The following is a 56,863-nucleotide window of genomic DNA, read 5'->3' on the forward strand; positions in this document are numbered from 1 at the left end:
TCCAACGGATCGGTGCTGACCGATGGCAATACCCAGGTCGCCGCGCTCTATTATATCGATCCACGCCGCTTCGACACGGAGGACACCGGCCTCGATCTCGCCGTCGGCATGACGGCGCGTATCGTCGAGGAAAATATGAGCATCGCCGAGCCCGAGATCATCACGCCGATGACCCCGGAATATGCCGATGACATCCTGCCCGCGCGCCGGCCGCAATCGGTCGCCGCCCTGATGACGGCCGCCGGCTATCCCGCCGCCAAGGCCGAGGATGTCGGCGAGGCGCTGGCCCCCTTCATGCGCAATCCGGAACTGGTCGAAGGCGACATCATTCGGATCGGCCTCTTGCAGCGCGGCGACGAAGTGCGGCTCGTGCGCTTTTCGCTCTACAACCGGACCGAACACATCGCGACGCTTGCCGTCAACGACGCGGGCCGCCTTGTCGAGGGGTCGGAACCGCCGGTCATAGACGCGATCGCCGGCGCTTTCGACAGCTCACAGCCGACCATGATGTCAGGGCGTGATCTGCCGCGGGTCTATGACGGCATCTACCGCGCAGCCCTGTCCTACGGCATGAACCAGGATCTAACCGCGCAGGTCATCCGGCTGCTGGCAGCCAATGTCGATTTCCAGGCACAGCTCAAGCCGACCGACATGCTGGAAGCCGTCTTCTCCGTCACCGATGACGAAGGCAAGGCGACCGACGACAGCGAGCTTCTGTATGTGCGTGCCCGCTTCGGCGACACGATCACCCAGTTCTACCGCTTCCAGGATCCGGAAGACGGCTCGATCGATTATTTCGACGAGAACGGCAAGTCGATCCGCCAGTTCCTGCTCAGAAATCCCGTGCCGAACGGTCGTTTCACCTCGGGCTTTGGCATGCGCCGGCATCCGATCCTCGGTTATTCGCGCATGCATACCGGCGTCGACTGGGCAGCCCCGCGCGGCACGCCGATCATCGCGTCGGGCAATGGTGTCGTCGAAAAGGCGGGCTGGGCCTCGGGCTATGGCAATCAGACCCTGATCCGTCATGCCAATGGCTATGTCACCTCCTACAACCACCAGAGCGGCATCGCCAAGGGCATCGTGCCCGGCGCCAAGGTCAAGCAGGGCCAGGTGATCGGTTTCGTCGGATCCACCGGTTCGTCCACCGGCTCACACCTGCATTACGAACTGATTGTCAACGGCACCAAGGTCGATGCCATGAAGGTGCGCCTGCCCGGCGGCAAGGCCCTGGAGGGACCGGCCCTTGCCGCCTTCCAGCAGGAGCGCCAGCGTATCGATACCCTGCTGCAGACGGGCGGGCGTCCGGCCCAGGTCGCAAGCCGATAGGCGGCAGCAACAGCGTCCAAATGCAAACGGCGGCCCGCAAGGACCGCCGTTTTTGTTTCAGAAGATGTGCCGCACGTTAGGCCGCAGCACTCACCGCCCCCTTGGGCGCGATCAACAGCCGGTCGCTTCCGGCCTCGATCGTCACCTCGGATCCATCCAGCACATGGCCCGAGAGGATCTGCTCGGCGAGCGGATCCTGCAGGTATTTCTGGATCACCCGCTTCAGCGGCCGGGCGCCATAGACCGGATCGTACCCCTTGTCCGCAAGCCAGGCCCGGGCGTCCGGGGCGAGATCGATGACGATCTTGCGTTCGGAAAGCAGCGACAGGAGCCGCTTCATCTGGATGTCGACGATCGCGCCCATCTCCGTCCGGCGCAGCCGGTGGAAGAGGATGATCTCGTCGACACGGTTCAGGAATTCCGGCCGGAACGAGGCTTTCACCACTTCCATCACCTGGTCGCGAACCTGGTCGACATCCTGATCCTCGCCGAGCGAGGTCAGGTAATCGGCCCCGAGGTTCGAGGTCATGATGATGATCGTGTTCTTGAAGTCGACCGTCCGACCCTGTCCATCCGTCAGACGCCCGTCATCGAGCACCTGCAGGAGCACGTTGAAGACGTCAGGATGCGCCTTCTCGATCTCGTCGAACAGCACGACCTGGTAGGGCTTGCGCCGAACCGCTTCCGTCAGCGCCCCGCCCTCCTCGTAACCGACATAGCCGGGAGGCGCCCCGATCAGTCGGGCAACGGAGTGTTTCTCCATATATTCCGACATGTCGAGCCGGACCATCGCGGTCTCGTCATCGAACAGGAAACGCGCGAGCGACTTGGTGAGCTCGGTCTTGCCCACACCCGTGGGGCCGAGGAAGATGAACGAGCCGATCGGCCGGTTCGGATCCTGAAGACCGGCACGGGCGCGACGGACGGCACGCGACACGGCCTGGACTGCATCCCCCTGACCGACGACCGATTTGGCAAGCTCGTCTTCCATGCGAAGCAGCTTGTCGCGCTCGCCTTCCAGCATCTTGTCGACCGGAATCCCGGTCCAGCGCGACACGACATGGGCGATGCCATCGGGGGTGACGACTTCCTGCACCATGTTGCCGGCAGCCGAGCCGTCCTGGGCTTCCGCGTCCACCAGCTCCTTCTCGAGCTTCGGGATTACCCCGTAGGCGAGCTCGCCCGCACGCTGGAACTCGCCCTGACGCTGTGCGATGGCAAGTTCATTGCGGGCTTCATCGAGCTGGCGCTTGAGGTCGGCAGCCAGGCCCAGCTTCTGCTTTTCCGCCTGCCAGCGGGCCGTCAGCGCATCCGCTTCTTCCTCGAGCGAGGTGAGCTCGGTTTCGAGACGGGTCAGCCGGTCGGCCGAGGCCGCATCGGTTTCCTTCTTCAAGGCCTCGCGCTCGATCTTCAGCTGGATGATACGGCGATCGAGTTCGTCGAGCTCTTCGGGCTTCGAATCCACCTGCATACGAAGCCGCGAGGCGGCCTCGTCCATCAGGTCGATTGCCTTGTCGGGCAGGAAGCGGTCGGTGATGTAGCGGTTCGACAGGGTCGCCGCCGCCACGAGAGCCGAGTCCGAGATCCGCACCTTGTGGTGCTGCTCGTATTTCTCCTTCAGGCCGCGCAGGATCGAGATCGTGTCTTCCACGGTCGGCTCATCGACCATGACCGGCTGGAAACGCCGGGCAAGGGCCGGATCCTTCTCGACATGCTTGCGATATTCATCGAGCGTCGTGGCACCCACGCAATGCAGCTCGCCGCGCGCCAGAGCGGGCTTCAGCAGGTTCGAGGCGTCCATCGCGCCATCGGCCTTGCCGGCGCCGACCAGCGTATGCATCTCGTCGATGAACAGGATGATCTCGCCATTCTCCGCCTGCACTTCGTTGAGCACGGCCTTCAGCCGTTCCTCGAATTCGCCGCGATATTTGGCACCCGCGATCAAGGCACCCATGTCGAGCGCCATCAGCTTCTTGTCTTTCAGGCTTTCCGGCACGTCACCATTGACGATGCGCAAGGCAAGCCCTTCGGCGATTGCCGTCTTGCCGACGCCGGGTTCACCGATCAGCACGGGATTGTTCTTGGTGCGGCGGGACAGAACCTGGATCGTCCGGCGGATCTCGTCGTCACGGCCGATGACCGGATCGAGCTTGCCTTCGCGGGCTTCTGCCGTCAGATCACGGGCATATTTCTTCAGCGCGTCGAAACCGGCCTCGGCATTGGCGCCATCGGCGGTGCGACCCTTGCGGACCTCGTTGATCACCTGGTTGAGGGCATTCGCCGTCACGCCACCCTTTTTCAGTGACGCCGACGTCGATGCAGAGGATTCGATCGCGAGTGCCAGCAGCAAGCGCTCGACGGTGACAAAACTGTCGCCGGCCTTCTTCGCCGCATCTTCGGCGGTCGAAAAGACCTTGGCCAGGGGCTGCGCCAGATAGACCTGCCCATTGCCGCCCGAAACCTTCGGAAGCTTGGCAAGGGCGGCATCGTTGGCCATGCGCACTTCTTTCGAGTCACCGCCGGCTCGGCTGATCAGCGACGAAGCCATGCCCTGCTCGTCGTCGAGCAGAACTTTCAGCACATGTTCGGGCGTGAATTGCTGGTGCCCCTCCGACAGGGCATAGGTTTGCGCGGACTGCAGAAAACCGCGCACGCGTTCGGAATATTTCTCGATATTCATCGTCACTCTCCGTTTCCCCGCCCTGCCCGCAATCGGCACAGGTCGGATGGTTTGGATGAGGCCCCCGGAAGCGGCGGACCCCGGAGCGGAAACCGCTCTCTTGACCGAGATATGGGAGCGGAATTTTGCCCTTTAAAGAGGCAGATAAACGAAAAACTCCGGGCCGAGGCCCGGAGCTTTGCAATCGTCAATTCGAGCCGGAAAAGCTCATTCGGAAGCGGCCTCGGCCAGCGCCGGGGCGTCGCCTCCCTCGCCGTTCGCGCCCTCGCCGCCTTCGTCTGCAGCAGCGCTGCGACGGGGCTGGCGACGCGGACGGTTTCCGGCGTTGCGGCGACGCGGCTGGCGCTCGCCGCCGGCTTCGGCGGCACTTTCGGCGGCTGCGGCTGCGGCTTCCGCCGGCATGTCCTCGATCACCGGCTGCGGACCCGATCCGGCAATTTCCGGCTGTGGCTGCGGCTGCGGCTCGCGCTGACGGCGCTCATGCTGCTGGCCGCGGTTCTGCTGCTGCGGTTGGGGCTGCTGCTGGTTGCCGCGATCGCTGGCCTGGGCGCCATTGTCGTCCGAACCGTCGAAATCCTCGCCGTCGCGCTCGCTGTAATCCTGGCGATCGTTTTGATCGTCGCGATCGTCACGCTGGAAGCGTTCCTGCATCTGCGCCTGGGCGGCCGCGATGATGCGGTTGTAGTGCTCGGCATGCTGCAGGTAGTTTTCCGCCATGACGCGGTCGCCGGCGCTCTGGGCGTCGCGTGCGAGCGTGGCGTACTTCTCTGCAATATGCTGGGCAGTGCCGCGGATCTTTATGTCAGGGCCGGAGCTGTCATAGGTCCGGGTCAGCGGGTTCTGGCCCTTGCGGTTGAAATTGTTGTTTCCACCGCCGCCGCCGCCATTATTGTTACGCCCCCGACCACGCTTGTTCTGCTGTCCTGGCCTCATAGATGCTTCACCTGAATGTCTTTGTTGTGCTGATAAAGGGCAATGCCATTGGCTCTGGTTGAACCGGACCAAGGATCCACGCGCCGCCGACAGACCGCGCTCTCGCCTTGCTCGCCGCTGGTGAAAGTCGAGTTTACTGAGTTACGCAACAGTCCTGTCGTGCTTCGCCGAGTTCGACAGCGAACCTTTTTCGAAGCCGGCCCAGTCGCGAACGAATCTTCGTTCTTTCCCCGCCGCCCGTTGCGTGCCCGCAAACTATTACGCTTCATTCGGAAAACCAAGCCTTTTTCTCGGTTTCCCGAAATTATCCTTAGCAGACGCAGCAAAGCCGCTAATCAAGGTTAAGCGCAAACACCAGGACACGGTCGTTGCCGCCATAGTCCCGGCGCTCTTCCAGAAGAGAAAAGCCTGCTAGTTCAAAGATTTGAACGACCTCATTCCGTTGATCGAAGCCGATCTCGAGCCCCACCACGCCATGCGTCTCGAGGTGTCCCGGCGCGGCTTCCGCAATCGCGCGATAGGCGTCGAGACCATCGGACCCTCCGTCGAGTGCTGCCATCGGATCATACTTCACCACCTCGGGTTCCAGGCCAGCAACCACTGCGCTGCGGATATAGGGTGGGTTGGAAACGATGATGTCGAAGCGTTCCGGCGTCTGGTCAAACCATGGACCGGGTCTCGTCGCAAAGCGCGCGGACAGTCCGTTGCACTCTGCATTGTCTTGGGCAGTCCTCAACGCGTCTTGTGAAATATCGACCCCGATGGCCTCGGCCTCTGGGCATTCTGATAACAACGCGAGCGCAATGGCTCCGGTTCCCGTTCCAAGATCGACGATCTTCGGTTGACGACCTTCAAGCACCATAGACCGGAGATGTGGCAAGATCACGTCAACGAGGATTTCGGTATCGGGTCGCGGTTCAAGCGTTCCGGCGGATAGGGTCAGATCGAGCCCATAAAAGTCGCGGCGCCCCAGGATCCGGTAAACCGGCTCCCGCGCGAGCCTTCGCAGGATCGCCTGCTCGACTTGGGCAACCATCGCGCTTGAGACGGGCTCGTCCCCGTGCAGCAGCAGCGCGCTAGCGTCAAGGTTCAGCAGTCCGCAAACCAGGATCCGTGCATCCGTCGCCGTATCGACCAAGCCGGCTTCGGCAAACCGACGGCGGGCCTCGGCGATGAGAGATTTCGCCGAGGGCGCTCCGGCACTCATTGCGTCTCGCCGAGCTGAGCGAGCTGGCCCGCCTGGTAGTCGGAGATCAAGGCATCGAGCATTTCGTCGAGGTCGCCTTCGATCATCTTGTCGAGCTTGTAGAGCGTCAGGTTGATCCGGTGATCCGTCACACGGCCCTGCGGGAAATTATAGGTCCGGATGCGCTCCGACCGGTCGCCCGAGCCGACCTGGCTCTTGCGGTTGGCGGAACGCTCGCTGTCCATCTTCTGCCGTTCGATGTCGTAGAGTCTCGACCGCAGCACCTGCATCGCCTTGGCGCGGTTCTGGTGCTGCGACTTTTCCGACGAGGTCACGATCAGCCCCGTCGGCAGGTGCGTGATGCGCACGGCCGAGTCGGTCGTGTTAACGTGCTGGCCGCCGGCGCCCGACGATCGCATCGTGTCGATCCGGATGTCTTCGGGCCGGATTTCAATATCGATCTCCTCGGCCTCCGGCAGAACAGCAACGGTTGCCGCAGACGTATGAATACGTCCGCTCGCTTCCGTCTCCGGAACGCGCTGCACCCGGTGAACGCCGGATTCGAATTTCAGCCTGGAGAAGACGCCCCGCCCGCTGATTGTCGCGATGATTTCCTTGAAACCACCCGCTTCTCCTTCGCTGGCGGAGAGGACCTCGACCTTCCAGCCCTTGGTCGAGGCAAAGCGCTCATACATGCGGAAAAGATCGCCGGCGAAGAGGGCAGCTTCCGATCCGCCCGTGCCGGCGCGGATTTCGAGGATCGCGCTCTTCTCGTCGGCGGCATCCTTCGGCAGGAGCAGGATCTGTATCTCGCCTTCGAGCGTCTCGATCCGGCTCTCCACCTCCGGCAGCTCCATATCCGCGAGATCGCGCATCTCCCGGTCGGTCGCCTTGTCGGCAAGCATGGCGCGCAGGTCGGCCGCTTCGCCGGTCGCCGCTTCATAGGCGCGGATCTTCTTCACCACGGGCTCGAGTTCGGAATACTCGGAAGCCAGCTTCACATAGACATCGGCTGCCGGTCCTGCCGACATTCGCGCCTCGATCTCGCCGAACCGGCGCTCAAGCTCGCGCATTTTCTCGACAGGAAGCTTCGCCACCCTTTACTCCAAGGTCAGTCGCCAAAAATCAGACGGGGATATTGTGCTCTTCCGCATGGCGGACCAGCAGGTCGCGCACTGACACGCCCGGGGTGTCGTCGTCAAGCGCAGCCGTCAGAACCTCCGACAAGCGGCCGACATCCAACCCGAGCAGCATGGCCTTGACCGGGCCGATTGCCGTCGGTGACATCGAAATCGAGCGGAAGCCGATCCCGAGCAGCGCCATGGCGGAAAGCGGCTTCGACGCCATTTCCCCGCAGAGCGTGACCGGCGTTTTGTTGCGCTCGGAGGCGCGCACGATATCCCGCAGGATCCGGAGGAACGGACGACCCAGCACATCGAAGCGATCCGACACGCGCGCATTGCCGCGATCAACCGCCATGGCGAACTGGAACAGGTCGTTCGAGCCGACCGAAACGAAATCCACCTCGTCCATCAGCTCATCGAGCTGCCAGAGCAGCGCCGGCACTTCGAGCATAGCGCCGAACTGCAGCTTCTTCGGCAGCTGATGGCCGAATTTGGAGATATGCTGGATCTCCTTCTGCATCAGCTCGCGCACCTGCCGGATCTCCGAAACCTCGGTCACCATGGGCAGCATCATCTTGAGCTCGGCACCGGAGGCGGCTTTCAACAGCGCGCGCAACTGGGTGCGCAGCAGGCCCGGCCTGTCGAGCGACAGGCGGATCGCCCGCCAGCCCAGGGCCGGGTTTTCCTCTTCCTGGCTGCGGAAATAAGGAACGACCTTGTCCCCGCCGATATCGAGCGTGCGGAACGTGACCGGGCGCCCATCGGCCTGCTTCAGCACATTCCGGTAGAAGCTCTCCTGCTCCTCGCCCTTCGGCATGGTCGAGGAGATCATGAACTGCAGCTCGGTCCGGAAGAGCCCGATGCCATCGGCGCCGGAATCGGCCAGCTGCGGCAGGTCGACCAGCAGGCCGGCATTCATCTGCAGCTTGATCCGATGCCCGTCCTTGGTCACCGGCTCGACATCGCGCAGGGCGCGAAACTGTTCCTGCCGACGGGCGCGCAGCCGCACCTTCTCCTCATAGGCCTTCTGCAGGTCGCCGACCGGGCGCACATGCACCTTGCCGTCATCGCCGTCGATGATGACGGGATCGCCGTTTTCCGCGAGCGCGACGGCACCGGCCGCCTGACCAACGACGGCAATACCCATGGCGCGGGCCACGATCACCACATGGCTCGTGACCGCACCTTCTTCGAGTACGAGGCCGCGCAGATTGGCGCGCGGATAGTCGAGAAGCTCGGCCGCCCCCATGGCGCGCGCAAAGACGATCGCATCGTTCGGAAAGCCTTCGGCGGCACTGTGCGGCGAAAAGCCGGTGAGCTGGCGCAGCAAGCGGTTCGCAAGATCGTCGAAGTCATGCATCCGCTCGCGCAGATAAGGATCCGTCAGGCGCATCATGCGCGCCTTGGTGTCGCTTTGCACCTTCTCGACCGCGGCTTCCGCCGTCAGGCCGTTATGGATCGCCTCTTCCATGCGCCGCACCCAGCCCTGGTCATGGGCGAACATGCGGTAGGTCTCGAGCACGTCGCGATGCTCGCCTTCCATGGAGATCTCGCGCCGCGACAGCATGTCGTCGATCGAGATGCGCAGCGAACCCAAAGCCGTTGCCAGTCGACGGATTTCAGTTTCGCTGTCTTCGTTCAGCAGGTTGGTGACGACGATGCGCGGCTCGTGCAGCACGACATAACCAAGGCCGATGCCTTCGGAATAGCTGTCGCCCTCGATCGTCACCGGACGCGTCAGATCGAGCTCGAGCCCCGGTCGCGTGATCTTCTTGAGCTCGCCGGTCGCAATCATCTCGGCGATGACCATCGCGGTCGTCTCGAGTGCTTCGAGCTCATCCTCGCGATAATTGCGCTGCGCCTTGTTCTGCACGACGAGAACGCCAAGGCTTCGCCCTGCGCGCAGGATCGGCACCCCGAGGAAGGAGTGGTAGATCTCTTCGCCGGTTTCCGGCAGGTAGCGGAAGGCCGGATGCGCCTGAGCATCCGAAAGATTGAGGGACTGGGCAGAGGCCGCGATCGTGCCGACGAGACCCTGACCCATCTTCAGCTGGGCCAGGTGAACCGCGTCCTTGTTCAGACCTTCGGTCGCGTAGAGTTCGAGCACCCCGTCGGAGCGCAGCACATAGACGGAGCACACCTCTGCGACCATGTTGTTCGCGATCTGGCGAACGATCCGATCCAGTCGCTCCTGCGGCTCGAGCGGCTCCGCCATCAGTTCGCGCAGCCGCTTGAGGAGGACGCGGGGACCCGCAGAAAGGTCTCTCATCGCGTTTGTGCTCCACTTCCCATTGGTCAGCGGATTGTTACCCTTACCTTTTCAGGGGTCGGGTCACGCCTGTCCGCTCTCAGGAATCAATTCTTATCCAGACCGTAGCAGGAATGCAAAGTCCGAACCGCAAGCTCGGCATAGGGACCGTCGATCAGGATCGAGATCTTGATCTCCGAGGTGGTGATCGCCTTGATGTTGATGCCCTTGTCGGCCAGCGCACGGAAAGCGGTCGCGGCAACGCCCGCATGGCTGCGCATGCCAATGCCGATGACGGAAACCTTGACGAGACCCTTCTCGCTCTGGACTACGTCGAAGCCGATCTTTTCCTTGTTGGAGCCGAGAACGGCAAGCGCCTTGTCCACGTCGCCCGAGGGCACGGTGAAGGTCATGTCGGTCTTCGAACCATCTTCCGAGATGTTCTGGACGATCATGTCGACATTGATGTGGGACTCGGCGAGCGGTCCGAAGATCGCGGCAGACACACCCGGCCGGTCGGCCAGGCGGCGCAGCGAAATCTGGGCTTCATCCTTGGCATAGGCAATACCGGTGACGACTTCCTGTTCCACGATCTCTTCCTCATCGCAAATCAACGTACCGGGCGGGTTCATCAGATCGCCCATGCCCGGCGCATCGGGATCTTCAAAGCTGGAGCGCACGAAGGTGCGGACCTTGTGCACCATGGCGAGTTCGACGGAGCGGACCTGCAGCACCTTGGCGCCGAGCGAGGCCATTTCGAGCATTTCCTCGAAGGCGATCTTCTTCAGGCGGCGTGCCTTCGGCTCGATGCGCGGATCGGTCGTGTAGACGCCATCGACGTCGGTATAGATGTCGCAACGGTCGGCCTTCACGCCGGCCGCAATGGCAACGGCAGAGGTATCCGAGCCGCCACGGCCAAGCGTCGCGATGCGGTTGTCGGGACCGATGCCCTGGAAGCCGGCGACGACGGCCACCTGACCCTCGCCCATGCGGCGAATGATATCGGCGCCATCGATCTCCTGGATACGGGCCGCGCCATGGGCGTTATCGGTCTTGATCGGGATCTGCCAGCCCTGCCAGGAGCGGGCATTGATGCCCATTGACTGGAGAGCGATCGCAAGCAGACCTGACGTGACCTGTTCGCCGGACGCCACGACGGCATCATATTCGCGCGCATCGTAGAACGGCGAGTCGGCACCGGCCACCTTGGGCATGTTCTGCACCCAGTCGACCAGCTCGTTCGTCTTGCCGGACATGGCCGAGACGACGACGGCCACTTCGTGACCCGCATCCACTTCGCGTTTCACATGGCGCGCGACGTTATAGATGCGTTCCAGATTGGCGACGGACGTCCCGCCGAACTTCATGACGATGCGAGCCATAGACTTGAACCATATGCCCTAGAAAGACGCCGGAAACTCCGGCACAAAAATCACAAGCCTGAGCAGAAAGCCTCAGGTTGCGGGGCTTTTAGTCTATATGTTCCCGGGGCGCAACGGCCACTTGCCCCCCAAACGGTACGGCACATCCGGCCTTTTTCAAGTAGGTAGCCGGCAAAGCTGGGCTATCCCTCCCAGGCACCGGCACGCAAAAAGGGGGCTCGAAAGCCCCCTTTGTGATCTTCGACCATCCGATAAAACTGCTCAGCGGCAGGCGCTCGGATCGCGCTCGCAGCGCTGCTGCTGCATCATGCGACGCAGCGGATGCCGATCGCGGTCATCCATGTCTCTGGAGTTTTCCTGCCTGCGGCGGTCGTCGTCCCGCCATCTGCGGTCGTTGTCGGCGCGGCGATCGCGGTCGCGGTCCCGGTCACGACGGTCGTCTCGCCAGTCGTTATCGCGCCAGCGGTCACGATCGCGATAGAAAGAGCGTCCGCGATAGTGGTCATCCCAATAACGTCCGATGCTGAAGGTCACGGTCGGGATGCCGAGCGGGCGATAATATTGCGGCCCGACATAGACCCGGCGCTGCGAATAACTGGTCTGCAGGTAGGATCCCGAAACCCAGCCGCGATAGCCGGCGTAGGAGACGTCGCACCAATTGGCGCTGGAGAGGCACCCCTGAATGTTGACGCGACTGCCCGAGGGGACCACGATCACGGCAGGATAGCGCGTGCTGGGTCCAGACCGCATGTTCACATTGGCCGTCGAAAAGGCCGTGGCGGCCTCGGCAACCGCCGGCAGGGCACCGGCGGACATGGCCAGCGCTGCGATAAACCAGGTTGTTTTCATAGCTTCTTCTCCTGTAGCCCGGGACAAGGCGAACCTCACCCGTTTGAGCCGACAACGTTTCGCCCGCTCATCCGGTTCCTCGCCAGGCAGGCGCCTGCGACGACCGCGCCCTTGACTTTGCAGGCCATCGGGACGACTTCATGGCCAATTGCCGCAGGAGGTTCCATCATGAGTGCAGAAGCACGCACCACCATCGATCAATCCGAGGTCGACCGCTTTTCCGCCATGGCGGCCGAGTGGTGGGATCCGACCGGCAAGTTCAAGCCGCTGCACAAGATCAATCCGGTACGCTTGGCCTACATCCGGGAGAAGGTCATCGAGCATTACGGCCGCGACCCGAAAAGCGCGCGCCCGCTCGAAGGTCTTCGGGTCCTCGATATCGGCTGCGGAGGCGGCTTGCTCTCAGAACCGGTCGCCCGCATGGGCGCGAGCGTGCTCGGCGCGGATGCATCCGAGAAGAACATCAAGATCGCCATGACCCACTCCGCCCAGAGCGGCGTCGATGTCGACTACCGTGCGGTCACGGCGGAAGCGCTGGCTGCCCAGGGTGAGACCTTCGACATCGTGCTCAACATGGAAGTCGTCGAACACGTCGCCGACGTCGATTTCTTCCTGTCGACCTGCGCCTCGATGGTTCGCCCCGGCGGCTTGATGCTGGTCTCCACGATCAATCGCACGCTGAAGGCCGCAGCGCTTGCCATTGTCGGCGCCGAATATGTCCTGCGCTGGCTGCCGCGTGGCACGCATCAGTATGAAAAGCTCGTCCGTCCGGAAGAAATCGAGCGCCCCCTGTCGGCCAACGGCATGCATATCCTTGAAACCAAGGGGGTTTTCTTCAATCCCCTGCAGAACCAGTGGAACCTCTCGGCAGATACCGATGTGAATTACATGATGCTGGCCGCCCGCCCGGGTCAGACGGCATGAGTTCGCCGCACGACGTCATCGAATGCTGGCTCCGCCACGGTCCGGGAGCCTGGTTCTCCCGCAACGAAGCACTCGATGCCGAAATCGAGGCGGACTACGCAGACCTGCACTTCAAGGCGTCACGCTGCGAGCTGTCGGATTGGGAAGAAACGCCGGAAGGCACGCTCGCCCTGCTCCTGTTGCTCGATCAGTTCCCGCGCAATCTCTTTCGCGGCAGCGCCCATTCCTATGCAACGGATTCGCTGGCACGCACGACAGCGCATCGTGCGCTCGCCAAGGGCTTTGACAAGCGCGTCGAACCGGTCCTGCGTCCCTTCTTCTACCTGCCTTTCGAGCACTCGGAAGAGATGGAAGATCAGAGGTTCAGCGTCTCGCTGTTGGAGAAGCATCGCGACGAGACCGGCGATGCCGAGCCACTGAAGTGGGCGATCGTCCATCTCGAACTGATCGAACGCTTCGGCCGCTTCCCGCATCGCAATGCAGCCCTCGGCCGCCAGACGACGGCAGAAGAACAGGCCTATCTCGACGACGATGGCTTCAAGGGCTGAACGGGCTCAGACGGGCAGGGTCTCGACACGCTCGAGCAGGTCGGCCTGCCCACGCGAGTTTTCCGCCGCAAGGGCCTTCACCCGGGCCCTGTCGATGCTGAGCGCGCTTCCATTTGGGCCGAAGGCGGACTTGAAGCTGAAGGCTTCAGGCGTGGGGCCGTGATCGGCGAGCATCTCGAACCGCTTGACCGCCTCCTCCCAGTCCGGTCTCCTGCCGGCAGGCACCCAGAAGAGCACCAGCGGCGGCCATTCCTGCACCATATTCCAGTTGCGCGCGTGCTTGAGGGCGTCCGCATGCACGCCGGTATAGGTGAAGGCCATCAGGCTTTCGATGTCCTGCCAGAGCGAGAGCGACGACACGCCGGCACCATCGCCATGCTGGGCGAGAAAGCGGGGGAAGACGAGAGGACCCCAGCTGCGTGGTCCAGGAACACCCTTGTATCCGGACCTTGCGACAAAACCTGCAGCCCGTTCCGCCGCCGCAAAGTTCATCGGCTCCCGTAGGACGAAGCCGCGAACGGCGGCACTGTTGGAGGCATCGACATGGATGCCGAAATTGTAGATCGCCAGATGGTGGGCGCCCGCCGTCAATTGACGTCGTCCGGCAGGACCGGCAGCGGCGCGATCTCGATGCCTTCCTCGATCAGCGACTTGACCTCGACGGGCGAAGCCTGACCAATGATGCCGCGCGCTTCCGCCTCGCCGTAGTGGATCTTGCGCGCTTCCTCGGGAAACTTCTCGCCGACATCCTCGCTGCTCGCACGGATCTCGCGGATCGCTTCCTTGAGCTTCACAAAGGCCTGTTTCTGTACTTCCGAGACCGCCAGCGCCTGGGTCTCTTCCTTCTGACGCGCCGTCGAGACTGCCGGTGCCATCAGCACCTTCGACACCTCCGGCGAACCGCACACGGGACAGGTCAGATATCCCGATGCCTTCTGACGGTCGAAATCGGCACTTTCGGAAAACCAGCCCTCGAATTCATGCGCTTTTTCGCAGCACAGGGAATAGCGGATCAAACCGTGACGCCTCCCTTGGCCAGCACGGGGGCGATGTCGAGCGCGAAGTCGCGACCATTCTTGAGGTTCGGGATCTTCGCCCGGCAGGCCTTGACCGCCTCTAGATCGATCTCGGCAACAATGACGTCCTCACCGGTCCCACCGGCCGACGCCAGCACCTTGCCCCAAGGCCCGACAATCATCGAATGGCCGAAGGTCTCGCGACCGTCCTCATGCACGCCCGCCTGCGCAGCCGAAATGACATAGGCGCCGTTTTCGATGGCGCGCGCCCGCAGCAGGATCTCCCAATGCGCTTCGCCGGTCTGCTTGGTGAAGGCGGCCGGCGTCGTCAGGATCTCCGCACCCGCCATGGCCTCGGCCCGGAAGAGATGCGGGAAGCGCACATCGTAGCAGACGCCGAAGCCGAGTTTGGCAAAGGGTAGATCCGCGACCACGGCCCGTTCGCCCGGGCGGTAGACCGCGCTTTCGCGCCAGCTCTCGCCATTGTCGAGATCGACGTCGAACATATGGATCTTGTCGTAGGAGGTGATCTTCTTGCCGTCGGGACCGAACAGGAAGGCCCGGTTGGCAATCTTGCCGTCCGCGAGCTTGATGGCCGTCGACCCCACATGCAGATGGATGCCGAGCTCCTCGGCAAGCTCGGAAGCCTTCTTGACGATAAGGTCCGTCTCCTCGTCGCGGAGTACGGCGGCGAGCCCGGCGCGATCCTTCTGCACGGCACCGGTCATTTCCGGCGTCTGCACATAGATCGCCCCGCGTCGCGCGGCCTCGCGCACGAGGCGCGCCATGGCCTCGGCATTCTTCTCCGGATCGACACCGGAGCACATCTGGACGGCAGCAGCCTTGAACACCATGATCGGTCTAATCCTTACTGAGCAAGAAGCGGATCGAGCTTGCCGGCCCGGTCGAGTGCATGGAGGTCGTCGCAGCCGCCGACATGCTGGCTGCCGATGAAGATCTGCGGGAAGGTGTTGCGGCCGGACTTGGCAATCATTTCCTCGCGCAGGTCGGGCTTACCGGTTGCGTCATGCTCCGTATAGGCGACGCCCTTCTTGTCGAGCAGCGCCTTGGCGCTGGCGCAATAGCCGCAGAATTGCCGTGTATAGATCGTGACGTCAGCCATGGAATTCTCCACCGGAAAGCATCGGAGGGACAAGGGATTGGACCCTTCATATAGGCCCGGCGAGCGCCCTTGCAAAGGTCAAAACAGTGACATCCGCAGCCCCTGCCTTTTTCAGGGCAGTCGTCGCCGCACTCACCGTCGCCCCTGTCGTGTAGACATCGTCGATCAGCACCAGCCGTTTGCCGAAGACGAGATCCACCCGTCCCTCCGGCACCTCGAAGGCACCGCGCACATTGAGCGATCGCTGGTTGGCCGTCAGCCCCACCTGTTGCTGGGTCCGCTTGCGCCGCACCAGGGCTTCCGCCAGAAAAGGCTTGCCCGATTGGCGCGCCACATGCCGCGCAAGCTCGGCCGACTGGTTGAACATCCGCATCCGATGCAAGGGCACCGCCAGGATCGCATCGGCCTCTGCGACTTCCAGCGAGGCCGCCCGAACCATCCAGCCTGCCATCATTGGGGCGAGATCCACCCGGTCCCGGTATTTCAGATCATGCACCAGATGGCGCGCCACCCCCTCATGCAGAGCAACCGAGCGGAGCCGATCGAAGACCGGCGGCTGTGCGATTGCCTGCGGTGACACCATGCCCTCGCCGGGATCATGCGCAAAGGGCAGGCCCAGCACCGGGCAGTATGGTTTTTCGATCAGCCGCATCTCTCCCCAGCAGGCCGGGCAGAGCGCGTGATGGCAGGCGACACGGCCATGGCAATGTGCACAGGCGGGTGGATAGACGAGATGAAAGAGCCCGCGCAGAACCGTTCCGGCGCGATGCCGGCTGACGGATGCGCTTTTCTGCACTAAATGAGCCCACATGCATCGACTTTACGCCGCACACGGCGTTCCGCCAATGCCCGAAACCATGCCGAAATCCCGGGATACCTGCCATGAACGAGCTTTTCGACGAAGCCCTGATCGCCCGCAACCGCGAGCGGGCGCTTGCCCGCAACGGCGCCGGATCCGATTTTTTGCTGGAACTCACCGCCCGCGAACTGGCTGACCGGCTGGCCATCGTCCAGCGCCACTTCGATGATGCGGTCGAGCTCTTCGGCGGTACGGGCCTCACCGCGAAAGCCGCGCTCGCCACGGGCAAGATCGGCCAGCTACGGCGGATCGAGACCAGCGCGAGCTTCGGCGACGAGGACCATGAGGTTCGCGCCTCGAATTTCGAGAGCGTGCCCCTCGAGCCTCAGTCGGTCAACCTGATCCTGTCGCCGCTGTCGCTACACCTCACCAATGACACGCCGGGCATGCTGATCCAGATGCGTCGCGCCCTGAAGCCGGATGGCCTGCTTCTCGCGGCGATCCCGGGTGCCGGCACTCTGGCGGAACTGCGCGAGGTGCTGCTTGCAGCGGAAACCGAGATCTACGGCGGCGCAAGCCCCCGCGTCGTGCCCTTTGCCGATATCAGAGACATCGGCGCGCTCCTGCAGCGCGCAGGCTTCGCCTTGCCCGTCATCGACGAGGAAAGCTTCACCGTCCGTTATGATCACATCTTTGCGCTGATGCGGGACCTGAAGGCCATGGGCATGGCAAACCCCTTGAAAGGCCGCAGCCGCCGTCCTGTCTCGCGCAAGTTCTTCCTGCGTGCAGCCGAACTCTATGCGGAGCGCTTCTCAGATCCGGATGGCCGTATCCGCGCCACCTTCTCGATCGTCTTCGTATCGGGCTGGGCGCCGCACGAGAGCCAGCAAAAGCCGCTCAAGCCCGGTTCGGCAAAAATGCGCCTCGCCGACGCGCTCGATCCTACGAAGCGCATCATCGAGCCCTGAAGGAAGGATCAGTCGTTGGCGTCTGCAAAGTGGGTTTCGACGGTGTTGAACGTGTTCAGCAGCGATCCTGTGAAGGCGCTATAGCCGGACAGCAGCGCCACACTGATGATGGCTGCAATCAGGCCGTATTCGACGGCGGTTGCACCGCGCAGGTCGGACATCAACTGACGGAAGAGATGCATTCTGGCTCCTGATGATCTGGACCCGAGATGGTTGCCCCCCGCCCCCGGCCGTGTTGGGTTAGCAGCCGGGGCCGGAGCCGTAGCCGTCGATGATGCAGACGGAACCGGGCGTTTCCTGAAGCACGCTGCGGCGGATCGTGTACCGCTTGCCGCTGTCGTCCTTCGGGATGGACCCGGTGGTGATCATGTCGAATTCATCCGGCTGAAAGGCCAGGGTCTTGCGGTCGGTCTTGGAAGCAAGCATCGGCGTCAGGACCAACGACAAAGCGATCGCGGCCGTGCCGAAAAGCAGGGCGATGTTCAGGACCCCGGTCCTGCCAGTCTTGATCGAAGACCGCTCTCGGGACCGTGCGGCCTTCCAGAAATCCTCGTTTACCATATTACGCTCCACACACGTATCCGACGCATGAACAGAGCGTATATTGCGGTCAGGGTTATAAACTTTTGATTAACGACAGCGATACAAACAGAGACTTCTTACAGAAGGTCCTGCAGAACGGGAATGAGCGGTTCGTCCGCCGGCGGCATCGGATAGTCGCGAAGAGCCTTGGCCTTCACCCACTTGATCGCCTGCCCCTCGCGGCCCTGCGGAATACCCTCATAGCGCCGGCAGATGTAAAGCGGCATCAGCAGATGAAACGTCTCGTAGGTATGGCTGGCAAAGGTCAGCGGCGCGAGGCAAGCGACCTTGGTCTTGATGCCGAGCTCTTCCTCAAGCTCCCGCACCAGCGTCTCCTCCGGCGTCTCGCCGGCTTCCACCTTGCCGCCCGGGAATTCCCAGAGCCCTGCGAGCGACTTGCCCTCGGGGCGTTGCGCGAGCAGGATCCGGTTGTCGGTGTCGACAAGCGCGCAGGCCGCGACCAGCAGGATCGGCTTCTTTCCCTCGGTCATGCGGCAGCCTTTCGCCAGTAGACGTAACGATAGGCTTCCGCGAAACCCATCTTGCGATAAAGCGCCAGCGCTTCGGCATTGTCGGCCACGACCTGCAGCCATGCGGTGCGGGCACCGCGCATCCGCGCCCAGCGCAGCGCTGAACTCAGGATCTCGACGCCAAGCCCCTGTCGGCGACGATCCGCCCTGACCGCAAGCGACAGGATGCCCGCAAGGTCGTTGTCCTGTACGCAGAGTGCGGCCGCAAGCGGCCCTTCGGCCGCATCTTCGATGACGAAAAGACCCGATGGCGGCTTGATGCCGGTGATGATCTCCGCGAGCGCCGGCTTCAGCGTGGGATCGCTGCCATGCACGGCGATATCCGCGTCCACATAGCGCCCGACATCCTGCGTCGGCAGATGGTCGAGCGTGTCGGGAAAGGTCATGTTTGCGAGATCCGCGGTCATCGTCACCACGTCCTCGAAGCTCTCCCAGCCGTCAGCGGCGAGGAAATCGATGAGCGGCTTCGGCGACAGCGGCGTCTGGCGCACCAGAAGCGGCCGCCCGTGGGCTTCGAAGCGCTTGCCCGCCTTCTCGATGCGGATCGCGATGTCGCGGCTGTCCGAGGGATCGAGCGGCACGATGCAGTTCAGTCGCTTGCCCGGATGCCCGCCGGTCAGCCGCACCTGCCAGCTGCCGTCATAGACGACATTGCTCGCCGGCCAGGCCCGGAAGCCGACCGCCTCGAGACGCCGGACGAGCGGCAGGTTGGGATCGCTTACCATTGCATGCATTCAGACGTCAGCTCCGATAGTCGCCATTGATGGCGACATATTCCTTGGTCAGGTCGCAGGTCCACACTGTTGCGGTGCCGGAACCGAGACCGATATCGACGGTCACCGGGATGTCCTCCCGCTCCATCACGGCCGTTGTCGCCTCTTCCGAATAGTCAGGATCGCGCTCACCGTTGACGGCGACGCGAACATCGCCGAACCAGATGGCCAGTCGGTCGCGGTCCGCCATCTCGCCGGACTTGCCCACCGCCATGACGATGCGGCCCCAATTGGCATCTTCGCCGGCAACGGCCGTCTTGACCAGCGGCGAGTTCGCGATCGAGAGCGCGATCTTCTTCGCCGCCAGATCGCTCTCGGCGCCCTTGACGGTGATCTCCACCATCTTGCGAGCCCCTTCGCCATCGCGGACGACCTGCAGCGCGAGATCCTTCAGAAGATCGTTGAGTGCCGTCTTGAATTCGCCGAGCCGGGCATCGCCCGCGTCGCTCACCTTCGCCTGCCCATCGGCACGCGCAGCGCCCGTCGCAAACAGCATCAGCGTGTCCGAAGTCGAGGTATCGCTATCGACGGTGATCGAATTGAAGCTCGGCTCGACGCCAGCCGAAAGAAGCCCCTGCAGGGCGGCCGGCGCGATATCCGCATCCGTCACCACGAAGGACAGCATCGTCGCCATGTCGGGCGCGATCATGCCCGCACCCTTGGCGATCCCGTTGATGGTCACGGTCACACCGTCGATCCTGGCACTGCGGGTCGCGACCTTCGGGTACGTATCCGTGGTCATGATCGCCTTGGCGGCCTCGAACCAGAAATCACCCGTCGCGTCCTTGGCCATCTGGTCGAGGACGCCGGCAAACTTCGTCGCATCCAGCGGCTCGCCGATGACGCCGGTCGACGCGAGATAGATTTCGTTCTCGCCACAGCCGAGTGCTGCAGCCGCCGATTTCGCGGTGAGCTCCGTCGCGGCTTTACCCTTCACGCCGGTGAACGCATTGGCATTGCCGGAATTCACGACCACGCCACGCGCCACGCCGTGCGGCAGGTTCTGCCGGCAAAAATCGACAGGCGCCGACGGGCACTTCGACTTGGTGAACACACCCGCGACGGCGGCCGGCTGGTCGAAGGCCATCAGCAGCACGTCGGTGCGGTTCTTGTACTTGATGCCCGCTGCGGCGGTTGCCATCCGCACACCGCGGATTTCAGGCATCTCGGCATAGGTTTTCGGAGCGAGGGGAGAAATGCTGGAAGACATGGCGCGGCCCGTAATGGAAGGCCCGCAAACTGCGGGCCTTGAGAAAAACAATGATGCGGCGAAGCTTACTGCTGCTCGGCCTTGTTCGCCTCTTCATAGCCCTTGCGCAGGGCTTCGTCGGTGATCTCGATCTTCTGCTCGCTCTTCGCCTTTTCGATGAGGGCGAGATACTTGTCGCGCATCACCAGCTGGCGCACCTGCTGCTCGACGGCTTCGAAAGCCGGCGGCGGCGCATCGCGCTTGTCTTCGAGCAGAATGACGTGGAAGCCGAACTGGGTCTGGACCGGGGTCTTCGTATAGGCACCCTTTTCAAGCGCAAAGGCAGCCTGTTCGAATTCCGGTACCATGCGGCCCTTGGTGAAGTAGCCGAGATCGCCGCCTTCGGTCTTGTTCGGATCCGTCGACTTTTCCTTGGCGATTTCGATGAAGTCCTTGCCGGCGTCGAGATCGGCGATGATCTGCTTGGCCTCTTCCTCGGTCTTCACCAGGATGTGGCGGGCGCGAACCTCTTCCTGCTTCGGAAGCGCTGCGATTTCCTTCTCGTAACGAGCCTTGACCTCGTCCTCGGTTACGGCGTCGACGACGTTCTTCTTGAAGAAGGCATTGTGCAGCTCGCGCTCGGCGATGAAGGCCATGCGGCGCTTGTATTCCGGATCGTCCTGCAGGCCGGCAGCGGTCGCGTTGGCGGCGAGCAGCTTCACGTCGATCGCGCCCGAGAGAGCGGCAACCTTCTTCTGTTCGTCAGGAAGCTGGGCCAGCTGCGGATCGAGGTTGGCGATCGCCAGGTCCAGTTCCGACTGGGTGATCTCCAGGTCGCCGACCTTGGCGACGACCGTGGTGTCCTGAGCAAAGGCCGCGCCGGTCAGGGCCGAGATGGAAACGCAGGCGGCAAGCACGATTTTGTTGAGGCGAAGCATGAAAGACCTTTCGGATGGTGAACCGTTTGAAGACCGTTCGAATCGGGCAAAAGATTGTCAGATGCCCGGCGACCGAGGGGATTTGGCACCAGCCTGCGCCGTTGACATCATTCGACCCCCCTCTTATCTGTCACGCAACCTCGCGTCCAGAGTAGTTTCGGGACGCATTGTGCCTATTCGACCGCGCTAATGGTGGTCCGGAAGGTACGTCAACGATATGACGAAGGTCAGAAAGGACCATCGATATGGTCAGTCTTGGTGGACTTGCGCGCAAAATCTTCGGCTCGTCGAACGAGCGTCGGGTGCGCTCCTATGGACCGCGTGTTGCGGCGATCGGCGCCCTCGAAGAAAAGATGAAGGCGCTGTCGGATGCCGAACTTGCCGCCAAGACCGAAGAATTCAAGGCACAGCTCGCCGCTGGCAAGACCCTCGACGACATCCTCGTCCCGGCCTTTGCGGTGGCCCGCGAAGGTGCCCGTCGTGCACTCGGCATGCGTCCTTTTGACGTACAGCTGATCGGCGGCATGATCCTCAACGACAATTCCATCGCGGAAATGAAGACGGGTGAAGGCAAGACGCTGGTCGCGACGCTGGCCGTCTACCTCAACGCGCTTGCCGGCAAGGGCGTGCATGTCGTGACCGTCAACGACTACCTCGCCCGCCGCGATGCTGCGACCATGTCGAAGATGTACGGCTTCCTCGGTCTGACCACGGGCGTCATCGTGCACGGCCTCTCCGACGACGAGCGTCGTGCGGCCTATGCCTGCGACATCACCTACGCGACGAACAACGAGCTCGGCTTCGACTATCTGCGCGACAACATGAAGTATGAGCGCGCCCAGATGGTGCAGCGCGGCCATAACTTCGCGATCGTCGACGAAGTGGACTCGATCCTCGTCGACGAAGCCCGCACGCCGCTGATCATCTCCGGCCCGCTCGATGACCGTTCTGAACTCTACAACACGATCGACGCCTTCATCCCGCTGCTGACGGAAGAAGACTATGAAATCGACGAGAAGCAGCGTTCGGCAAACTTCTCCGAAGTCGGCACCGAAAAGCTCGAGAACCTGCTGCGCGAAGCAGGCCTCTTGAAGGGCGAAAGCCTCTACGACGTCGAAAATGTCGCGATCGTCCACCACATCAACAATGCGCTGAAGGCCCACAAGCTATTCCAGCGCGACAAGGACTACATCGTCCGCAACGGCGAGATCGTCATCATCGACGAATTCACCGGCCGCATGATGCCGGGCCGTCGTTACTCCGAAGGCCAGCACCAGGCGCTTGAAGCCAAGGAAAAGGTGCAGATCCAGCCCGAGAACCAGACGCTCGCCTCGATCACCTTCCAGAACTACTTCCGCATGTACAAGAAGCTGGCCGGCATGACCGGTACGGCGGCGACCGAAGCGGAAGAATTCGCCAATATCTACGGCCTCGAAGTGGTCGAAGTCCCGACCAACCTGCCGATCAAGCGTATCGACGAGGACGACGAGGTCTACCGGACCTTTGAAGAGAAGTTCAAGGCGATCATCGAGGAGATCAAGGCCGCCAACGAGCGCAACCAGCCGGTTCTCGTCGGCACAACCTCGATCGAAAAGTCGGAACTGCTCGCCAACATGCTGAGCCAGTCCGGCTTCAAGGACTTCAAGGTCCTGAACGCCCGCTACCACGAGCAGGAAGCCTACATCGTCTCCCAGGCCGGCGTCCCCGGCGCCGTCACGATCGCGACCAACATGGCCGGCCGCGGTACCGACATCCAGCTCGGCGGCAACCTCGAAATGCGCCTCGAGCACGAACTGGCCGAGATGGAGCCGGGTCCGGAGCGCGACGCCAAGGCCGAAGCCATCAAGGCGGAAATCGCATCCCTGAAGCAGAAGGCGCTCGAAGCCGGCGGTCTCTACGTGATTGCCACCGAACGCCACGAAAGCCGCCGTATCGACAACCAGCTGCGCGGCCGTTCCGGCCGTCAGGGCGACCCTGGCCGTTCGAAGTTCTACCTGTCGCTCCAGGACGACCTGATGCGCATCTTCGGCTCCGACCGCATGGACGGCATGCTGCAGAAGCTGGGCCTGAAGGAAGGCGAAGCCATCGTCCATCCCTGGATCAACAAGGCGCTGGAGCGCGCCCAGAAGAAGGTCGAAGCCCGCAACTTCGACATCCGCAAAAACCTTCTGAAATACGACGACGTCATCAACGACCAGCGCAAGGTCATCTTCGAACAGCGCATCGAACTGATGGACGCCGCAGACGTATCCGCGACCGTCACCGACATGCGCCATGAAGTCATCGAGACCATGGTGGGCATCCACGTTCCCCCGAACGCCTATGCCGAGCAGTGGGATGTCGCCGGCCTCAAGCAGAAGGTCGCGACCACCCTCAACCTCGACCTGCCGGTCGATGCCTGGGCGGCGGAAGAAGGCATCGCTGAGGACGACATCTACAACCGCATCATGGAAGCCGCCGACAAGGCCTATGCGGAGAAGTCGGAACGCTTCGGCCCCGAGCTGATGGCCTATGTCGAGCGCTCCGTCGTTCTGCAGACCATCGACAACCTCTGGCGCGAGCACATCGTCAACCTAGACCACCTGCGTTCCGTCGTCGGTTTCCGTGGCTACGCCCAGCGCGACCCGCTGCAGGAATACAAGGCCGAAGCCTTCGAACTCTTCCAGGCCCTGCTCGCAAACCTGCGCGACGCCGTGACCATGCAGATGTCGCGCGTCGAACTGGTACGGGAAGCCCCGCCGGCACCGACCCCGCCGCCGATGCAGGCCCATCACATCGACGCCACGACCGGCGAGGACGATGTCGGCGAAGGCTCGGCCGTCCCTGCCAGCGATCGCGATCCGCAGGATCCGAAGTCCTGGGGCACCGTCGGCCGCAACGAGCCCTGCCCCTGCGGCTCCGGCAAGAAGTACAAGCACTGCCACGGCGCGCTCGAGGCCTGATCCCCAGGCCCTCCGGTTTGAGGCTTTCTCAACATTTCGCCTGTAGTCTCCGATGATGAGGGGAACCGCGCCGCCCGGCCCGGTTCCCCTTTTCCTTTGGAGGTCGGAATGTCGGCTGGTTTAGCACGGGAGCATCAGTGGGATTCGCTGCGCGCGTTCCTGATGCTTCTCGGCATCCCCTACCACGCCGCCATGGCCTACAATGCCCGTGTGCTCTGGGATATCCAATCGCCCGACAAGAGCGAGATCCTCACCTTCCTCAGCGGCGTTCTCGTCACCTTCCGCATGCCCGCCTTCTTCATGGTCGCCGGCTATTTCGCGGTGATGATGCTGGAGAAGCGGCCGCCCGTGCCATGGCTGCGTGGCCGCCTCACCCGGCTCGGTGTCCCCTTCCTGACCGGCCTCGTCCTGCTTGCCCCGCTCCAGGTCGCGCTGATCGACCTCAACGGTGCGATGACCGGCACCACATCGCTTCCGACGGCTCTTGATCGCGCCGTCTCAGACGTGCTCCATCCGGGCTTCAGCTGGATCATGCATCTCTGGTTCCTCCCCGCGCTGATGGCTTACAGCATCCTGCTGGCAGTGGCATGGCGCCCACTTCACCAGACACCCTTGGCGAGCCTGATGGCACGCATCCATCGCCACGCTGTCGCCCATCCCTTAATGAGCCTCTCGGCCCTCGCCTTTGCGATCGCGTGCTGGGAAGTCAGCGTCCACCTCTCCCATCAGGCCATGCTCTCGCTGCCCGGCACGCTGCCCTATCTCCTCGCCCACGGCATCGACCCCTATCTGCGTTACCTGCCTTTCTTCCTGGTCGGCGCGACCCTGAGAAGCGCACCGCCCCTCCGGCAAGCCTTCGTCTGGCAGAAGGGCTGGCAACTCCCAACCATAGCGATCATCGCAGCGGTACTGGCATCCCTCCTGCGCGGGCGCGGCGCTTCCGAGATCGAGGCGCTTTACAACGCCGTGGACGGTGCCGCCGCCATCCTCGTCAGCCTTGTCGTCATCGGCATTGCCGAACGCTTCTGGAACCGGCCGGATGCCCGCGTCGACCGGATCGTCGTCGCCTCCTTCACGATCTACCTCCTGCATCATCCGATCATCTACGGCCTCGCCACGATCGGGCTCCTGGTCCACTGGCCTCCCATCCTTGAATTCCTCCTGATCTGCGTGGTGACCTTCGTCCTCTCCTACGCAGCACACCGCCTGATCCGCCTCTCGCCGGTCGCGCTCTTCCTCTTCAACGGCCTGCCGATGAGCCGCAAATCCCTGGACGACAGCCGTCCGCAAAGCGGCATCACCACACTTCGTTAACCCTGATCTGTCATCACTGGAGCCCACACCCGATCCAGCGAGAAGTATTGCGTCCGTACCGATGACTGTTCTGGAGACAGCGGAAAAATGGTTGCCCGCGGGCCCGCGTCTGGTCCGTGCGCTCCGTGCCGAAGGCGAAACGGCCCGCGCCCAGCGCATGGCCGCGACCGCCTTCGCCATCCGCGTCGCCAGCGCCGGCATCGCCTTCGTTTCGCAGATCATCCAGGCCCGCCTGATGGGCGAGTTCGAATACGGCATCTTCGTTTTCGTCTGGGTGCTGGTGGTGCTGGCCGGCAACTTCTCCTGCCTCGGCTTCCACACCGCCGTCATCCGCTTCCTGCCGCAATATGACCTTGAGCGCGCCGAAGCCGAAATCCGAGGCCTCACCTCCACGGCGCGCCTCTTCGCCATGACGAGCGCCAGCATCCTGGCTCTTACAGGCATTTCGGCCCTGCATCTCTTCGGCGACAGCATCGAGCACTATTACCTCGTGCCCCTCTTCCTCGCCGTCTTCGCCCTCCCGATGATCGCCCTCGGCGATGTGCTGGACGGCACGGCCCGCGCCAACCGCTGGGCAATCCTCGGCCTGAGCCCGACCTATATCGTCCGCCCCAGCCTGATCCTGATCTTCATGCTGGGCGCGGTCGCCGCCGGCGCGCCCGCAACCGCCGTCACCGCCATGCAGGCAGCCCTTGCCGCGACCTATATCACCTCGCTCGGCCAGTTCCTGATGGTCGATCGCCGCCTGATCGATCGCTTCGCCAAAGGCAGCCGCCGGATCGACTTCTCCGCCTGGATCAAGGTCGCCCTGCCGATCTTCTTCATCGAAGGCTTCGGCTTCCTGCTCACCAATTCGGATGTCATCGTTGTCGGCTTCTACCTGCGGCCGGACCAGGTGGCCGTCTACTTCGCCGCGGCAAAGACCATGGCGCTCGTCCAGTTCGTCTTCTTCGCCGTAAAGGCTGGCGCCACGCCGCGCTTTTCCGGCCTGATCGCCGAGAACGACCGACAGGGCCTCGCAAGCTTTGCCGTTACCGCCGCCCGCTGGAGCTTCTGGCCGTCGCTCGCTGTCGGCGCCATCGTGCTGATGCTCGGCGAACTGCTGCTCGGCCTCTTCGGCTCCGCCTTCACGGCAGGCTATGTCCTGATGGTCATCCTCTTTGCCGGCAACATGGCCAAGGCCCTTGTCGGTCCCGCCGAAATGCTGCTCACCATGGCCGGCCGCCAGCAGCTCTGTGTCGCCGTCTATGCCGTGGCGCTCGCCTGCAATATCGGCCTCAACATCACGCTGATCCCCGCCTGGGGTCTGGCAGGCGCCGCCACCGCAACCGCGACGGCCATGAGCGTCGAGGCGCTCCTTCTGCATCTGGCCGTCCGCCGCGCACTCGGCATCACCGTCTTCGCGCTTGCCACGCCGCATGCCCTGACGCCCCGCCCGGAGGCCGTCCACCCATGAGCGATCGCATCTACAACGAGAGCATGAACAGCGACGCCAACCGTCTGGTCGGCAGCCTCGCAGGCGGCCCCGCGGCCCCCGTGGCCGATCTGGAAGTCTCGGTCGGCCGCCCCGGACGGCGGCTCAGCGTCTATCCCGGCCAGATAGGCTACGAGCTTCAGGACGAGCTCGAATACCTCACCTATCGCGTGATGGAGGCCAACGTCTTCTTCGCGCCGCGTTTCCTCGCGCCCGCCATGCCGCGCCTGGAAGAGCGTCAGGTTCGCTTCGCCGTCATCCGCGACGAGGACGAGCGCCGCTCGCGTCTGCGCCTGCTCTTCCCCTTCTCGGTCGAAAAGCCCGGCTTCTCTGTCGGCCCCTCGATCATCCGCGTCTGGGCCAATCCCTTCGGCCCGCTCGGCACCCCGCTTGTCGATGCCGAAGGTGCCGCCGAAACCATCGACAACCTGCTCGAAGCGCTCGCAAGACCGGAAGCGCGCCTTCCCGGCCTGCTAGTGATCCCCGACCTTCGCCTCGAAGGCCGCTTCGCACAGCTTGCACGTGCCGTCGCCCTTGCCCGCGACCTGCCGCTCACCGTCACCAACGAATTCCAGCGGCCCATGCTGCAGAGCTTCGAGGATGGCCCGAACTACCTGCAGGCGGCTCTGAACAAGAACCACCTGCGCGAGATGCGCCGCCAGTTCCGCCTGCTCTCCGAGCATGGTTCGGTCACCTACAACGTCGCCCGTCAGCCGGATGAGATCCGTCTGCGGATGGAAGAATTCCTGGCCCTGGAAGCAAGCGGCTGGAAGGGGCGCAAGCGCTCCGCCATGGTCAACGACCGCCTGCGCGCTGCCTTCGCCCGAGAGGCGATCACCAATCTCGCCGAAGCCGACGCCGCGCGCATCCATACGCTCGATCTTGACGGCCGGGCGATCGCGTCCATGGTGGTCTTCATCATGGCCGGTGAGGCCTATACCTGGAAGACGGCGTTCGACGAGACCTATGCCCGCTTCTCGCCCGGCAAGCTCCTGATGGCCGATCTCACCGAATGGCATCTCGACGATGCCAACATCGTGCGCACCGACAGCTGTGCCGTGCCGGACCATCCGATCATGAGCCGTTTCTGGAAGGAGCGCGAAGCCATGGGCACGCTGGTGATCGGTCTGAAGCCGAACGCGGACCGCGACGTCCGCCAGGTCGGCGCGCAGCTGCACATGTACCGCAATACCCGCAACATCGCCCGCATCCTGCGCGACAAGGTCCTGAACCGCCGCTTCGGCAACTGAGCGCGCGGCGGGTAGAAGGATCAATCTGCCGGCTCAGCTCGCCTTGGCGATTTCCTGATCCCGCAGCAGCCGGCGGATCACCTTGCCGCTCGTCGTCAGCGGCAACTCGGCCACGAATTCGATCTCGCGCGGATATTCATGCATCGACAGCCGGTTCTTGACCCAGTCACGGATCTCGGCCGCAAGGACCGGATTGCCGGCATAGCCGTCCTGCAGCACGACAAAGGCTTTCACGATTTCCGTCCGCAAGGCGTCCGGCTTGCCGATGACCGCTGCGAGCCGCACCGCCGGATGCCCGATCAGGCAATCCTCGATTTCCGCCGGGCCGATGCGATAGCCGGAAGAGGTGATCACATCGTCGTCGCGGCCGAAGAACTGCACATAGCCGTCCTCGTCCTGCCGGCCGAGGTCGCCCGTCTTCATCCAGTCGCCGACGAACTTGTCCGCCGTAGCCTTCTCGTTGTTCCAGTAGCCCAGGAACATCACAGGATCCGGTCGCTTGATCGCCACCTGCCCCGTCTCGCCGACCGGCACTTCCTGTCCGTCGCCGTCGATGATCGCCACCTCATGGCCGGGCACGGCCTTGCCGATGAAGCCTCCTTTGCTCACGCCGAGATGGGCGGCCGAGGAGAGCACGAAATTGCATTCTGTCTGGCCGTAAAATTCATTCGGCACGATGCCGAGCACAGACTTCACCCATTCATAGGTCTCGCGACCCAGGGATTCGCCCGCCGAGCCGATGCTGCGCAGCACGAGATCGTAAGCCTCACGCGGCGCCTCCACGGCCTTCAGGAGCCGGAGCGCCGTCGGCGGGATGAACGCATTGCGGACCTTCATCTCCGACATGATGCGGAAGGCCATATGCGGGTCGAACTTCTGCGCCGGCGAGGAAACGACCGGAACACCGAGCATCAGGGCCGGCAGAAGGGCATTCAGAAGTCCGCCCGCCCAGGCCCAGTCGGATGGGGTCCAGACCTTGTCGCCCGGCTGCGGCAGATAGTCATGCGCCAGTTGGAAGCCTGGGATATGACCGGCAAGCACCCGATGCCCATGCAGCGCGCCCTTGGGCGGCCCAGTCGTTCCCGAGGTGTAGATCATCAGCGCAGGTGTATCGGGACCACTTTCGGCGATCTCGAAATGGATGGGCTGGCCATCAATCAGCGCGTGGAAGCCCATGACATCAGGCCCGGGCCCGTCGATCGAAATCACCGTCTCCAGGGCCGGCAGCCTCGCCTTGATCGTCTTCAGGCGCGGAAGACCGAAGCTGTTGGTCACGATCACCTTGGCGCCGGCATCCCGCAGCCGGTATTCGAGCGCCTCTTCGCCGAACAGCAGCGCCAGCGGAAGCGCAATCGCGCCCATCTTGTAGATCGCCACATGCGCGACGACGGTCTCGAAGCTCTGCGGCAGGAGCAGCGCAACGCGGTCACCGACCAGGACATGAAGATCGGTCAGCGCATGCGCCAGCGCGGAGGATTGCGCTGCAAGCTCCCGGTAGGTCATCGAGAGGTGTTGGCCGTCGGGAGAAAAATGCTGGAGGCAGACCTGATCCGGCGCCTGGGCTGCCCAATCGTCGGAAACCACGCGCCCGATGTTGAAGTCGGCTGGAATATCCCAACGGAAATCCCGGCGAAGTGCCTCGAAAGTATCGCGCGGCTCAAGCAGCATGGCTGAGGTTCCGGATCGTCATGCTGTCTCTGCTAACATTCATCTCGCAGATGCACAACAACAGGCTGAAATCAGCATGAACGGGGCGGAAATGTTATGTCACGACGCCTGTTTGCATGAAGTCGCGAGCGGGAAGCGATCGAGCAGGCTCGCACGAGAGGGCGAGACCGGCTTGGCAGTCAGGCCTTTTTCTGCGCCGCTTCCGCACGCATCACGGCGACAAGCGCCTTCAACTCGCCACCACGCACCATCTGGGCCGGGGTGCGGCCACCGAAACTCTCCAGATGATGGCTGCGATACCACTTCTCGGCCACCTCTTTCGATCCAAGTCGCTTGAGCGCGAGCGCGAGGACCAGCGCCTTGGCATCCGCCGCCGAAACGGTGCCGGCCTCGATGGCTGCATCGATACGCGCGATCTGCGACTGGACCGACTGCTGCTTTAGCTTCTGGCGCATGGCCGCGACCTGCGGCGCGACAGGTGCCACGATATTCACCTTGGCCTTGCCGTCTGCTGCCGCCACCGGAGTTGCAAGGACGGGGCCCGCGGCCTTGGTCTTGCGCTTGCCCTTGGTCGCGACGGGTTTTGCCACAGCCTTCGGCAACAGCGCCGCATCCACGACCACCTGCTTGACGGGCTGGGGGATACGGATCTTGCCGGAAGTGCTCATCGCGTCTGCCTCTTTGGGATGGTGGTGCCCCATGCCGGAATCGAACCAGCACTCCTTTCGGAACTCGATTTTGAGTCGAGCGCGTCTACCAGTTCCGCCAATGGGGCACATGAGCGTCGGTTGGACTGCGCCGGACTATACGAGGCAGGGTGTGACGGTCAACGCCTTTTTCGCGGTGACATCACACAAACCCAAGCGATTGCAGAAGGGAGAAGCCGCCCCGCCATTTACACCGGGCAACGAGGCTCCTAGAACGCAGCAGAACTTGCAGAACGGAACACTCAATGCTTCGCCGCATCTACGACTGGACGATGTCCCTTGCCGGCACCCGGCATGCCGATCGGGCCCTCGCCAGCGTCTCCTTCATCGAAAGCTCCTTCTTTCCAATCCCCCCGGATGTCCTGCTCATTCCGATGGTGATCAGGCGCCGGAGCGACTGGTTCAAGCTGGCTCTCATCTGCACGGCGGCATCCGTTCTTGGCGCATTCCTGGGGTACGCCATCGGCATGTTCCTCTTCGAAGCGATCGGACGGCCGATCCTCGCTTTCTACGGCAAGGAGGATGCCTTCGAGCAGGTGGCCGGCTGGTACAACAGCTGGGGTGGCTGGGGCGTCCTCTTCGCCGCCATCACGCCCTTCCCCTACAAGGTGCTGACGATCTTCTCCGGTGCCACCGGGCTCAATTTCATCGTCTTCACCGTCGTCAGCATCATCGGCCGCGCCTTCCGCTTCTTCCTCGTTGCCTTCCTGCTGAAGCTCTATGGCGAGCCCATTCGGCTCTTCATCGAGAGATATCTCGGCCTTCTTTTCACCCTCTTCATGGTGCTGCTGATCGGCGGCTTCTACCTCGTCAAATTCGTGCTCTGAGAGTGTCGCAGATGAATTCCCTTCTCTCTCCCTTCAAGTCCGACGCAGCGCTCGCCGGTCTCCTGACCTTCGGCATGGCGCTGGTCGTCGGCTCGGCGCTCGGCTTCGAGCATATCGGCGGCTATATTCCCTGCGCGCTCTGCCTGATGCAGCGCAATCCCTATTACATCGGCATCGGCGTCGGCGCCTTGGCCATCCTGTCTGCGGTCTTCCGCCTGCCGCCCGTCGTCACCAAGGTCCTCTTGGTGGCGATCGCACTGCTGATGCTGACGGGCATAGGTCTCGGCATCTACCATTCGGGCGTCGAATGGGGCTTCTGGGAAGGTCCCGCCAGCTGCACCATCGGCGCCACGGGCGGCGATACCCCGGTCAATGTGCTGGAAGCCTTGAATGCCACGAAAGCGCCATCCTGCACCGAAGCGACGCTGCGCGTGCTCGGTCTCTCCTTCGCAGGCTGGAACGTGCTGACGAGTGCTGCCCTTGCAGCCCTGGCGATCTGGGGCGTCTTCCGCAAGCCGGCTAACTGAGGCAGGCCAGGGCGGCGCGACAGCGCCGCCTCTCCGGGACGAATGCAGGCCTTAGGGCTGCAGTTCGGTATCCCAGTAAAGATAGTCCATCCAGCTTTCATGCAGGTAGTTCGGCGGGAAGAGCCTGCCGTTGTTGTGCAGATCCTGCACCGTCGGCCGATACGGCGTCTGGTGCGGGTGCATGCCGGCCTGCTTCGGGAGTTTCGATCCCTTGCGCAGATTGCACGGCGAGCAGGCCGCCACGACATTCTCCCAGGTCGTCTCGCCACCATGGGCGCGCGGGATGACGTGGTCGAAGGTCAGGTCTTCGGGCGAACCGCAATACTGGCACTCGAACTTGTCACGCAGGAAGACATTGAAGCGGGTGAAGGCCGGGTTCCGGGTCGGCTGAACATAAGTCTTGAGGCTGACCACGCTCGGCAGTCGCATCGTAAAGCTCGGCGAGCAGACGGAATGATCATACTCGGCGATGATGTTCACACGGTCGAGGAAGACCGCCTTGATCGCGTCCTGCCAGGACCAGAGCGACAAGGGATAATAACTCAGTGGCCGGTAGTCGGCATTCAGGACGAGCGCCGGCAGGGCCTGGGGAGAAACTGCAATCGTCAAGGCGTGCTCCTGAGCGATTCGGCATCTGCCCTTCTATATTAGGTCCGTTGTTACAGCATTGTGAAGCCTGAATCTTTGAGCCGCATTGCGACCTCTCGGCGCGGGCTCATCGGGGCAGCGCGACACGTCCGGTGATCCGCGCATAATGTGCCCAGAAGAGGCGAGCCGCGACCGATCGGACCGGCGCCCAGGCCTGTGCGATTTCGGCGACGACATCGGGTGCGGGCCGCTCGCCGGCGAAGAACACGTCGCCCACCGAGATCCTCAGCGCCACGTCTCCCACGGGAAAAATATCCGGGTGGCCGCCGCAAAACATCAGATAAACCTCGGCTGTCCAGGGGCCGACGCCTTTCAGGCCGGTCAGGGCCGCCATCGCCGTCTCGGCCGGCATCTCCGCCAGTTCGTCGAGCCGGAAGGGACCGCCGAGATCGGCCTTGGCGGCCGCTTCGAGCGCCTGCGCCTTGCCGCGTGACAGGCCAAAGGTGCCGATCAGTTCCGGTCCGAGCGCGAGATAATCCTCCGCCAGCGGCCGGTTTCCCAAGACCGCCGTCATCCGACGCCAGATGGCATCGGCACTCGCCCGCGACACCATCTGCGAGACGATGATCGAGGCGAGCCCGGCAAAGCCGGGCGCCGACAGGCGAAGCGGCAGCGGTTGACAGACTTCCGCGATCGGACAGAGCCGCGGATCGCGTTGAAGCAAAAGGGAAAGTCCCGCAGCGAGATCGGCCTCGCATAGGATCGTCGTCAAACCCGGTCCCCTTTTCCTCATTCCACTCTCATGCGAAGGAAAAGCATGACCGAACCCGATCGTCAAACCGCAGGCAACACTGCCCCCGTCTTTCGCTTCGCGCCGAGCCCCAATGGCCGGCTGCATCTCGGGCATGCGCTTTCGGCCCTATTGAACGCGGACATGGCCGAGACGCTGGGCGGTCGCCTGCTGCTGCGCATCGAGGACATCGACCTGACGCGCTGCACGCCCGAACTGGAACAGGCCGTCATCGAGGATCTCACCTGGCTCGGCATTCCGTTCGAGAAGCCGGTGCGCCGCCAGTCCGAACATTTCCCGCTTTACCGCGAGACGCTCGATCGGCTGAAGGCCATGGGCATCGTCTACCCAGCTTTCCTGACCCGCGGCGAGGTCAAGGCCCGTGTTTCCGCCTTCGAGCGCGAGGGCGGCCTTTGGCCCCGCGATCCGGATGGCGCGCCGCTTTACCCGACGGAGGAGCGGTCGCTTGGCGAGGCGGAGCGGGCGGAGAACCCGGCAAGCACGGAGCGCCATGCCTGGCGGCTCGACATCGACAAGGCGCTGCGCCTCATAGGCAAGCCCCTCACCTGGCAGGAAACCGGCGACGGCCCGCAAGGCGAGATAAAGGCCGATCCTGCCGCCTGGGGCGATGTCGTGCTCTGGCGCTCCGATGCACCGTCCAGCTACCATCTCGCCGTGACGGTCGATGATGCAGCGCAAGGCGTAACCCATGTGGTGCGCGGTCTCGACCTCTTCCACGCCACTTCGGTGCATCGCCTGCTGCAGGAACTGCTCGGCCTGCCAGTGCCGGTCTATCATCATCACCGGCTTATCCTGGGACCAGATGGTCGCAAGCTTTCAAAAAGCCTCGGCGATACGGCACTGGCGGCGCTGCGGGCTGAAGGTAAGACGCCCTCAGATATCCGCGCCATGGTCGGGATTTGAAATCCCGACATCCGGCTCGCCCTTTACCGGCACCACCTTGAACTTCATCAGCGCCGCGTTGAATTCCGCCCCAATAATGAAGATCGCGCCGACCATGTAGAGGAAGACCAGGACAATCATGATCGAGGCGAGGCCGGCATAGGTCGCGGCGTAATTGGCAAACGAGGCGAGGTAGTAGGCGAACAGCAGCGCCCCGACCAGCCAGAGCGCCAGCGTCAGCAGCACACCCGGCAGCACATCGATCAGCCGCCGCCGTCCGGCGGGCAGGCCGAGATGGAAAACCACCAGCGCCAGGATCAGGAAAACCACGGTGCCGTAGACGCGCCAATTGGCAACGGTCGCCAGAAATTCCTTGAGGAAGGGGAAGAGCCTTTCCGCATAGGCAAGCGCCACGGGAACGGCAACGAGAAGCGCGCTGATCGCCGCCAGCACGACGACCGCCGCCAGCACGAACCCGAGGCTGACGAGGCGGGTGATGTACCACGGCCGCGTCTCGGGCACCCGGTAGGCACGGTTGAGCGAGACCCGCAGCGCCTCCACCCCGTTCGACGCGAAATAGGCCGCCGCCAGCACGGAGATGGTGAGCAGGCCACCGCGCGGGATCGTCAGCACCTGCACGACCTGATCGGACAGCGGCTTGGCGATCGTCTCCGGCCAGGTGTCGAAGATCAGATGCACTGCGGTCTCGGCGAACTGGTCGGCGCCGAGGAAGCTTGCAAGCGCCGTGCCGAAGATCAGGAAGGGGAAGAGCGCGAGAATCGCCGACAGCGCCACATGGCTTGCCATCGCCCAGCCGTCGTCCTCGGTGAAGTGCCAGAACGCATCAAAGCCGACCTTGTAGAGCATACGCAGGAAAGTCGGCATCCAGTCTCCTCAAGTGTCGGGCACGATTGCAGGCTGCGGCCGAATATGGGAAACCGATCGCCGTTTGTACAGGAACGACGAGGTTTTGTCCGTGAAGAGCATCATCGTCACCGGTTGTTCGTCCGGCATCGGCGCCTACTGCGCCGAGGCCCTGAAGCGGGACGGCTGGCGCGTCTTTGCGACCGTGCGCAAGCACGAAGATCTGGAACCTCTCGAGGCCAAGGGCATTGAGGCCCTCCTCATGGACTATACCGATCCTGACAGCATCGAGGCGCTCGTATCGACCGTCTTCGAGCGCACCGGCGGCCGGCTCGACGCCCTCTTCAACAACGGTGCCTATGGCCAGCCGGGCGCGGTCGAGGACCTGCCGACAGAAGCCCTGCGCGCCCAGTTCGAGACCAATCTCTTCGGCTGGCATGACCTCACCCGCCGCGTGATCCCGGCCATGCGGGCGCAAGGCGAGGGCCGCATCGTGCAATGCTCCTCGATCCTCGGCATCATCCCCTATCGTTGGCGCGGCGCCTATACGGCTTCCAAGTTTGCGCTGGAGGGCCTGTCCCTGACGATGCGCATGGAGCTGGAAGGCTCCGGCGTGCAGGTGAGCCTGATCGAGCCCGGGCCGATAGAAAGCCGCTTCACTGCCAACGCGCTCATGCATATTCGCCGGGCGATCGATCTGGAAAACTCTGTTCATGCCGAGGACTATCGCCGCCAGCTGGCGCGACTCGATGGCACAGGCCCGGTAAACCGCCATAAACTGGGGCCTGATGCCGTCTACAAAGTCCTGACCCATGCCTTGACCGCCAAGCGCGCCCGCCCACATTATCTTGTGACCAAGCCGGCCAAGCAGGGGGCCCTGATCAAGCGCTGGCTGCCGGCCGACCTCTTCTATCGACTGATGCGCTCGCTGGACTGACCGGCGACGAACAAAGGCTCATCCCACGTTATGTCCACATTCACCTATGTCCTCGCCATCATCGTCATGGGGCTTGTCGCCCTCGTCCTCCTGAGAGGCCTCATCAACATGATGAAGGGCGGCGATGGCAATACCTCCAACAAGCTGATGCAGGCCCGTATCGTGCTGCAGGCGATCGCGATTGCGCTGATCATGCTGACGCTGTGGCTGACCGGCGGAGGCCGCTGAACCCATGGTCAAGCTCAACAAGATCTACACCCGCACCGGCGATGACGGCACCACGGCCCTGGTCACCGGCCCGCGCCGGCTGAAGCATGATCTCCGCGTCGACGCCTATGGCACGATCGACGAGACCAATTCGGCAATCGGCATCGCCCGGCTTCACACGGGCGAGATGCCCGAACTCGACGCCATGCTGATGCGCATCCAGAACGACCTCTTCGACCTCGGCGCGGATCTGGCTGCTCCCGAGACCGGCGAGGTTCTCTCCTACGAGCCGCTGCGCGTCATCGAGGCGCAGGTCGATCGGATCGAAAAGGAAATCGACCAGCTGAACGCCGACCTCGACCCGCTGAAATCCTTCATCCTGCCTGGCGGCACGCCGGCGGCCGCCTACCTGCACCTCGCCCGCACCACGGCCCGGCGCGCCGAGCGCATCATGGTCGAACTCTCCCGCTTCGACGGCGAGGAGGTCGGCGAGCCGGCACTGAAATACGTGAACCGGCTGTCGGATTTTCTCTTCGTGGCAGCGCGCCATGCCAATGACGGCGGTCGTGCGGATATTCTGTGGGTGCCGGGGAAGAACAGGTAGGTGGCTAACGTCTCGTGCGAGGCCCATCTCCCCCTCGGTGGGGGAGAAAGCGATTTCGATGAATTAGGCGTGCGTAAGCCGCCTAAACATCAGAAATCGCAAGCGAGGGGGTCCGTTCATCGTGCCTGGAGCACCGATCCCCTCACCAACAAAATCTGAGGTTTAGCCGTGATCGCTCTCAAGCCCTCGATTTTGTAACCTCTCCCACAAGGGGGAGAGGGGAAAACCAATTGTCAAAAACCCCATGCTTCGCCGCCGGTCGGGATCATCTCCCTCCGGGTCATCAATGCTTGTCTCGGACGAGGCGCCAGAAGCAACCTGTCTAAGTAAATATGTGGCTCCTTCCGGCGCCTCGTTCGGCGTCTATTCCCGCTGCATGCGTCTCTCTGGCAAGGCGGCGACGGTCTTCTGTCATCCTCGGGCGTGACCCGAGGACCGAGGATGACCGGGCGCGGGTCCGGCTGCGGCAGTCTCGTCCCGAAGAACTTGTCTGCCATAGCCTGGCCGGTGGCCCGGGAGGTTCCCGCCGGATGGTGCACCATGCCGACCGGGACCCTCGCCCGGGGGATCGCTTCCGATCATTGCTGACCGTCCGCCATCCCCGCCGTTTTTGTCGCCCCGCCGTCTGGTGATGTTCGCGACGGCGTGGGCGCCTTGTCTGTGTGCCTCTAAGGCACGTCCTTCCGATCGGGGTATCCGGTGTTGGGGCATCCGACCCCGTCACCTTCGTTACCAGCCCCTCGTCCGGAGGGAGACCGTTGCAGCGGGCCGGGAATTTGGATCTGCGACAACCCTCCACCCCGGCGCCGGCCCCGCCTCGCCTGACATCGCATCGTCAGGTGTATCCGAGGGCGGGACGGCGCTGATTCTAAGGGGGTGGACATGGGCGCGGATGAAAAAATGTGTGGGGGTCTGAATTTGTTGAGGAATCGCTGCGGGGCGTCCCCCCTTTTTACGATTTGTGGCGTGTCTGGCGTGTGTCCTAGCCGTAGAACGCGGAGCTTGTGGCCTTTGCCCCTCACCCTGCCCTCTCGCCGCAGGCGGGGAGAGGGGGGCGCAAGCGGTGGCCGTCGTGGCCTTCTCCCCGCTTGCGGGGAGAAGGTGCCGGCAGGCGGATGAGGGGCAGAGGCGGCAAGGGCGGCCGTCATCTGCTAGCAGGCTTGTGACTGGATCCTCGGGTCAAGCCCGAGGATGACGGAGGGTCGGGAAATTGCTGTATCCCCCTCGACCGTTGACCCACGCGAGTCCTGAGGAGAATACCGTTTCCCTCCCCCAACGGTCGTCATCCTCGGGCTTGACCCGAGGATCCAGTCACAAGCCTCGGCATGCCCGGCCAAACCTCGCGATTTCGCGAGAGGGGGCCTGGTAATGTCCGCACCAGCCGAACCGATCCCCTCACCAATAAAATCTGAAGTTAACCCTGATCGGGCTAAGCCTTCGATTTTGTAACCTCTCCCAAAAGGGGAGAGTGGGAGCCGCCGCTCGCCCCTTTCCCCCTGTCCCCATCCCCGAACCTGCGCTAGCATCCGCCGACCCCATTCCGGCGAACCGACGAGGCGCGATGTTCATTCCCCTGCATGACCGAAACGCGCTCAAGCACATTCGCAAGCAATATGTGACGCTGGGGCTGATTGCGGCGAATGTGATCACCTATGCGCTGGCGAGCGTAATGCCGGATGCCGCTTATGAGCTGGGGGTCTATGGCCTCGGCTTTATCCCGGCGATCCTGCTGGGTGGGGCGACCCTCGATCCGTCGCTGGTGCTGGTGCCGGAAGGGGCGACCTATATCACCTATTCCTTCCTGCATGGGAGCTGGCTGCATCTGGGATCCAACATGCTCTTCCTCTGGGTCTTCGGCGACAATGTCGAGGATGCCATGGGGCACTTCAAGTTTCTGCTGTTCTACCTCGCCTGCGCGGCAGCGGGTGCGCTGGTGCATGGCCTGGTGCTGCCGACGAGCCAGGCGCCGCTGATCGGGGCGTCAGGCGCGGTCTCGGGCGTGGTGGCCGCCTATCTGATGCTGCATCCGAAGGTGCGCGTCTGGGTGCTGGTCTTCATGCGCTTTCCCCTGCCTCTGCCGGCCTTCATTCCGCTTCTCTTCTGGGTCGGCCAGCAATTCGTCATGCTGGTGATCGATGGCGAGAGCAATGTCTCCTGGGGCGCCCATGTCGGCGGCATCATTGCCGGGGCGGTCCTGGTGCTCTTTTTGCGACGTCCGGGCGTGCCGCTCTTCGATCGCGCGATCGTGACGCCCAAGGCCGTCCGGCATGCCGCACCCTCCGTGGATGTCGCGACCGTTGGTCCCTGGGGACAAAGATTCGCAACATCCGCATCGGAGGGAGACGTGCCGGCCACCGCAAACACGCGGGAAAGGCCGGCGCAGCAACCCGTTCGCAAGGTCACCCATTGGGGACGATGACAAGAGGTCGCGGACCGCACTGGTTGACGTGGACGTCAACGTCAATTATTGCTGTCAACCAGACGGCATCGATCGTTGTGTTTGGGGAAAAAATGCGTATCGATGTCGCCAATCGACAAACGGCGGAGCGCATGTGAGCGCATTTTCCGGCGGAAGATTTGAAGAGAGGAACCCATGAAGATACTCGTCCCAGTCAAGCGGGTTGTGGATTACAACGTCAAGATCCGCGTCAAGCCAGATGGTTCCGGCGTCGAGCTCGCCAACGTCAAGATGTCCATGAACCCCTTCGACGAGATCTCCGTCGAGGAGGCACTGCGTCTGAAGGAAGCCGGCAAGGCTGAGGAAGTGGTCGTCGTTTCGATCGGCCCGGCCAAGGCTGAAGAGACGCTGCGCACCGCCCTTGCCATGGGCGCCGACCGCGGCATCCTGATCGAGACGGACGAAACCGTCGAACCGCTCGCCGTTGCCAAGCTCCTGAAGGGCGTGGTGGAAGCGGAAGCTCCGGGCCTCGTCATCGTCGGCAAGCAGGCGATCGACGACGATTCGAACCAGACCGGCCAGATGCTGGCAGCGCTCCTCGGCTGGGGTCAGGCGACATTTGCCTCCAAGCTCGAACTCGGCGCCGACAAGGCAACCGTGACCCGCGAAGTCGACGGGGGTCTTCAGACCATCGAGGTCAAGCTCCCGGCGATCGTCACCACCGACCTGCGCCTCAACGAGCCGCGTTATGCCTCGCTGCCGAACATCATGAAGGCCAAGAAGAAGCCGCTCGACAAGAAGTCGCCTGCCGACTTCGGCGTCGACGTCTCCCCGCGCCTGAAGGTTATGAAGACCGAGGAGCCGGGTGGCCGCAAGGCGGGCATCAAGGTGAAGAGCGTCGCCGAACTGGTCGACAAGCTCAAGAACGAAGCCGGCGTATTGTAAGCGGAACGGACAGGAGAAACATAAAATGGCTATTCTTCTTCTCGCAGAACACGACAACGCGACCGTCTCCGAACAGACCGCCAAGGCCCTGACGGCTGCGACCCAAATCGGTGGTGATGTGCATGTGCTGGTCGCCGGCTCAGGCGCCAAGGCAGCCGCCGATGCCGCGGCCAAGCTTTCCAGCGTCTCCAAGGTGCTGCTCGCCGACGATGCTTCGCTCGCCAACAACCTGGCAGAGCCGCTGGCGGCCCTCATCGTCTCGCTCGCCGGCTCCTATGACACGATCATCGCGGCTGCGACCTCGGTCGGTAAGAACGTGGCACCGCGCGTTGCAGCCCTGCTCGACGTGATGCAGGTGTCTGAAATCATCGAGGTCGTCTCGGCGGACACCTTCAAGCGTCCGATCTATGCCGGCAACGCCATCCAGACCGTGCAGTCGACCGACGCCAAGAAGGTGATCACGGTGCGGACCGCTTCCTTTGCCGCTGCTGGCGAAGGTGGTTCGGCTGCTGTCGAGACCGTTGCTGCTGCCGCAAATCCCGGCGTGTCCAGCCACGTCTCCGACGCGCTGTCCTCGTCCGACCGTCCGGAACTGGCGTCTGCCAAGATCATCATCTCCGGTGGCCGTGCGCTCGGCTCCTCGGAGAAGTTCCAGGAAGTGATCCTGCCCGTGGCCGACAAGCTCGGTGCTGCCGTTGGCGCCTCCCGTGCAGCGGTCGACGCCGGCTACGCGCCGAACGACTGGCAGGTCGGCCAGACCGGCAAGGTCGTCGCCCCGCAGCTCTACATCGCCTGCGGCATCTCCGGCGCGATCCAGCACCTCGCCGGCATGAAGGACTCGAAGGTCATCGTCGCGATCAACAAGGACGAGGAAGCCCCGATCTTCCAGGTCGCCGATTACGGCCTCGTCGCCGACATTTTCGAGGCCCTGCCGGAGCTCGAGAAGGCGCTCTGAGCGCCATCTCGCAGCTGCGAAAGGACTGGTCAAAGACCGGTTTGCGGTCTATCAATCAGCCGGGTCCGTGATGAGCGGGTCCGGCATTTTTGTCGGTGCCATCTTCTTGAGTGAAGACGAGAACGGGTGAGGAGCGAGACGATGACGGACAAGATCAGCAATGTGGGTGTCGTGGGTGCCGGCCAGATGGGCTGCGGCATCGCGCAGGTCTCCGCCGCCGCCGGCTACAAGGTTACGATCTACGACCTGTCCAAGGAGCGGATCGAGGCAGGGCTCGCCACCATCAACGGCAATCTCGCCCGCCAGGTGACTAACGGCAAGATCACCGACGAGCAGCGCAAGGATGCGCTCGCCCTGATTTCCGGCTCTGCCGATGTCAACGACCTCGCCCCGGCCGATCTCGTCATCGAAGCGGCGACCGAAGACGAAACCGTCAAGCGCAAGATCTTTGCGACGCTGTGCCCGGTCTTGAAGCCCGAGGCGCTGATTGCCACCAACACCTCCTCGCTCTCGATCACCCGGCTGGCCTCGGCCACCGACCGGCCGGAACGCTTCATGGGCATCCATTTCATGAACCCGGTCCCGGTGATGAAGCTGGTCGAGCTGGTACGCGGCATCGCGACCGACGAGACGACGTTCAAGACGGCGAAGGAGTTCGTCTCCTCGCTCGACAAGACGATCACGGTCGCCGAAGACTTCCCGGCCTTCATCGTCAACCGCATCCTGCTGCCGATGATCAACGAGGCGATCTATACGCTCTATGAAGGCGTCGGCTCCGTCGAGGCGATCGACACGGCGATGAAGCTCGGCGCCAACCACCCGATGGGACCGCTGCAGCTCGCCGACTTCATCGGTCTCGACACGTGTCTATCGATCATGCAGGTGCTGCATGAGGGCCTGTCGGATTCGAAGTATCGCCCCTGCCCGCTGCTGGTGAAATATGTCGAGGCCGGCTGGCTTGGTCGCAAGTCCGGCCGAGGCTTCTACGACTATCGCGGCGAAGTGCCGGTTCCGACCCGCTGATTCCCATTCCCGTCCGGCATCATCAGGCGGAAAGATATTTGCCCCTCGGGGTGATCATTGGTCGGCCATTCCTCGGAAGAGGCGGTCCGACCCTCTAGTTTGCGGGTCACCTTCTCATCCCCCGCATACCGGAGACCAAGTTCATGAAACGCCTCCTCCTCCTCAGCGCAGCCATCGCCGCCCTGTCCCTGCCGGTTTCGGCCAGCGCCGCCGACAAGCTGCTGAATGCCTCCTACGACATCGCCCGCGAAATCTTCGCCGCCCAGAACGAGGCTTTCATCAAGGCCAATCCGGGCGTGACCATCGACCAGTCGCATGGCGGCACTTCCAAGCAGGCCCGCGCGATCGTCGAAGGTCTGGAAGCCGATGTCGTGACCTTCAACCAGGTGACCGACGTCGAATTCCTCGCCAAGAACGGCTTCATCAACGAAGGCTGGCAGTCGGAATTCCCGAACAATGCCTCGCCCTTCTACTCCTTCCCGTCCTTCCTGGTGCGCGCCGGCAATCCGAAGAACATCAAGGACTGGGACGATCTCGCCCGCGACGATGTCCAGGTGATCTTCCCCAACCCGAAGACCTCGGGCAATGCCCGCTACACCTATCTGGCAGCGACCGCTTACGCGAAGGAGAAGTTCGCTGGCGACGAAGCCAAGGTGACGGAATTCGTCGACAAGATCTTCGACAACGTGCCGGTTTTCGACACCGGTGGCCGTGCCGCCACGACGACCTTTGTCGAGCGCGAGATCGGTGACGTCATCATCACCTTCGAGGCCGAGACCAAGTCGATCGCCAAGCAGTATGGCGAGGACAAGTATCAGCAGGTCGTGCCGTCGGTCAGCCTGCTCGCCGAATTCCCGGTCGCCATCGTCGACAAGGTCGCCGATGCCAAGGGCAGTCAGGAGCTCTCCAAGAGGTATCTCGACTTCCTCTATTCGCCGAAAGGTCAGAAGATCGCCGCCGACTTCGGTCACCGCGTGCATGACGAGAAGGTCTCTGCCGAATACAAGGACCAGTTCCCCGAGATCCGCCTCGTCACCGTCGAGGATGTCTTCGGTGGCTGGGACAAGGTCTCCCAGGAGCACTTTGCCGAGGGCGGCATCCTTGATGGGATCTATGGCAGCCGCTAAGACCGCGCCCGATTGATGTCAGGACCGGCGGATCATCCGCCGGTTTTCTCGTGAAAGGACGACGCCGTTGAAACGCCGCGTACTGCCGGGCTTCAGACTGTCCCTCGGGATCACGCTGGTCTATGCCGCGATCATCATCCTGTTGCCGCTGGCAGCCCTGATCTTCAAGGCCGCGAGCCTCGGACCTGCCGACTACTGGCGCATCGTCTCCTCCGAGCGCGCCGTGGCGAGTTATGGCGTGACCGTCGGTTCGGCCCTGGTCGCGACCCTGTTCAACCTCGTTTTCGGCCTGGCGCTCGCCTGGGTGCTGGTCCGCTATCGCTTCCCCGGTCGGCGCATCATCGACGCACTCGTCGACCTGCCCTTTGCGCTGCCGACGGCGGTTGCCGGTATTTCGCTGACGACGCTCTTTGCCTCCAACGGCTGGTTCGGTTCGGCGCTGGGTCAGATCGGCATCAAGGTTGCCTATACGCCGCTTGGCATCATGGTCGCCATGGCCTTCACCAGCCTGCCCTTCATCGTGCGCACGGTGCAGCCGGTGCTGGAAGAGCTCGACCCGGCGCTGGAAGAGGCCGGCCAGACGCTCGGCTCGAGCGACTGGGGCATTTTTCGCCGCGTGATCCTGCCGCTTCTGACGCCGGCGCTGCTCGCCGGCACATCGCTCGCCTTCGCCCGCAGCCTCGGCGAATTCGGCGCAATCATCTTCATCGCCGGCAACCAGCCGTTCTCGACCGAGATCACAGCACTTCTCGCCTTCATCCGGCTCGAGGAATACGACTACCCGGCCTCTGCCGCGATCGCTTCGGTCATGCTGTTTGCCGCATTCGTCATGCTGGCCGTGACCAACTACCTGCAGGCCCGCGCGCTGCGCTACACGGTGAAAGGGTGAACCCATGAGCCAGGCAACAAGCGGGCGCCGCCCGCCGCGCGTCGGAGACGCTCCCCTCTTCAAATACGCGCTGATCGGCGTGGTGCTGCTGCTCGTCCTGTTTTTCGTGGTTGCGCCGCTTGCCGTGATCGGCATCGAGGCATTTTCGAAGGGCGTGCCGTTCTTCCTGGAGACGATCGCAGCCCCCGACACGCGGCATGCGATTTGGCTCACCGTGTTGACGGCGCTGATCGCGGTCCCGATCAACACCATTTTCGGCGTGGCGGCCGCCTGGGCGATCACCAAGCATGATTTCCGCGGCAAACGCTTGCTGACCATCCTGATCGAGATCCCCTTCTCGGTCTCGCCCGTAGTCGCCGGTGTCGCCTATCTCTTTGTCTACGGTTTGCAGGGCATTTTTGGTCCGGCCCTCGACAGCGCCGGGCTGAAGATCCTCTTTGCCCTGCCGGGCATCGTGCTCGCCTCGATGTTCGTGACCGCCCCCTTCGTGGCGCGCGAACTGATCCCACTGATGCAGGCGCAGGGGCGTGATCTCGAAGAGGCGGCGACCTCGCTCGGCGCGAGCGGCATGCGCACCTTCCTTTCGGTCACCCTGCCGAACATCAAATGGGCGCTGCTGTATGGCGTCGTGCTCTGCAATGCGCGTGTCATGGGTGAATTCGGCGCAGTCTCGATCGTCTCCGGCAACATCCGCGGCCAGACCAACACGCTGCCGCTGCATATCGAACTGCTCTACCAGGACTACAACGCCGTCGGCGCCTTCGCTGCCGCCTCGATCCTCGCGACGCTGGCGCTCGTGACACTTGTCGCCAAGGTTCTGCTGGAACGGTAGGGCGCAGGTCGCCGCAACCGGCCGACCACGCTTGCCGGCAATACTTCGGAGAAGAATTCGTGAACATTCGCCTCGACACCGTCGTCAAGACCTTCGAAACCTTCCGTGCCGTTCACGGCGTCTCGCTCGACATCCAGAGCGGCGAACTGGTGGCGCTGCTCGGCCCTTCCGGCTCCGGCAAGACGACCATCCTGCGCATGGTCGCCGGCCTCGAATATGCCGATGGCGGGCACATTCATTTCGGCGAGGAGGATGCGACCGATATTCCGGTGCGTGACCGCGGCGTCGGCTTCGTCTTCCAGCACTATGCGCTCTTCCCGCACATGACGGTCGCGGAAAACATCGCCTTCGGCATGCAGGTCTCCAAGGTGAAGCGCTCGAGCGTCGACATCGACCGTCGCGTCGAGGAGCTCTTGTCGCTGGTCCAGCTCTCCGGTCTCGGCGAACGTTTCCCCGGCCAGATCTCGGGTGGCCAGCGCCAGCGCGTGGCACTTGCCCGTGCGCTGGCCGTCGATCCGCGCGTGCTGCTGCTCGACGAGCCTTTCGGCGCGCTCGACGCCAATGTCCGCCGCGATCTGCGCCGCTGGCTGCGCTCGATTCACGACGAGCTCGGCATCACCACGCTCTTCGTCACCCATGACCAGGAAGAGGCGCTCGATCTTGCCGATCGCGTCGTCATCCTCGACAAGGGCAAGATCGTGCAGCAGGGCACGCCGGAAGAGGTCTGCCGCCACCCCGCCAACGCCTTCGTCATGCGCTTCCTGGGCGACACCAACGCACTGAAGGCGTCCGTATCGAACGGACGCGCGACCGTCGCCAACATGACCTATGCGGCCGACGGCCTGAAGGACGGTCCGGCCGAGCTGCTCTTCCGCCCGACCGACGTTGTCTGGAGCGAAGACGCCACGAAGGGTGTGGCGGCCACCATCCAGCGGGTCCTCGACCGCCCCGGTTCGCGCCGTGTTCTCGCGAAGACCGCCGACGCGACCATCGTCGAGTTCGATGTCTCTCCGGACTTCACCAGGACGAAGGGGGACCAGGGTTTTATCGAGATCCTGCGCCCGCGCATTTACCCGCTGTGAGGCACGCGGCGTTCTTCTCTCCCGAATGTGAACAGGCCTAAGACGGCCCAAGCGCGGGCCTTTGAGCCAATCTTAAGATTTGCCTGCCAGCCTGACCAGTATGGCTGGCAGCGCGACGACGAGAGATCGACTGAAATTGGCCGCAGCGTCCCTCGGGCTCGCAGCCATGGTCGCCGGCTGCCTCTGGCTGATCGCCCATTCCTTCATCGCCCAGGCCAATCGACAGCAGTTGGACGACATGCTTCAGGCAGCAGTGGTTCGCCTGGAACGTCAGATCGATCTGGCGGTCATCAGCATGGGGGAGCTCGGCGCCCAAGGCCCCTATGGCTGTTCGCCTGCCGTGAGCAAGGCGATCGAAGACATCGCGTTCCGATCCGTGTCCATCCGCGAGATCCGCGTTTCCTCTCCGCGCGGGACCTGTTGGGCTGACAACGCCCATGAAGCGACATTTTCCGCAGCGCTCGAAGCCGCCAATCCCTTGCCCGCGATCAATCCGACCTACGAATTTGCGCCGATTGAAGCCGGTGAGTGGAAAGGTCTGATGGTGCGTTGGACGAATGACGACGGCGCCCTGACAGCCTTCCTCGCCACATCGGGCCTGCTCTTCGACATCCTGCCGGCGGAACTGCGCGAGCACGCCCGCATGGAGATGTCGCTGAATGACCAGAGGGTCGTGTCCAGCTACCAGCCGGAGGGATTCCCTGAGATGCAGGGAGACTTTGCGGAATTCGGCACCGCATCCGAACGCTATCCGATCCGCGTTCGACTGATGATCGACGAGGCCGTTGTCGACTCCTGGAACAGCAGGATCAGCAGCGATCTCATCGCGATTGCCGGGCTGTTTTCACTGAGCCTCGGCTATCTCGGCGCAAGAGGCCTGACCCGCCCGCAGACGCCTCTGGCCCAGTTGGACGATGCGCTCGTGCGAGGCCACATTCATCCCGTGTACCAGCCGCTGTTCTGCCTCGCGACCGGGGAGATGACGGGATTTGAGATGCTGGCACGCTGGACGAAACCCGATGGCAGCAGTGTATCGCCTGCCGTCTTCATTCCGCTTGCAGAAGCCAGCAAGCGGATCGACAAACTGACCTTCGCCCTTCTCGACAAGGCGGGCGCCGAAATCGGCGAAATGCTGCGGCACAACGCAAAGCTCAAGCTCTCCTTCAACGTGACACCCGATCAGCTGCTCGATCCGCTATTCATCGAGCATTTCGTCGCGAAGATCAGCCAGGCCAATCTCAACCCGAGCCAGTTGGTCATCGAGATCACCGAGCGTCAGCCAATCTCCGATATCCAGGCGGCACTACGCGTGTCGCGGGAACTCTCGGAGCTTGGCGTGCGTCTCGCGCTCGACGACGCCGGGACGGGCCATAATGGCCTCTCCTCGCTGCATGCGCTTCAGGCCCACTATCTGAAAATCGACAAATACTTCGTCGACGGCGTGGTCCTCGACCGCAAATCCTCGGCGTTGGTCGAGGCTCTCATTTCGCTTGCGAAGCAATTCGGCATGGAGGTGGTGGCGGAGGGCATCGAGACCGAGGAGCAGCGGATCAAGCTGCTGGACCTCGGCATCCGCGAGGGACAAGGTTATCTCTTCGCCAAGCCTTTGTCCACGAGCGATCTGATCGCCCGGGCGGAGCAGAACCCAAGTCTCATGCCACAGGCGGCCTAGACGGGGGCTGGGTACCCCGGTGGCGCTTCACTGCGTCGCCGCAGCCGTCACCAGCGCCTTGGCATCCGCACCGTCCCAGGCGGCGGGGCCGTTCATGCTGCCAAGCAGGCAGCCCTTGCCGTCGACGAGCAGTGTCACCGGCAGGCCAAGGGCGAGGCCTTCGCGCTTCAGCTGGTTGAAGACGCCCATGGAGGCGTCGCGGTAAAGGCCGAGCGCATCGACGCCGGTCTCTTCGAGAAAGCTCTGGGGCTTTTCGACGTCGCCCGTGTCGATGTTGATCGCCAGCACCTGGAAGGCTTCCCCGCCGGCCGCCTTCTGAAGATTGTTGAGGGCCGGCATTTCCTCGCGACAGGGCACGCACCAGGTGGCCCAGAGATTGATCAGTACAGTCTTGTCGGCGAAGTTCGCCATGGTCATCGGCGAACCGGCCTTGTCCTGAAAATTCAGGCCCTGGATGAGCTTCGGCTCGCTGACCGGGATCATCGCTGCCACTTCGCCCTTCAGGTAAGGCGTGATCGCCTCGGCCTTTGCGACAGAACCCTGGCATTGCGCGGCGTCGGCCGTCTCCACGGCATTGCCAGACATGGTCTCTCTCACGTATACCGCAGCCGCGCCGGCGACGATGCCGGCCACCGCCGCGATCGCAACCAGCTTGGTGGGGAAGAGACGCTCAGGTCTTTTTTCTGTCATGTCATTCTCCAGGACGGGCATTCCATGGCCGAGGACATCAAGGACACCAAATCCTCCAACCAGATGTGGGGCGGTCGCTTCGCCTCCGGGCCTTCGGCCATCATGGAGGAGATAAATGCCTCCATCGGTTTCGACAAGAAGCTTTACGCCCAGGATATCCGCGGCTCAAAGGCGCATGCGACCATGCTGGCGCACCAAGGCATCATCTCGGCCGAAGATAAAGACAAGATCCTTCACGGCCTGGACACGATCCTGTCAGAGATCGAAAGCGGCCAGTTCACCTTCTCGCGCAAGCTCGAAGACATCCATATGAACGTCGAGGCGCGCCTTGCCGAACTAATCGGTCCCGCTGCCGGCCGCCTGCACACCGCCCGCTCGCGCAACGACCAGGTGGCACTCGATTTCCGCCTCTGGGTCAAGGAAGAGCTGCAGAAGACGGAAGCGGCCCTCTCCGGTCTGATCGCGGCCTTCCTCGACCGCGCCGAAGAACATGCCGACACTGTCATGCCCGGCTTTACCCATCTCCAGACGGCGCAGCCGGTGACCTTCGGGCATCACTGCATGGCCTATGTCGAGATGTTTGGCCGCGACCGCCAGCGCGTGCGCCACGCGATCGAACACCTGGACGAAAGCCCGATTGGGGCGGCGGCGCTGGCCGGCACCGGTTATCCGATCGACCGCCATATGACGGCGCAGGCCCTTGGCTTCCGCGAACCGACCCGCAACTCGATCGACACGGTTTCGGACCGCGACTTCGCGCTCGAATTCCTGTCGATCGCCTCGATTGCCGCCGTGCATCTGTCGCGCCTCGCTGAGGAAATCGTCATCTGGTCGACCCCGCAGTTCGGCTTCATCCGCCTCTCCGATGCCTTCTCCACCGGCTCTTCGATCATGCCGCAGAAGAAGAACCCTGACGCGGCCGAACTGGTGCGTGCCAAGACCGGCCGCATCAACGGCTCGTTGATCGCACTTCTGACCGTGATGAAGGGCCTGCCGCTCGCCTATTCCAAGGACATGCAGGAAGACAAGGAACAGGTCTTCGACGCCGCCGAAAGCCTGGAACTGGCGATTGCCGCCATGACCGGCATGGTGACCGACATGACCATCCGCACCGACAAGATGAAGGCGGCCGCCGGTTCCGGTTACTCGACCGCGACGGATCTCGCCGACTGGCTGGTGCGCGAAGCCGGCCTTCCGTTCCGCGATGCGCATCACGTCACCGGCAATGCGGTGGCCATGGCCGAGAAGAAGGGCTGCGATCTTGCCGAGCTTTCGCTCGAAGAGCTGCAGAGCATCAATTCCGCGATCACGGCAGACGTCTTCAACGTTCTGACCGTGGAAGCCTCGGTCGCCAGCCGCAAGAGCTTTGGCGGCACGGCGCCGTCCGAAGTCAGGAAGCAGATCGCCTGGTGGCGGGCGCGCAACTGACATAGGCACTGATTGGACAATCGATCACGCGCACATGCGGGACACATCACGAGATCAGGGGTGCACAAGCGCCCCTTTTTTCTGTACACGCTAGCACAACAATATCTTCATGGACCGGGTCATGGTGAATTCGCTGAAACGCACGACGCTGACGCTCTCTCTGGTACTCGCCGCCTCGCTGGCTCTGTCCGCCTGCGGCCGAAAGGGTGATCTCGACCCACCGAGCACGCCTGTCGACCAGCAGAACAAGCGCGGTGTCGAGGCTGAGAAAACGCCTGACACCCCTTTCCTCCTCGATCCGCTTCTTTGACAGGGCTTAACCCGTGAACCACTTCGAGTATCGCGACGGCGTTCTCTACGCCGAAGGCGTTGCCATCCCGGACATCGCGCGCGCTGTCGGCACGCCTTTCTACTGCTATTCCACCGCGACGCTCGAGCGTCACTACAAGGTCTTCTCCAAGGCCTTCGACGGCGTCGATGCCCTCGTCTGCTATGCGATGAAGGCCAATTCCAACCAAGCTGTCCTCAAGACGCTGGGTCGCCTTGGCGCCGGTGTCGACGTGGTCTCGGAAGGCGAACTCCGCCGCGCGCTGGCAGCCGGCATTCCGGCAGAGCGCATCATGTTCTCCGGCGTCGGCAAGACGCCGAGCGAGATGGATTTAGCACTTGAAGCGGGCATCTACTGCTTCAACGTCGAGAGCGAGCCGGAGCTGGAAGTCCTGAACCAGCGGGCCGTGAAGGCCGGGAAAAAGGCGCATGTCTCCTTCCGCATCAATCCCGATGTCGATGCCAAGACCCATGCGAAGATTTCGACCGGTAAGAAGGAAAACAAGTTCGGCATTTCCTATGAGCGGGCGCGTGCCGTCTATGCCCGCGCGGCGACGCTGGAAGGCATCCAGGTTTCCGGCATCGACATGCATATCGGCAGCCAGATCACCGACCTGCAGCCCTTTGAAGATGCCTTCCGCCTGCTGCGCGAACTCGTCGAAACGCTGCGTGGCGACGGCCACGCGATCGATCACGTCGATGTCGGCGGCGGTCTCGGCATCCCCTACAAGGACGACAACAACCCGCCGCCCGAGCCGGATGCCTATGCGCGGATCGTCAAGGACCAGCTGTCGGGCCTGAACTGCCGCATCGTCACCGAGCCCGGCCGCCTGATCGTCGGCAATGCCGGGATCCTGGTGACGGAAGTCATCTATGTGAAGGACGGCGGCGACAAGACCTTCGTCATCGTCGACGGTGCGATGAACGATCTGATCCGCCCGACGCTCTACGAGGCCTATCACGAGATCAAGCCGGTGGTGATTTCCGCGGCGAACGCGCCGCGCATCAAAGCGGATGTCGTCGGCCCCGTCTGCGAGACCGGCGACTATCTGGCGCTCGACCGCGAAATGGCGATGCCGAGACCCGGCGACCTGATCGCGGTCGGCTCGGCGGGTGCCTATGGCGCCGTGCAGGCGGGCACCTACAACACCCGCCGGCTGGTGCCGGAGGTGCTGGTGAACGGCAACGAGTTCCACGTGATTCGCCCGCGTCCGACCTATGAGGACCTGATCGCGCTCGACAGCGTGCCCGACTGGCTGGCCTGATCCATTCACAATTCGGCGATGAGGCGGGAAAAACCCTCGCCTCATCCTTGCCGCCCTCGTCTTCGCCACAAAGACTGCTATCTTCGAGAACAATCAGCCGTGACGTTGCGCGGCGCTCTCGGAGACCAGACGGATGAGCTCTTCCCGCCCGGCCGGCCACAGGAAAGGCGCCTTAAAGGACGACCCCACGCTCGCGCGTCGCGTCGGTCTGAAACGTGTGCTCGCCCGCTCCGTGCTCTTTGCCGAGCGTCTGCTGCCACTCTTCCTGCCCGTCCTCGGCATTGCTGCGCTTTTCGTGGCGCTCGCCTGGTTCGGCGTCTACCGCGAAGTGCCGGACTTCGTCCGTCTGGCGATCGTCTTCATCCTGGTCTTCGCCTTCGTCGCCTCCTTCCTGCCCTTCCTGAAGCTCAAGCTGCCGAGCATCGCGGAAGCCGACCGGCTGCTTGAGGAGCGCAACGGGCTCGCCCACCAGCCGGTAGCCGTGCAGGACGACCAGCTCTCCGCCGAGACACCCTTTGCCCGCGCGCTCTGGCAGGAGCACCAGCGGCGCATGGCAGAGCGCATCGCAGCGCTCGACGCCGGCCTGCCGCAGCCCGATATCGCCCGCTACGACCGCTACGCGCTGCGCGCCGTGCCGGCCCTGCTCTTTGTCACCGCCCTCGCCTATTCCGGCTCCAATGGTGCCGGCTCGATTGCCGATGCCTTCCGCCAGCATGTGCCGGAGAGCGAGGCGCCGACGATCCGCATCGACGCCTGGATCACGCCCCCGGGCTATACCGGCCAGCCGCCGGTCTTCCTCTCCGGCCTCGGCACCCAGGATGCGGCCGGCGTGACGGTACCGCAGAAGTCGAAGATCACCGTACGCATTAGCGGTGGTCCGTCCGACGAAAAGGTCCTTTTCGTCCAGCAGTCGGATGGCGCCGTCCTCGATGTCGCCGAAAAGCAGGACCCGGCGCGCCAGCAGGCGGCCGGCACAGAGGTGGACGCAGTCAGCCAGACGGCTGTCCCGACACCCCCGCCCGCCCCGGCGCCCAGCGCACCTATGGCGGCACGGACCCACGAGCTGGAACTCAACGAGGCCGGCGAACTGCGCGTTGCCGACCGCACCTGGACGATCGGCGTGACGCCGGACCGGGCTCCGGAAATCGCCTTCGACGGCACGCCGCGCCGCGCGATCAACGGTGCGCTCGAAATCGCCTTCACCGCCAAGGATGATTATGGTCTGCGTGAGGCCCATGCCGAGATCGTGCCGCTGGAGCAGCAGCCGGACGCGACCCCGCTCTATCCGCTACCCGACTACAAGCTCGATCTGCCGCGCCACAATGCCCGCGACACCAAGGGTGTTGCGAGCCGCAACATCACCGAACATCCGCTCGCCGGACAGATGGTAAAGATCACGCTTGTAGCCACCGATGGTGCCGGCCAGACAGGGCGCAGCGAACCGATCGAGATGCAGCTGCCCTCGCGCAACTTCTCAGAACCGCTTGCAGCCTCCGTGGCCGAGCAGCGGCAGATCTTCGCGCTCGACACCCGCCAGATGTCCCAGGCGATCGCCTTCAACGAAGCGATCGTGCTGCGTGCAGACGAGACCATTCCCGACCTCGGCAACTTCATTGCGCTCGAAAGCGCCCGCGCCCGCATGAACATGGCGCGCGGCGAGGAACAGCTGAAGGACACGGCAGACTATCTCTGGGAGATTGCGCTCGGCATCGAGGACGGCGACCTGTCGCTCGCCGAACGCCGCCTGCGCGACGCCCAGCAGGCCTTGTCCGATGCGCTGGAGAATGGCGCCACGGATGAGGAAATCCAGCGGCTGATGGCCGAGCTTCGGTCCGCCATGCAGGAATTCCTCCAGGCGCTGGCTCAGCGCATGCCCAACCAGCAGGGCGAGCCGCAGCAGGATGCTCAGAACATCCTGCGCCAGCAGGACCTCGACAACATGCTCGACCAGCTGGAAAACCTCGCCCGCTCCGGCAATCGCGATCAGGCGCAGCAGCTTCTGTCCGAACTGCAGCGCATGATGAACAACCTGCAGGCCGGACGTCCGCAGCAGGGCCAGCAGCAGCAGAACAGCGAGGCGCGCCGCCAGATCGACAAGCTCGGCGAGATCATGCAGGAGCAGCAGCGCCTGATGGACGAGACCTTCCGTCTGGACCAGGCCCTGCGCGACCGCATGCAGCGTGGCGATCCTCAGCAGGGCGAAGAAGGTGCCGAGGGCCAGCAGCAACAGGGTCAGCAGCAGCAAGGCCAGCAGGGTCAACAGGGCCAGCAAGGGCAGCAGGGACAGCAGAACCTGGACGGCATGACCGCCGAACAGCTGAGGGAGGCCCTGCGCCAGCTGCGCGAGCAGCAGGATCAGCTGGGTCAGCAGCTCGGCGAATTGCAGGAGGGCCTGAAGGGTCTCGGCATGGAGCCGGGCCCGGGCTTCGGCGAGGCGCAGCAGGAAATGCAGGGCGCCGGCGAAGCGCTCGGCCAGGGTCAGGGCGGTCCGGCCGTCGAAGGCCAGGGACGCGCCATGGAGGCCCTGCGCCAGGGCGCCCGCGACATGATGAACCAGATGATGCAGGCGCAGCAGGGCCAGGGTGGACAGGGTCCGCAGATGGGCCAAGGCCAGGGCAACCAGAACGGCCGCGACCCGCTCGGTCGCCCGCGCGCCACCAACGGCCCCGACTTCGGCGAACAGGTCAAGGTTCCCGACGAGATCGACGTGCAGCGCGCCCGGGAGATCCTCGAAGCGATCCGCGAAAAGCTCGGCGAGAACTCCAGCCCCGAGATCGAACGGCGCTATCTGGAGCGGCTCCTGGACATCCAGTAAGGCTAACGAGAGAGCGACAGAAACGACAACGCCCGCATCAGCGGGCGTTCGTCTGTTCGGCGATGTGTCGTTTGTTGCCGGCTCAGCCCGCCAGGGCAGAGGCAACCGCCTTGCGGATATCCGGAAGCGCGAAGGGCTTGGACACGACGTCGACGATCTTTGCCGAGAGGTCGTCGGCGCGCTCGCGCTGCTCGGCATAACCCGTCATCAGCAGGATCTTCATCGCCGGAAATTCGGAATGGGCGCGATGCGCGAGTTCGATGCCGTCCATGACCGGCATGCGGATATCCGACAGCAGCAGGTCAAACGCGCACTCGGAGAGCTTTTCGAGACCTTCCGCACCATCGGCGGCCTCATGTGTCTCGTGGCCGTCGAGGCGCAGCGCACGCGCCACGAAGGAGCGCAGGGAGTCTTCGTCTTCGGTGATGAGGATTCTCGCCATGGTTGAATTCTTCTCCCGCGTCCATTGACTCTTGCGAGAGGCAAATCACCAGACTTTCCTTGTCGAGTGGTAAACGCCGGACGGTGAGTCCGGCGCGATGGTTAACAGCTCACTGCCAGACGAGGGCAAGATGTGCCGTCCAGGGACAGCTCACGCGTCGCCGGTGACGACGCCGACAAACGGCAATTCGCGGAAGGCATAGGCGACATCCATGCCGTAGCCGACGACGAAGTAGTCGGGGCATTCGAAGCCCACATAATCGGCCTCAAACACTTCTTTTCGCTTCACTTTCTTGTCGAGAAGGACGGCGATCGTGACATTGGCTGCACCCCGCTCATACATCAGTTCCTTGGCGAACAGCAGCGTACGGCCCGACTCCAGAATATCGTCGATCAGGAGGATGTTGCGCCCCTTCACGTCGCTGTCGATGTCCTTGATGATCTTCACGCCCTGAGACACGGTGCCTGTGCCATAGCTGGACAGGGTGATGAATTCGACTTCCGGCGCGAGACCCACGTCATGCAACGCACGAATGAGGTCGGCTGCGAAGATGAAGGAGCCCTTCAGCACCGAGATGACGAGAAGGTCATCGCAGGGACCCTTCATGATGTCCTGCGCAAGCTCGAGATTGCGCTGCCGGATCTGCTCGGCGGTAAAGAGCGGTTCGATGTTCTTTCCGCGAACAACGGGCATGGGAAACTCCTTGCTGGTCGACCTTCAGGGCCTCTGCGGCTTATGCCGGAAAGGCACGGGCCATAGCACACCAGAGCCTCTTAGGCACCCGCCTCTTCGAAGGAAAGCCGGACTTCCGGCGTTTTTCCACCAGGATGCTGGAGCCGGGTGACGATCCCGCGGCTCTCGCCGCCATCGAGGCTTGCGACCGGCGGCTCGATATAGGTGCTGGCGATCACCTGGCCATCGAGCACGAGGTCGGCCCGCAGCTTGGGCAGCGAAACCTCGCGCTGGGTGCGGTTCTCGACGATGGCGTTGAGCAACAGCACCCGCATGCCGTTGCGATCCTGCGGCGTCAGGTTGACATGAGTGAAGTCGAGCGGCTTGGCCTCGATCTCCGGATGTTCGCCACTGCCGAAGACAACCTGCCCGGCCAGCGAGAAGATCGAGACGAAGGCGATGGCGACAAGAAGCGAGAACGCGACATCCGAAAGCCGCTGAAGGCGGGCCTCGATGGCGTCAACCGCGACGCTGAAGAAGGCGCCGACGTCGAAGGACGCCATCTGCGGAATCGACGCTGTCTGAGCGGCAGCAGGTCGCGAAGACGGCCGCGGCGGTTCCCGTACCGTGACGAACTGCGCATCGACCACGTCGCTGCGCCCCATGCGCTGATTGAGGGGTTCGATCCGTCGGCGGGCACGGTCCGGCGGCAGGAGGTCGAAGTCCGCGGCAGCGGCCTGCTTCTGGTGACGGAAAGCGCTCATGCATGCGGACCTTTCGCACAGCCAAAATCGGATACCCCGAAAGTCGGCGGTTGAAACGAATCCTCACCAGACGTAAATTCAAATGGTTAATGCTTCGGAAAGAGGGCTGAAAAAGCCATGCTCACCGGCGCACATTTACCGGCCGTTGACGATCTTCGTTTACGAGCCCCAGACCTCGGACACGTCAGACTGGGCCCCCTTTGATCCATTTCGAAAATGTCGGCCTGCGCTATGGGATGGGACCGGAGATCCTCCGTGACCTGACCTTCGACCTGCCGAAAGGATCGTTCCAGTTCCTGACCGGCCCATCCGGCGCCGGCAAGACGACGCTTCTGCGCCTGCTTTTCATGTCCCTGCAGCCGACGCGCGGCCTGATCCGCAGCTTTGGCCGGGACATCACCAGCATCCCGCGCAGCGAACTGCCGATGTTGCGCCGTCGCGTGGGCATCGTCTTTCAGGATTTTCGCCTGCTTGATCACCTGACCACCTATGAAAACGTGGCGCTGCCGCTGAGGGTGCGCGGCAAAGCAGAACAGACCTACAGGCAGGATGTCATCGAGCTTCTGAAATGGGTGGGCCTTGGCGAGCGCATCAATGTTCTGCCGCCAGTGCTTTCGGGCGGCGAGAAGCAGCGGGTGGCCATCGCCCGGGCCCTGATCGACCGGCCGGAAATCCTGCTCGCGGACGAGCCGACGGGCAATGTCGATCCGCCGATGGCGCGCAGGCTCTTGAGCCTCTTCCTGGAATTGAACCGTCTCGGCACGGCGGTGGTCATCGCCACCCACGATCTCGCGCTGATGGACCAGGTGGATGC

The 56,863-nt window shown here is 63.2% G+C and carries 55 protein-coding genes and 1 tRNA gene (2 of these 56 running past the window's edge); 28 read left to right on the top strand and 28 right to left on the bottom strand.

The genetic code is table 11. The annotated features are described in order from the left end of the window. A protein-coding gene (locus M1E12_RS17185) for a M23 family metallopeptidase (RefSeq protein ID WP_479562700.1) crosses the window boundary here: on the top strand, positions 1-1,329 show its 3' portion. The gene continues 615 nt to the left of window position 1, outside the view; only the last 1,329 of its 1,944 coding nucleotides appear in the window; its start codon lies beyond the left edge, outside the window; it ends in the stop codon at positions 1,327-1,329. Between the two features lie 76 nt (positions 1,330-1,405). Here M1E12_RS17185 and clpB read toward each other — a convergent pair whose 3' ends face one another. The 7 genes from clpB to M1E12_RS17220 all read right to left on the bottom strand — a co-directional run bounded on the left by clpB (position 1,406) and on the right by M1E12_RS17220 (position 11,731). After that, complete coding sequence (clpB, locus tag M1E12_RS17190) at positions 1,406-4,009, bottom strand: ATP-dependent chaperone ClpB (RefSeq protein ID WP_479562701.1); 2,604 nt, start codon at positions 4,007-4,009, stop codon at positions 1,406-1,408. A gap of 207 nt (positions 4,010-4,216) precedes the next feature. Continuing rightward, positions 4,217-4,942 carry a DUF4167 domain-containing protein gene (locus M1E12_RS17195; protein ID WP_136539673.1) on the bottom strand — a complete coding sequence of 242 codons (726 nt, stop codon included), beginning with the start codon at positions 4,940-4,942 and terminating at the stop codon, positions 4,217-4,219. A 331-nt stretch (positions 4,943-5,273) separates the two neighbouring features. Further along, on the bottom strand, positions 5,274-6,149 hold the full coding sequence (prmC, locus tag M1E12_RS17200) for a peptide chain release factor N(5)-glutamine methyltransferase (RefSeq protein ID WP_479562702.1): 876 nt from the start codon (positions 6,147-6,149) through the stop codon (positions 5,274-5,276). Next, complete coding sequence (gene prfA / locus M1E12_RS17205) at positions 6,146-7,225, bottom strand: peptide chain release factor 1 (RefSeq protein WP_136539669.1); 1,080 nt, start codon at positions 7,223-7,225, stop codon at positions 6,146-6,148. Before prfA ends, prmC begins: the two co-directional genes overlap by 4 nt. Before the next feature lie 28 nt (positions 7,226-7,253). After that, on the bottom strand, positions 7,254-9,521 hold the full coding sequence (ptsP, locus tag M1E12_RS17210) for a phosphoenolpyruvate--protein phosphotransferase (RefSeq protein ID WP_113462143.1): 2,268 nt from the start codon (positions 9,519-9,521) through the stop codon (positions 7,254-7,256). Between the two features lie 86 nt (positions 9,522-9,607). Beyond that, positions 9,608-10,882 (bottom strand): aspartate kinase, encoded by a 1,275-nt coding sequence (locus M1E12_RS17215; protein WP_479562703.1) that lies wholly within the window; start codon positions 10,880-10,882, stop codon positions 9,608-9,610. A gap of 261 nt (positions 10,883-11,143) precedes the next feature. After that, a complete protein-coding gene (locus M1E12_RS17220) occupies positions 11,144-11,731 on the bottom strand; it encodes an SH3 domain-containing protein (RefSeq protein ID WP_479562704.1) in 588 nt (195 codons plus the stop codon). 168 nt (positions 11,732-11,899) lie between these two features. Here M1E12_RS17220 and ubiG point away from each other — a divergent pair, with 168 nt between their 5' ends. Both ubiG and M1E12_RS17230 read left to right on the top strand, forming a co-directional pair. After that, positions 11,900-12,655, top strand: a complete 756-nt coding sequence (gene ubiG, locus M1E12_RS17225) for a bifunctional 2-polyprenyl-6-hydroxyphenol methylase/3-demethylubiquinol 3-O-methyltransferase UbiG (protein ID WP_479562705.1) — start codon at positions 11,900-11,902, stop codon at positions 12,653-12,655. Next, on the top strand, positions 12,652-13,203 hold the full coding sequence (locus M1E12_RS17230) for a DUF924 family protein (protein WP_479562706.1): 552 nt from the start codon (positions 12,652-12,654) through the stop codon (positions 13,201-13,203). The genes ubiG and M1E12_RS17230 overlap by 4 nt, the downstream gene beginning before the upstream one ends. 6 nt (positions 13,204-13,209) lie before the next feature. Here the strand turns inward: M1E12_RS17230 and M1E12_RS17235 are convergent, their stop codons facing one another. Genes M1E12_RS17235 through M1E12_RS17255 form a run of 5 tightly spaced genes read right to left on the bottom strand, consistent with a single transcriptional unit; the run spans position 13,210 to position 16,153 of the window. Continuing rightward, entirely contained in the window at positions 13,210-13,794 is a 585-nt protein-coding gene (locus M1E12_RS17235; protein WP_479562707.1) for a DUF3291 domain-containing protein, read from the bottom strand. Continuing rightward, the gene (locus tag M1E12_RS17240; RefSeq protein WP_113462135.1) at positions 13,791-14,219 is read right to left on the bottom strand and encodes a DUF1178 family protein; all 429 of its coding nucleotides are present in this window, start codon (positions 14,217-14,219) and stop codon (positions 13,791-13,793) included. Before M1E12_RS17240 ends, M1E12_RS17235 begins: the two co-directional genes overlap by 4 nt. Next, positions 14,216-15,073, bottom strand: coding sequence for a carbon-nitrogen hydrolase family protein (locus M1E12_RS17245; protein ID WP_479562708.1), 858 nt, complete (start codon positions 15,071-15,073; stop codon positions 14,216-14,218). The genes M1E12_RS17240 and M1E12_RS17245 overlap by 4 nt, the downstream gene beginning before the upstream one ends. Positions 15,074-15,087: 14 nt before the next feature. Beyond that, positions 15,088-15,342: a glutaredoxin 3 gene (grxC, locus tag M1E12_RS17250; RefSeq protein ID WP_113462133.1), complete on the bottom strand. Its 255-nt coding sequence runs from the start codon at positions 15,340-15,342 to the stop codon at positions 15,088-15,090. A gap of 46 nt (positions 15,343-15,388) precedes the next feature. Beyond that, the gene (locus M1E12_RS17255) at positions 15,389-16,153 is read right to left on the bottom strand and encodes a ComF family protein (RefSeq protein WP_479562709.1); all 765 of its coding nucleotides are present in this window, start codon (positions 16,151-16,153) and stop codon (positions 15,389-15,391) included. A gap of 71 nt (positions 16,154-16,224) precedes the next feature. Between M1E12_RS17255 and M1E12_RS17260 the strand changes: the two genes are divergently transcribed. Continuing rightward, complete coding sequence (locus M1E12_RS17260) at positions 16,225-17,109, top strand: methyltransferase domain-containing protein (protein ID WP_136539655.1); 885 nt, start codon at positions 16,225-16,227, stop codon at positions 17,107-17,109. An 8-nt stretch (positions 17,110-17,117) separates the two neighbouring features. On the opposite strand, the gene M1E12_RS17265 is transcribed toward M1E12_RS17260, so the two are convergent. From M1E12_RS17265 to M1E12_RS17290, 6 genes are all read right to left on the bottom strand, one after another. Next, entirely contained in the window at positions 17,118-17,291 is a 174-nt protein-coding gene (locus M1E12_RS17265; protein WP_113462130.1) for a Flp family type IVb pilin, read from the bottom strand. A 58-nt stretch (positions 17,292-17,349) separates the two neighbouring features. Continuing rightward, entirely contained in the window at positions 17,350-17,670 is a 321-nt protein-coding gene (locus M1E12_RS17270) for a hypothetical protein (RefSeq protein WP_113462129.1), read from the bottom strand. A gap of 98 nt (positions 17,671-17,768) precedes the next feature. Further along, positions 17,769-18,182 (bottom strand): 8-oxo-dGTP diphosphatase MutT, encoded by a 414-nt coding sequence (mutT, locus tag M1E12_RS17275; protein WP_136539653.1) that lies wholly within the window; start codon positions 18,180-18,182, stop codon positions 17,769-17,771. Beyond that, positions 18,179-18,955: a GNAT family N-acetyltransferase gene (locus M1E12_RS17280; RefSeq protein ID WP_479562710.1), complete on the bottom strand. Its 777-nt coding sequence runs from the start codon at positions 18,953-18,955 to the stop codon at positions 18,179-18,181. The genes mutT and M1E12_RS17280 overlap by 4 nt, the downstream gene beginning before the upstream one ends. Before the next feature lie 7 nt (positions 18,956-18,962). Continuing rightward, on the bottom strand, positions 18,963-20,204 hold the full coding sequence (gene argJ, locus M1E12_RS17285) for a bifunctional glutamate N-acetyltransferase/amino-acid acetyltransferase ArgJ (protein ID WP_310243005.1): 1,242 nt from the start codon (positions 20,202-20,204) through the stop codon (positions 18,963-18,965). Between the two features lie 65 nt (positions 20,205-20,269). Next, positions 20,270-21,121 (bottom strand): peptidylprolyl isomerase, encoded by an 852-nt coding sequence (locus M1E12_RS17290; protein WP_310243002.1) that lies wholly within the window; start codon positions 21,119-21,121, stop codon positions 20,270-20,272. A gap of 245 nt (positions 21,122-21,366) precedes the next feature. On the opposite strand from M1E12_RS17290, the gene secA reads away from it, so the two are divergent. From secA to M1E12_RS17310, 4 genes are all read left to right on the top strand, one after another. Continuing rightward, a complete protein-coding gene (gene secA, locus M1E12_RS17295) occupies positions 21,367-24,063 on the top strand; it encodes a preprotein translocase subunit SecA (protein WP_479562711.1) in 2,697 nt (898 codons plus the stop codon). Between the two features lie 108 nt (positions 24,064-24,171). Beyond that, positions 24,172-25,377 carry an acyltransferase family protein gene (locus tag M1E12_RS17300; RefSeq protein WP_479562712.1) on the top strand — a complete coding sequence of 402 codons (1,206 nt, stop codon included), beginning with the start codon at positions 24,172-24,174 and terminating at the stop codon, positions 25,375-25,377. Between the two features lie 61 nt (positions 25,378-25,438). Beyond that, complete coding sequence (locus M1E12_RS17305; protein ID WP_479562713.1) at positions 25,439-26,833, top strand: lipopolysaccharide biosynthesis protein; 1,395 nt, start codon at positions 25,439-25,441, stop codon at positions 26,831-26,833. Then, positions 26,830-28,101 carry a GNAT family N-acetyltransferase gene (locus M1E12_RS17310; protein ID WP_479562714.1) on the top strand — a complete coding sequence of 424 codons (1,272 nt, stop codon included), beginning with the start codon at positions 26,830-26,832 and terminating at the stop codon, positions 28,099-28,101. Before M1E12_RS17305 ends, M1E12_RS17310 begins: the two co-directional genes overlap by 4 nt. 33 nt (positions 28,102-28,134) lie before the next feature. Here M1E12_RS17310 and M1E12_RS17315 read toward each other — a convergent pair whose 3' ends face one another. From M1E12_RS17315 to M1E12_RS17325, 3 genes are all read right to left on the bottom strand, one after another. Further along, positions 28,135-29,769: an AMP-binding protein gene (locus tag M1E12_RS17315; RefSeq protein ID WP_479562715.1), complete on the bottom strand. Its 1,635-nt coding sequence runs from the start codon at positions 29,767-29,769 to the stop codon at positions 28,135-28,137. A 179-nt stretch (positions 29,770-29,948) separates the two neighbouring features. Beyond that, the gene (locus M1E12_RS17320; RefSeq protein ID WP_479562716.1) at positions 29,949-30,437 is read right to left on the bottom strand and encodes a hypothetical protein; all 489 of its coding nucleotides are present in this window, start codon (positions 30,435-30,437) and stop codon (positions 29,949-29,951) included. Between the two features lie 22 nt (positions 30,438-30,459). After that, positions 30,460-30,544 (bottom strand) — tRNA-Leu (locus M1E12_RS17325). A 177-nt stretch (positions 30,545-30,721) separates the two neighbouring features. Between M1E12_RS17325 and M1E12_RS17330 the strand changes: the two genes are divergently transcribed. Together M1E12_RS17330 and M1E12_RS17335 are read left to right on the top strand one after the other, a co-directional pair. After that, on the top strand, positions 30,722-31,303 hold the full coding sequence (locus M1E12_RS17330; RefSeq protein ID WP_479562717.1) for a YqaA family protein: 582 nt from the start codon (positions 30,722-30,724) through the stop codon (positions 31,301-31,303). Positions 31,304-31,314: 11 nt separating this feature from the next. Beyond that, a complete protein-coding gene (locus M1E12_RS17335; protein WP_479562718.1) occupies positions 31,315-31,830 on the top strand; it encodes a disulfide bond formation protein B in 516 nt (171 codons plus the stop codon). Positions 31,831-31,881: 51 nt separating this feature from the next. On the opposite strand, the gene M1E12_RS17340 is transcribed toward M1E12_RS17335, so the two are convergent. After that, positions 31,882-32,439, bottom strand: coding sequence for an HNH endonuclease (locus M1E12_RS17340; protein ID WP_113462116.1), 558 nt, complete (start codon positions 32,437-32,439; stop codon positions 31,882-31,884). Between the two features lie 106 nt (positions 32,440-32,545). Next, positions 32,546-33,190 (bottom strand): DNA-3-methyladenine glycosylase family protein, encoded by a 645-nt coding sequence (locus M1E12_RS17345; RefSeq protein WP_479562719.1) that lies wholly within the window; start codon positions 33,188-33,190, stop codon positions 32,546-32,548. 30 nt (positions 33,191-33,220) lie between these two features. Between M1E12_RS17345 and gluQRS the strand changes: the two genes are divergently transcribed. After that, complete coding sequence (gluQRS, locus tag M1E12_RS17350; RefSeq protein ID WP_479562720.1) at positions 33,221-34,132, top strand: tRNA glutamyl-Q(34) synthetase GluQRS; 912 nt, start codon at positions 33,221-33,223, stop codon at positions 34,130-34,132. Here gluQRS and M1E12_RS17355 read toward each other — a convergent pair. Then, positions 34,103-34,996 carry a YihY/virulence factor BrkB family protein gene (locus tag M1E12_RS17355; protein ID WP_479562721.1) on the bottom strand — a complete coding sequence of 298 codons (894 nt, stop codon included), beginning with the start codon at positions 34,994-34,996 and terminating at the stop codon, positions 34,103-34,105. The genes gluQRS and M1E12_RS17355 overlap by 30 nt on opposite strands. 91 nt (positions 34,997-35,087) lie before the next feature. Here M1E12_RS17355 and M1E12_RS17360 point away from each other — a divergent pair, with 91 nt between their 5' ends. The 12 genes from M1E12_RS17360 to M1E12_RS17415 all read left to right on the top strand — a co-directional run bounded on the left by M1E12_RS17360 (position 35,088) and on the right by M1E12_RS17415 (position 47,646). Beyond that, positions 35,088-35,912 carry an SDR family oxidoreductase gene (locus M1E12_RS17360; RefSeq protein ID WP_479562722.1) on the top strand — a complete coding sequence of 275 codons (825 nt, stop codon included), beginning with the start codon at positions 35,088-35,090 and terminating at the stop codon, positions 35,910-35,912. A 30-nt stretch (positions 35,913-35,942) separates the two neighbouring features. Further along, positions 35,943-36,140 (top strand): twin transmembrane helix small protein, encoded by a 198-nt coding sequence (locus M1E12_RS17365; RefSeq protein WP_113462111.1) that lies wholly within the window; start codon positions 35,943-35,945, stop codon positions 36,138-36,140. A 4-nt stretch (positions 36,141-36,144) separates the two neighbouring features. Further along, the gene (locus tag M1E12_RS17370; RefSeq protein WP_113462110.1) at positions 36,145-36,723 is read left to right on the top strand and encodes a cob(I)yrinic acid a,c-diamide adenosyltransferase; all 579 of its coding nucleotides are present in this window, start codon (positions 36,145-36,147) and stop codon (positions 36,721-36,723) included. Positions 36,724-38,284: 1,561 nt separating this feature from the next. Further along, positions 38,285-39,142 (top strand): rhomboid family intramembrane serine protease, encoded by an 858-nt coding sequence (locus tag M1E12_RS17375; RefSeq protein WP_479562723.1) that lies wholly within the window; start codon positions 38,285-38,287, stop codon positions 39,140-39,142. Positions 39,143-39,316: 174 nt separating this feature from the next. After that, entirely contained in the window at positions 39,317-40,066 is a 750-nt protein-coding gene (locus M1E12_RS17380; RefSeq protein ID WP_479562724.1) for an electron transfer flavoprotein subunit beta/FixA family protein, read from the top strand. A gap of 25 nt (positions 40,067-40,091) precedes the next feature. Further along, positions 40,092-41,021 (top strand): electron transfer flavoprotein subunit alpha/FixB family protein, encoded by a 930-nt coding sequence (locus M1E12_RS17385; RefSeq protein WP_479562725.1) that lies wholly within the window; start codon positions 40,092-40,094, stop codon positions 41,019-41,021. Between the two features lie 141 nt (positions 41,022-41,162). Continuing rightward, entirely contained in the window at positions 41,163-42,044 is an 882-nt protein-coding gene (locus M1E12_RS17390; protein WP_479562726.1) for a 3-hydroxybutyryl-CoA dehydrogenase, read from the top strand. A 143-nt stretch (positions 42,045-42,187) separates the two neighbouring features. After that, positions 42,188-43,171 carry a thiosulfate ABC transporter substrate-binding protein CysP gene (gene cysP, locus M1E12_RS17395; RefSeq protein ID WP_479562727.1) on the top strand — a complete coding sequence of 328 codons (984 nt, stop codon included), beginning with the start codon at positions 42,188-42,190 and terminating at the stop codon, positions 43,169-43,171. Positions 43,172-43,238: 67 nt separating this feature from the next. Then, positions 43,239-44,060 (top strand): sulfate ABC transporter permease subunit CysT, encoded by an 822-nt coding sequence (gene cysT / locus M1E12_RS17400; protein ID WP_479562728.1) that lies wholly within the window; start codon positions 43,239-43,241, stop codon positions 44,058-44,060. A gap of 4 nt (positions 44,061-44,064) precedes the next feature. Beyond that, complete coding sequence (cysW, locus tag M1E12_RS17405) at positions 44,065-44,892, top strand: sulfate ABC transporter permease subunit CysW (protein ID WP_479562729.1); 828 nt, start codon at positions 44,065-44,067, stop codon at positions 44,890-44,892. Between the two features lie 59 nt (positions 44,893-44,951). After that, positions 44,952-45,974: a sulfate/molybdate ABC transporter ATP-binding protein gene (locus tag M1E12_RS17410; RefSeq protein WP_479562730.1), complete on the top strand. Its 1,023-nt coding sequence runs from the start codon at positions 44,952-44,954 to the stop codon at positions 45,972-45,974. 136 nt (positions 45,975-46,110) lie between these two features. Then, a complete protein-coding gene (locus tag M1E12_RS17415) occupies positions 46,111-47,646 on the top strand; it encodes an EAL domain-containing protein (RefSeq protein ID WP_479562731.1) in 1,536 nt (511 codons plus the stop codon). A 27-nt stretch (positions 47,647-47,673) separates the two neighbouring features. Here M1E12_RS17415 and tlpA read toward each other — a convergent pair whose 3' ends face one another. Continuing rightward, positions 47,674-48,336: a thiol:disulfide interchange protein TlpA gene (gene tlpA / locus M1E12_RS17420; protein ID WP_479562732.1), complete on the bottom strand. Its 663-nt coding sequence runs from the start codon at positions 48,334-48,336 to the stop codon at positions 47,674-47,676. Between the two features lie 24 nt (positions 48,337-48,360). On the opposite strand from tlpA, the gene argH reads away from it, so the two are divergent. The 4 genes from argH (at position 48,361) to M1E12_RS17440 (ending at position 54,171) form a co-directional block, all read left to right on the top strand. Then, positions 48,361-49,764 carry an argininosuccinate lyase gene (gene argH, locus M1E12_RS17425; protein ID WP_479562733.1) on the top strand — a complete coding sequence of 468 codons (1,404 nt, stop codon included), beginning with the start codon at positions 48,361-48,363 and terminating at the stop codon, positions 49,762-49,764. Positions 49,765-49,885: 121 nt separating this feature from the next. Further along, entirely contained in the window at positions 49,886-50,074 is a 189-nt protein-coding gene (lptM, locus tag M1E12_RS17430) for an LPS translocon maturation chaperone LptM (RefSeq protein WP_229575016.1), read from the top strand. Positions 50,075-50,087: 13 nt separating this feature from the next. Continuing rightward, positions 50,088-51,356: a diaminopimelate decarboxylase gene (lysA, locus tag M1E12_RS17435; RefSeq protein WP_479562734.1), complete on the top strand. Its 1,269-nt coding sequence runs from the start codon at positions 50,088-50,090 to the stop codon at positions 51,354-51,356. Between the two features lie 133 nt (positions 51,357-51,489). Next, entirely contained in the window at positions 51,490-54,171 is a 2,682-nt protein-coding gene (locus M1E12_RS17440) for a TIGR02302 family protein (protein ID WP_479562735.1), read from the top strand. Positions 54,172-54,253: 82 nt separating this feature from the next. Here M1E12_RS17440 and M1E12_RS17445 read toward each other — a convergent pair whose 3' ends face one another. From M1E12_RS17445 to M1E12_RS17455, 3 genes are all read right to left on the bottom strand, one after another. Further along, positions 54,254-54,613 (bottom strand): response regulator, encoded by a 360-nt coding sequence (locus tag M1E12_RS17445; RefSeq protein ID WP_479562736.1) that lies wholly within the window; start codon positions 54,611-54,613, stop codon positions 54,254-54,256. A 150-nt stretch (positions 54,614-54,763) separates the two neighbouring features. Further along, positions 54,764-55,306, bottom strand: coding sequence for a hypoxanthine phosphoribosyltransferase (gene hpt / locus M1E12_RS17450; RefSeq protein WP_113461438.1), 543 nt, complete (start codon positions 55,304-55,306; stop codon positions 54,764-54,766). Between the two features lie 80 nt (positions 55,307-55,386). Beyond that, positions 55,387-56,049 carry a hypothetical protein gene (locus M1E12_RS17455; protein WP_479562737.1) on the bottom strand — a complete coding sequence of 221 codons (663 nt, stop codon included), beginning with the start codon at positions 56,047-56,049 and terminating at the stop codon, positions 55,387-55,389. 200 nt (positions 56,050-56,249) lie between these two features. Between M1E12_RS17455 and ftsE the strand changes: the two genes are divergently transcribed. Further along, on the top strand, positions 56,250-56,863 hold the 5' portion of the coding sequence (gene ftsE, locus M1E12_RS17460; RefSeq protein WP_102020914.1) for a cell division ATP-binding protein FtsE. It continues 46 nt past the right edge of the window; the window shows 614 of its 660 coding nt (coding positions 1-614); the start codon lies at positions 56,250-56,252; its stop codon lies off the right edge, out of view.

It is taken from the genome of Rhizobium sp. K33 (genome assembly GCF_056501445.1).

Coding starts and splice junctions, on each gene's coding strand:
- M1E12_RS17385 (WP_479562725.1), top strand. CDS start 40,092: ATGGCTATTCTTCTTCTCGCAGAACACGACAACGCGACCGTCTCCGAA.
- M1E12_RS17245 (WP_479562708.1), bottom strand. CDS start 15,073: ATGGTGTTCAAGGCTGCTGCCGTCCAGATGTGCTCCGGTGTCGATCCG.
- M1E12_RS17335 (WP_479562718.1), top strand. CDS start 31,315: ATGAATTCCCTTCTCTCTCCCTTCAAGTCCGACGCAGCGCTCGCCGGT.
- M1E12_RS17255 (WP_479562709.1), bottom strand. CDS start 16,153: ATGTGGGCTCATTTAGTGCAGAAAAGCGCATCCGTCAGCCGGCATCGC.
- M1E12_RS17195 (WP_136539673.1), bottom strand. CDS start 4,942: ATGAGGCCAGGACAGCAGAACAAGCGTGGTCGGGGGCGTAACAATAAT.
- M1E12_RS17315 (WP_479562715.1), bottom strand. CDS start 29,769: ATGCTGCTTGAGCCGCGCGATACTTTCGAGGCACTTCGCCGGGATTTC.
- M1E12_RS17280 (WP_479562710.1), bottom strand. CDS start 18,955: ATGCATGCAATGGTAAGCGATCCCAACCTGCCGCTCGTCCGGCGTCTC.
- M1E12_RS17290 (WP_310243002.1), bottom strand. CDS start 21,121: ATGCTTCGCCTCAACAAAATCGTGCTTGCCGCCTGCGTTTCCATCTCG.
- grxC (WP_113462133.1), bottom strand. CDS start 15,342: ATGGCTGACGTCACGATCTATACACGGCAATTCTGCGGCTATTGCGCC.
- secA (WP_479562711.1), top strand. CDS start 21,367: ATGGTCAGTCTTGGTGGACTTGCGCGCAAAATCTTCGGCTCGTCGAAC.
- M1E12_RS17215 (WP_479562703.1), bottom strand. CDS start 10,882: ATGGCTCGCATCGTCATGAAGTTCGGCGGGACGTCCGTCGCCAATCTG.
- M1E12_RS17455 (WP_479562737.1), bottom strand. CDS start 56,049: ATGAGCGCTTTCCGTCACCAGAAGCAGGCCGCTGCCGCGGACTTCGAC.
- hpt (WP_113461438.1), bottom strand. CDS start 55,306: ATGCCCGTTGTTCGCGGAAAGAACATCGAACCGCTCTTTACCGCCGAG.
- M1E12_RS17375 (WP_479562723.1), top strand. CDS start 38,285: ATGTTCATTCCCCTGCATGACCGAAACGCGCTCAAGCACATTCGCAAG.
- M1E12_RS17270 (WP_113462129.1), bottom strand. CDS start 17,670: ATGGTAAACGAGGATTTCTGGAAGGCCGCACGGTCCCGAGAGCGGTCT.
- gluQRS (WP_479562720.1), top strand. CDS start 33,221: ATGCGAAGGAAAAGCATGACCGAACCCGATCGTCAAACCGCAGGCAAC.
- clpB (WP_479562701.1), bottom strand. CDS start 4,009: ATGAATATCGAGAAATATTCCGAACGCGTGCGCGGTTTTCTGCAGTCC.
- M1E12_RS17355 (WP_479562721.1), bottom strand. CDS start 34,996: ATGCCGACTTTCCTGCGTATGCTCTACAAGGTCGGCTTTGATGCGTTC.
- M1E12_RS17305 (WP_479562713.1), top strand. CDS start 25,439: ATGACTGTTCTGGAGACAGCGGAAAAATGGTTGCCCGCGGGCCCGCGT.
- M1E12_RS17380 (WP_479562724.1), top strand. CDS start 39,317: ATGAAGATACTCGTCCCAGTCAAGCGGGTTGTGGATTACAACGTCAAG.
- M1E12_RS17230 (WP_479562706.1), top strand. CDS start 12,652: ATGAGTTCGCCGCACGACGTCATCGAATGCTGGCTCCGCCACGGTCCG.
- M1E12_RS17300 (WP_479562712.1), top strand. CDS start 24,172: ATGTCGGCTGGTTTAGCACGGGAGCATCAGTGGGATTCGCTGCGCGCG.
- M1E12_RS17220 (WP_479562704.1), bottom strand. CDS start 11,731: ATGAAAACAACCTGGTTTATCGCAGCGCTGGCCATGTCCGCCGGTGCC.
- M1E12_RS17440 (WP_479562735.1), top strand. CDS start 51,490: ATGAGCTCTTCCCGCCCGGCCGGCCACAGGAAAGGCGCCTTAAAGGAC.
- M1E12_RS17445 (WP_479562736.1), bottom strand. CDS start 54,613: ATGGCGAGAATCCTCATCACCGAAGACGAAGACTCCCTGCGCTCCTTC.
- M1E12_RS17320 (WP_479562716.1), bottom strand. CDS start 30,437: ATGAGCACTTCCGGCAAGATCCGTATCCCCCAGCCCGTCAAGCAGGTG.
- M1E12_RS17330 (WP_479562717.1), top strand. CDS start 30,722: ATGCTTCGCCGCATCTACGACTGGACGATGTCCCTTGCCGGCACCCGG.
- argH (WP_479562733.1), top strand. CDS start 48,361: ATGGCCGAGGACATCAAGGACACCAAATCCTCCAACCAGATGTGGGGC.
- ptsP (WP_113462143.1), bottom strand. CDS start 9,521: ATGAGAGACCTTTCTGCGGGTCCCCGCGTCCTCCTCAAGCGGCTGCGC.
- mutT (WP_136539653.1), bottom strand. CDS start 18,182: ATGACCGAGGGAAAGAAGCCGATCCTGCTGGTCGCGGCCTGCGCGCTT.
- M1E12_RS17370 (WP_113462110.1), top strand. CDS start 36,145: ATGGTCAAGCTCAACAAGATCTACACCCGCACCGGCGATGACGGCACC.
- M1E12_RS17265 (WP_113462130.1), bottom strand. CDS start 17,291: ATGCATCTCTTCCGTCAGTTGATGTCCGACCTGCGCGGTGCAACCGCC.
- cysW (WP_479562729.1), top strand. CDS start 44,065: ATGAGCCAGGCAACAAGCGGGCGCCGCCCGCCGCGCGTCGGAGACGCT.
- lptM (WP_229575016.1), top strand. CDS start 49,886: ATGGTGAATTCGCTGAAACGCACGACGCTGACGCTCTCTCTGGTACTC.
- tlpA (WP_479562732.1), bottom strand. CDS start 48,336: ATGACAGAAAAAAGACCTGAGCGTCTCTTCCCCACCAAGCTGGTTGCG.
- M1E12_RS17260 (WP_136539655.1), top strand. CDS start 16,225: ATGAACGAGCTTTTCGACGAAGCCCTGATCGCCCGCAACCGCGAGCGG.
- ubiG (WP_479562705.1), top strand. CDS start 11,900: ATGAGTGCAGAAGCACGCACCACCATCGATCAATCCGAGGTCGACCGC.
- prmC (WP_479562702.1), bottom strand. CDS start 6,149: ATGAGTGCCGGAGCGCCCTCGGCGAAATCTCTCATCGCCGAGGCCCGC.
- cysP (WP_479562727.1), top strand. CDS start 42,188: ATGAAACGCCTCCTCCTCCTCAGCGCAGCCATCGCCGCCCTGTCCCTG.
- M1E12_RS17365 (WP_113462111.1), top strand. CDS start 35,943: ATGTCCACATTCACCTATGTCCTCGCCATCATCGTCATGGGGCTTGTC.
- M1E12_RS17310 (WP_479562714.1), top strand. CDS start 26,830: ATGAGCGATCGCATCTACAACGAGAGCATGAACAGCGACGCCAACCGT.
- argJ (WP_310243005.1), bottom strand. CDS start 20,204: ATGTCTTCCAGCATTTCTCCCCTCGCTCCGAAAACCTATGCCGAGATG.
- M1E12_RS17390 (WP_479562726.1), top strand. CDS start 41,163: ATGACGGACAAGATCAGCAATGTGGGTGTCGTGGGTGCCGGCCAGATG.